General features: G+C 50.3%; 53 protein-coding genes (2 of these 53 running past the window's edge). 28 read left to right on the top strand and 25 right to left on the bottom strand.

The features are described from left to right. Positions 1 to 384, top strand: the final stretch of a protein-coding gene (locus O4H49_RS17430) for a hypothetical protein (protein ID WP_269424724.1). Its footprint begins 10,179 nt before the window's first position; the window shows 384 of its 10,563 coding nt (coding positions 10,180-10,563); its start codon lies beyond the left edge, outside the window; its stop codon occupies positions 382 to 384. 70 nt (positions 385 to 454) lie between these two features. Here the strand turns inward: O4H49_RS17430 and O4H49_RS17425 are convergent, their stop codons facing one another. Continuing rightward, on the bottom strand, positions 455 to 1,423 hold the full coding sequence (locus O4H49_RS17425) for a LysR family transcriptional regulator (RefSeq protein ID WP_269424723.1): 969 nt from the start codon (positions 1,421 to 1,423) through the stop codon (positions 455 to 457). 132 nt (positions 1,424 to 1,555) lie between these two features. Between O4H49_RS17425 and O4H49_RS17420 the strand changes: the two genes are divergently transcribed. The 8 genes from O4H49_RS17420 (at position 1,556) to O4H49_RS17385 (ending at position 10,030) form a co-directional block, all read left to right on the top strand. Continuing rightward, the gene (locus tag O4H49_RS17420) at positions 1,556 to 2,422 is read left to right on the top strand and encodes an ABC transporter permease (RefSeq protein ID WP_269424722.1); all 867 of its coding nucleotides are present in this window, start codon (positions 1,556 to 1,558) and stop codon (positions 2,420 to 2,422) included. Further along, entirely contained in the window at positions 2,422 to 3,204 is a 783-nt protein-coding gene (locus O4H49_RS17415; RefSeq protein ID WP_269424721.1) for an ABC transporter permease, read from the top strand. The genes O4H49_RS17420 and O4H49_RS17415 overlap by 1 nt, the downstream gene beginning before the upstream one ends. A gap of 45 nt (positions 3,205 to 3,249) precedes the next feature. After that, entirely contained in the window at positions 3,250 to 4,389 is a 1,140-nt protein-coding gene (locus tag O4H49_RS17410; RefSeq protein WP_269424720.1) for an extracellular solute-binding protein, read from the top strand. Positions 4,390 to 4,476: 87 nt separating this feature from the next. Beyond that, a complete protein-coding gene (locus tag O4H49_RS17405) occupies positions 4,477 to 5,559 on the top strand; it encodes an ABC transporter ATP-binding protein (RefSeq protein ID WP_269424719.1) in 1,083 nt (360 codons plus the stop codon). Then, positions 5,559 to 6,908, top strand: a complete 1,350-nt coding sequence (locus O4H49_RS17400) for an aspartate aminotransferase family protein (RefSeq protein ID WP_269424718.1) — start codon at positions 5,559 to 5,561, stop codon at positions 6,906 to 6,908. The genes O4H49_RS17405 and O4H49_RS17400 overlap by 1 nt, the downstream gene beginning before the upstream one ends. 11 nt (positions 6,909 to 6,919) lie before the next feature. Next, positions 6,920 to 7,846 carry a 3-keto-5-aminohexanoate cleavage protein gene (locus O4H49_RS17395; protein WP_269424717.1) on the top strand — a complete coding sequence of 309 codons (927 nt, stop codon included), beginning with the start codon at positions 6,920 to 6,922 and terminating at the stop codon, positions 7,844 to 7,846. Between the two features lie 45 nt (positions 7,847 to 7,891). After that, a complete protein-coding gene (locus O4H49_RS17390; protein ID WP_269424716.1) occupies positions 7,892 to 8,911 on the top strand; it encodes a histone deacetylase family protein in 1,020 nt (339 codons plus the stop codon). Positions 8,912 to 8,926: 15 nt separating this feature from the next. Beyond that, positions 8,927 to 10,030: an NAD(P)/FAD-dependent oxidoreductase gene (locus O4H49_RS17385; RefSeq protein WP_269424715.1), complete on the top strand. Its 1,104-nt coding sequence runs from the start codon at positions 8,927 to 8,929 to the stop codon at positions 10,028 to 10,030. 142 nt (positions 10,031 to 10,172) lie between these two features. Here O4H49_RS17385 and O4H49_RS17380 read toward each other — a convergent pair whose 3' ends face one another. From O4H49_RS17380 to O4H49_RS17355, 6 genes are read right to left on the bottom strand one after another with little or no spacing between them, the layout of a single operon-like run. Next, positions 10,173 to 10,988: an ABC transporter ATP-binding protein gene (locus tag O4H49_RS17380; RefSeq protein WP_269424714.1), complete on the bottom strand. Its 816-nt coding sequence runs from the start codon at positions 10,986 to 10,988 to the stop codon at positions 10,173 to 10,175. Then, positions 10,978 to 11,859, bottom strand: coding sequence for an ABC transporter ATP-binding protein (locus O4H49_RS17375; RefSeq protein WP_269424713.1), 882 nt, complete (start codon positions 11,857 to 11,859; stop codon positions 10,978 to 10,980). The genes O4H49_RS17380 and O4H49_RS17375 overlap by 11 nt, the downstream gene beginning before the upstream one ends. Beyond that, the gene (locus O4H49_RS17370; RefSeq protein WP_269424712.1) at positions 11,856 to 12,707 is read right to left on the bottom strand and encodes an ABC transporter permease; all 852 of its coding nucleotides are present in this window, start codon (positions 12,705 to 12,707) and stop codon (positions 11,856 to 11,858) included. Before O4H49_RS17370 ends, O4H49_RS17375 begins: the two co-directional genes overlap by 4 nt. Beyond that, complete coding sequence (locus O4H49_RS17365) at positions 12,700 to 13,710, bottom strand: ABC transporter permease (protein ID WP_269424711.1); 1,011 nt, start codon at positions 13,708 to 13,710, stop codon at positions 12,700 to 12,702. The genes O4H49_RS17370 and O4H49_RS17365 overlap by 8 nt, the downstream gene beginning before the upstream one ends. 54 nt (positions 13,711 to 13,764) lie before the next feature. Then, positions 13,765 to 15,294, bottom strand: coding sequence for an ABC transporter substrate-binding protein (locus O4H49_RS17360; protein WP_269424710.1), 1,530 nt, complete (start codon positions 15,292 to 15,294; stop codon positions 13,765 to 13,767). Between the two features lie 50 nt (positions 15,295 to 15,344). After that, entirely contained in the window at positions 15,345 to 16,925 is a 1,581-nt protein-coding gene (locus O4H49_RS17355) for a phytoene desaturase family protein (RefSeq protein WP_269424709.1), read from the bottom strand. Positions 16,926 to 17,057: 132 nt separating this feature from the next. Here O4H49_RS17355 and O4H49_RS17350 point away from each other — a divergent pair, with 132 nt between their 5' ends. The 5 genes from O4H49_RS17350 to O4H49_RS17330 all read left to right on the top strand — a co-directional run bounded on the left by O4H49_RS17350 (position 17,058) and on the right by O4H49_RS17330 (position 23,679). After that, on the top strand, positions 17,058 to 17,849 hold the full coding sequence (locus O4H49_RS17350; protein ID WP_269424708.1) for a cyclase family protein: 792 nt from the start codon (positions 17,058 to 17,060) through the stop codon (positions 17,847 to 17,849). Positions 17,850 to 17,852: 3 nt separating this feature from the next. Further along, positions 17,853 to 19,421 (top strand): phytoene desaturase family protein, encoded by a 1,569-nt coding sequence (locus tag O4H49_RS17345; protein WP_269424707.1) that lies wholly within the window; start codon positions 17,853 to 17,855, stop codon positions 19,419 to 19,421. Further along, on the top strand, positions 19,418 to 19,909 hold the full coding sequence (locus O4H49_RS17340) for a MarR family winged helix-turn-helix transcriptional regulator (RefSeq protein ID WP_269424706.1): 492 nt from the start codon (positions 19,418 to 19,420) through the stop codon (positions 19,907 to 19,909). The genes O4H49_RS17345 and O4H49_RS17340 overlap by 4 nt, the downstream gene beginning before the upstream one ends. 71 nt (positions 19,910 to 19,980) lie before the next feature. Next, on the top strand, positions 19,981 to 22,125 hold the full coding sequence (locus tag O4H49_RS17335) for an indolepyruvate ferredoxin oxidoreductase subunit alpha (RefSeq protein ID WP_269424705.1): 2,145 nt from the start codon (positions 19,981 to 19,983) through the stop codon (positions 22,123 to 22,125). Between the two features lie 18 nt (positions 22,126 to 22,143). Further along, a complete protein-coding gene (locus O4H49_RS17330; RefSeq protein ID WP_269424704.1) occupies positions 22,144 to 23,679 on the top strand; it encodes an indolepyruvate oxidoreductase subunit beta family protein in 1,536 nt (511 codons plus the stop codon). Between the two features lie 52 nt (positions 23,680 to 23,731). Here O4H49_RS17330 and O4H49_RS17325 read toward each other — a convergent pair whose 3' ends face one another. Both O4H49_RS17325 and O4H49_RS17320 read right to left on the bottom strand, forming a co-directional pair. Further along, positions 23,732 to 24,043 carry a P-II family nitrogen regulator gene (locus O4H49_RS17325; RefSeq protein WP_269424703.1) on the bottom strand — a complete coding sequence of 104 codons (312 nt, stop codon included), beginning with the start codon at positions 24,041 to 24,043 and terminating at the stop codon, positions 23,732 to 23,734. Further along, positions 24,040 to 24,978, bottom strand: a complete 939-nt coding sequence (locus O4H49_RS17320; RefSeq protein WP_269424702.1) for a sodium-dependent bicarbonate transport family permease — start codon at positions 24,976 to 24,978, stop codon at positions 24,040 to 24,042. The genes O4H49_RS17325 and O4H49_RS17320 overlap by 4 nt, the downstream gene beginning before the upstream one ends. 416 nt (positions 24,979 to 25,394) lie before the next feature. Here O4H49_RS17320 and O4H49_RS17315 point away from each other — a divergent pair, with 416 nt between their 5' ends. After that, entirely contained in the window at positions 25,395 to 27,719 is a 2,325-nt protein-coding gene (locus O4H49_RS17315) for a DEAD/DEAH box helicase (protein WP_269424700.1), read from the top strand. A gap of 210 nt (positions 27,720 to 27,929) precedes the next feature. Then, a complete protein-coding gene (locus O4H49_RS17310; protein WP_269424699.1) occupies positions 27,930 to 29,825 on the top strand; it encodes a PhoX family protein in 1,896 nt (631 codons plus the stop codon). 96 nt (positions 29,826 to 29,921) lie between these two features. Here O4H49_RS17310 and O4H49_RS17305 read toward each other — a convergent pair whose 3' ends face one another. Further along, the gene (locus O4H49_RS17305; protein ID WP_269424698.1) at positions 29,922 to 31,661 is read right to left on the bottom strand and encodes an OFA family MFS transporter; all 1,740 of its coding nucleotides are present in this window, start codon (positions 31,659 to 31,661) and stop codon (positions 29,922 to 29,924) included. Between the two features lie 427 nt (positions 31,662 to 32,088). Here O4H49_RS17305 and O4H49_RS17300 point away from each other — a divergent pair, with 427 nt between their 5' ends. The 4 genes from O4H49_RS17300 to O4H49_RS17285 all read left to right on the top strand — a co-directional run bounded on the left by O4H49_RS17300 (position 32,089) and on the right by O4H49_RS17285 (position 37,382). Continuing rightward, complete coding sequence (locus O4H49_RS17300) at positions 32,089 to 33,525, top strand: sigma-54-dependent transcriptional regulator (RefSeq protein WP_269424697.1); 1,437 nt, start codon at positions 32,089 to 32,091, stop codon at positions 33,523 to 33,525. Continuing rightward, complete coding sequence (locus O4H49_RS17295) at positions 33,522 to 35,609, top strand: sensor histidine kinase (RefSeq protein WP_269424696.1); 2,088 nt, start codon at positions 33,522 to 33,524, stop codon at positions 35,607 to 35,609. Before O4H49_RS17300 ends, O4H49_RS17295 begins: the two co-directional genes overlap by 4 nt. Positions 35,610 to 35,701: 92 nt before the next feature. Further along, entirely contained in the window at positions 35,702 to 36,586 is an 885-nt protein-coding gene (locus O4H49_RS17290; protein WP_269424695.1) for a LysR substrate-binding domain-containing protein, read from the top strand. A gap of 112 nt (positions 36,587 to 36,698) precedes the next feature. Beyond that, entirely contained in the window at positions 36,699 to 37,382 is a 684-nt protein-coding gene (locus tag O4H49_RS17285; protein ID WP_269424694.1) for an FMN-dependent NADH-azoreductase, read from the top strand. Positions 37,383 to 37,500: 118 nt separating this feature from the next. Here O4H49_RS17285 and O4H49_RS17280 read toward each other — a convergent pair whose 3' ends face one another. The 5 genes from O4H49_RS17280 to O4H49_RS17260 all read right to left on the bottom strand — a co-directional run bounded on the left by O4H49_RS17280 (position 37,501) and on the right by O4H49_RS17260 (position 42,842). After that, positions 37,501 to 38,871: a glutamine synthetase family protein gene (locus O4H49_RS17280; protein WP_269424693.1), complete on the bottom strand. Its 1,371-nt coding sequence runs from the start codon at positions 38,869 to 38,871 to the stop codon at positions 37,501 to 37,503. Positions 38,872 to 38,945: 74 nt separating this feature from the next. Then, complete coding sequence (locus tag O4H49_RS17275; RefSeq protein WP_269424692.1) at positions 38,946 to 40,001, bottom strand: TRAP transporter substrate-binding protein; 1,056 nt, start codon at positions 39,999 to 40,001, stop codon at positions 38,946 to 38,948. Between the two features lie 177 nt (positions 40,002 to 40,178). After that, the gene (locus O4H49_RS17270) at positions 40,179 to 41,498 is read right to left on the bottom strand and encodes a TRAP transporter large permease (protein WP_269424691.1); all 1,320 of its coding nucleotides are present in this window, start codon (positions 41,496 to 41,498) and stop codon (positions 40,179 to 40,181) included. Then, positions 41,498 to 42,007, bottom strand: a complete 510-nt coding sequence (locus O4H49_RS17265) for a TRAP transporter small permease subunit (protein ID WP_269424690.1) — start codon at positions 42,005 to 42,007, stop codon at positions 41,498 to 41,500. The genes O4H49_RS17270 and O4H49_RS17265 overlap by 1 nt, the downstream gene beginning before the upstream one ends. 1 nt (position 42,008) lies before the next feature. After that, entirely contained in the window at positions 42,009 to 42,842 is an 834-nt protein-coding gene (locus O4H49_RS17260; RefSeq protein WP_269424689.1) for an N-formylglutamate amidohydrolase, read from the bottom strand. Positions 42,843 to 43,023: 181 nt separating this feature from the next. Between O4H49_RS17260 and O4H49_RS17255 the strand changes: the two genes are divergently transcribed. Beyond that, positions 43,024 to 43,899, top strand: coding sequence for a MurR/RpiR family transcriptional regulator (locus tag O4H49_RS17255; RefSeq protein WP_269424688.1), 876 nt, complete (start codon positions 43,024 to 43,026; stop codon positions 43,897 to 43,899). Here the strand turns inward: O4H49_RS17255 and O4H49_RS17250 are convergent. Further along, entirely contained in the window at positions 43,896 to 44,126 is a 231-nt protein-coding gene (locus O4H49_RS17250; RefSeq protein ID WP_269424687.1) for a GDCCVxC domain-containing (seleno)protein, read from the bottom strand. The genes O4H49_RS17255 and O4H49_RS17250 overlap by 4 nt on opposite strands. After that, positions 44,123 to 44,356 carry a mercury resistance system transport protein MerF gene (gene merF, locus O4H49_RS17245; RefSeq protein WP_269424686.1) on the bottom strand — a complete coding sequence of 78 codons (234 nt, stop codon included), beginning with the start codon at positions 44,354 to 44,356 and terminating at the stop codon, positions 44,123 to 44,125. Before merF ends, O4H49_RS17250 begins: the two co-directional genes overlap by 4 nt. Positions 44,357 to 44,481: 125 nt before the next feature. On the opposite strand from merF, the gene O4H49_RS17240 reads away from it, so the two are divergent. Then, positions 44,482 to 44,883, top strand: coding sequence for a MerR family transcriptional regulator (locus O4H49_RS17240; RefSeq protein ID WP_269424685.1), 402 nt, complete (start codon positions 44,482 to 44,484; stop codon positions 44,881 to 44,883). 123 nt (positions 44,884 to 45,006) lie between these two features. On the opposite strand, the gene cysE is transcribed toward O4H49_RS17240, so the two are convergent. After that, positions 45,007 to 45,810, bottom strand: a complete 804-nt coding sequence (cysE, locus tag O4H49_RS17235) for a serine O-acetyltransferase (RefSeq protein WP_269424684.1) — start codon at positions 45,808 to 45,810, stop codon at positions 45,007 to 45,009. Between the two features lie 187 nt (positions 45,811 to 45,997). Between cysE and O4H49_RS17230 the strand changes: the two genes are divergently transcribed. Continuing rightward, positions 45,998 to 46,576 (top strand): GNAT family N-acetyltransferase, encoded by a 579-nt coding sequence (locus O4H49_RS17230; RefSeq protein WP_269424683.1) that lies wholly within the window; start codon positions 45,998 to 46,000, stop codon positions 46,574 to 46,576. Between the two features lie 6 nt (positions 46,577 to 46,582). On the opposite strand, the gene tcyN is transcribed toward O4H49_RS17230, so the two are convergent. From tcyN to O4H49_RS17210, 4 genes are all read right to left on the bottom strand, one after another. Then, entirely contained in the window at positions 46,583 to 47,332 is a 750-nt protein-coding gene (gene tcyN / locus O4H49_RS17225) for an L-cystine ABC transporter ATP-binding protein TcyN (RefSeq protein ID WP_419715237.1), read from the bottom strand. 7 nt (positions 47,333 to 47,339) lie between these two features. Beyond that, positions 47,340 to 48,005, bottom strand: coding sequence for a cystine ABC transporter permease (gene tcyL, locus O4H49_RS17220; protein WP_269424681.1), 666 nt, complete (start codon positions 48,003 to 48,005; stop codon positions 47,340 to 47,342). A gap of 6 nt (positions 48,006 to 48,011) precedes the next feature. After that, on the bottom strand, positions 48,012 to 48,812 hold the full coding sequence (gene tcyJ / locus O4H49_RS17215; protein ID WP_269424680.1) for a cystine ABC transporter substrate-binding protein: 801 nt from the start codon (positions 48,810 to 48,812) through the stop codon (positions 48,012 to 48,014). Between the two features lie 251 nt (positions 48,813 to 49,063). Next, positions 49,064 to 50,020 carry a LysR family transcriptional regulator gene (locus O4H49_RS17210; protein ID WP_269424679.1) on the bottom strand — a complete coding sequence of 319 codons (957 nt, stop codon included), beginning with the start codon at positions 50,018 to 50,020 and terminating at the stop codon, positions 49,064 to 49,066. Positions 50,021 to 50,304: 284 nt separating this feature from the next. On the opposite strand from O4H49_RS17210, the gene O4H49_RS17205 reads away from it, so the two are divergent. Beyond that, positions 50,305 to 51,552: a threonine synthase gene (locus O4H49_RS17205; RefSeq protein WP_269424678.1), complete on the top strand. Its 1,248-nt coding sequence runs from the start codon at positions 50,305 to 50,307 to the stop codon at positions 51,550 to 51,552. Positions 51,553 to 51,604: 52 nt separating this feature from the next. Here O4H49_RS17205 and O4H49_RS17200 read toward each other — a convergent pair whose 3' ends face one another. Next, positions 51,605 to 52,045, bottom strand: a complete 441-nt coding sequence (locus tag O4H49_RS17200; protein WP_269424677.1) for a GNAT family N-acetyltransferase — start codon at positions 52,043 to 52,045, stop codon at positions 51,605 to 51,607. 290 nt (positions 52,046 to 52,335) lie between these two features. On the opposite strand from O4H49_RS17200, the gene O4H49_RS17195 reads away from it, so the two are divergent. From O4H49_RS17195 to rsgA, 4 genes are all read left to right on the top strand, one after another. Next, a complete protein-coding gene (locus O4H49_RS17195; protein WP_269424676.1) occupies positions 52,336 to 52,704 on the top strand; it encodes a hypothetical protein in 369 nt (122 codons plus the stop codon). 169 nt (positions 52,705 to 52,873) lie between these two features. Next, the gene (locus O4H49_RS17190) at positions 52,874 to 53,227 is read left to right on the top strand and encodes a hypothetical protein (RefSeq protein WP_269424675.1); all 354 of its coding nucleotides are present in this window, start codon (positions 52,874 to 52,876) and stop codon (positions 53,225 to 53,227) included. Positions 53,228 to 53,353: 126 nt separating this feature from the next. Next, positions 53,354 to 54,343: a rhodanese-related sulfurtransferase gene (locus O4H49_RS17185; protein WP_269424674.1), complete on the top strand. Its 990-nt coding sequence runs from the start codon at positions 53,354 to 53,356 to the stop codon at positions 54,341 to 54,343. Between the two features lie 11 nt (positions 54,344 to 54,354). Continuing rightward, the gene (rsgA, locus tag O4H49_RS17180; RefSeq protein WP_269424673.1) at positions 54,355 to 55,437 is read left to right on the top strand and encodes a ribosome small subunit-dependent GTPase A; all 1,083 of its coding nucleotides are present in this window, start codon (positions 54,355 to 54,357) and stop codon (positions 55,435 to 55,437) included. A gap of 31 nt (positions 55,438 to 55,468) precedes the next feature. On the opposite strand, the gene O4H49_RS17175 is transcribed toward rsgA, so the two are convergent. Continuing rightward, on the bottom strand, positions 55,469 to 56,557 hold the full coding sequence (locus O4H49_RS17175; protein ID WP_269424672.1) for a flavin monoamine oxidase family protein: 1,089 nt from the start codon (positions 56,555 to 56,557) through the stop codon (positions 55,469 to 55,471). Between the two features lie 3 nt (positions 56,558 to 56,560). Continuing rightward, a protein-coding gene (locus O4H49_RS17170; RefSeq protein ID WP_269424671.1) for an SDR family NAD(P)-dependent oxidoreductase crosses the window boundary here: on the bottom strand, positions 56,561 to 57,027 show its 3' portion. It continues 226 nt past the right edge of the window; 467 of the gene's 693 nt are visible here — the last part of the coding sequence; its start codon lies beyond the right edge, outside the window — the gene reads right to left on this strand; it ends in the stop codon at positions 56,561 to 56,563.

Genomic DNA, 57,027 nt, shown 5'->3' with positions numbered 1-57,027 from the left:
TGGCGGGTTCTGGTCCTCGATCCTGGTGGCATTGTCGCGATGGAGGGGAAAACGCCGCGTGAACGTTATGATAATGCACGTGGTGTCCAGGAACTGATCAACAAGCCGACGGCAGAACAGCTTGATATTTGGCAAAAATTTAAAAATTCCCGTGGACTTGTTCTCAATGATATCCGTCAACTGGTCAGGGAAAATTATGGAGCCAAATTCAACAGAAGGGCCATGAGACTGCCTTTCGATGGCAAGATTGCCTTCAATCCCGGGGGTAATATGGATCTGGTTGAGATCCATAAGTTGTTTGAGCTTTCCCCCCAGGCATCAAACGACAATTACCTGGCTCACTATGGAACGCCGCCGAAGGTTGCGTCACTTGATAGCCGTTGAATCCGCTAACCAAACGAAGGGAAGGCGCAGGCTTTTGACGGGCGGAAAACAGATGGTGGTACAGATGTATCTATAGGTAAGTCCGGTCTGTGATCGGTGTTTTCTCGATCTGGTCCAGCAGCAGATCGAGAAATGCCTGTTCCGCGCGGTTCAGCCGGGCTTTGGGGTTCCAGACAACATAAACATCAACAGCAGGCGGTGTATCAAAAGGCGGGAGCCGCCAGAGGTGACCGTCTTCGACATCCCGTTTGACCACATGAATGGGCAGAGGGCCGATACCCAGACCGGCGATGATCAGCCGTCGTACTTCTTCGAGGTTGGCCGAAGTTCCCACGACCCTGTCTTCCAGATCCGCATCAGCACGCATCAGGGTTACTGGTCTGAGGGCATCACTCATATGATCTGTGACAAAACTTACCGTCGAATGCCCGGCCAGATCAGCTTTGGTCAGCCCTTTCTGGCCAAAGAGTGGATGTGAGGGGCCACAGAATAACCCAAAATACTCCCGGAAAAGCCGTTTGTACTCCAGAGCGGGATTGCGATCTTTAACCAGGCAGATTGCCAGAGAAGCACGGCGGGACATGACCTTTTCTATTACGTGACGGCTGGCCGAGATGTCTATGGTGAGGGTACCATGGGGATAGCTTTTGTGAAACTCGGTCAAAGTAGTATCAAAAAGCGGACTGATGACATGGCTGGCCATGGCAATTTCAACATGGCCTCGGACTTCATCCACAGTTTCGCGCATCAGGGTGTTGAGACGCAGTATCGCGCCGTGTATCTCCACGGCTTCTTTCTCGAGCAGTTCTCCGGCTTTCGTCAGGCGAAAATTCCCCGGAGAGCGGTCTATCAGACGCTTGCCAAGCCGATCTTCCAACCTTTTAAGGGCACTTGAGACCGTTGGTTGTTTTAACCGCATTTTCTCGGCTGCCTCAGTTACACTGCGTGATTTTGCCAGAACAACAAAGGTGCGCAACAGATTCCAGTCCATGTCGCGAGCCAGCTTTTCCGCGCTATCTGTTCGTAATTCCGTCATCATAAATCTCATCAATAGTTGTAATTCTAACTATCTATTTGATCAATGGTACGCCATCTGACAGGTTTTAAGGAGAAAAAAATGAACCCGATAGATCTCCGGATAAATCATTGGGTAAACAACAGGGCGAATTAAATGGCACGAGAGACACGAGAAGCCCGGCAACCCTGGTTGCTGCTTTCCCCGGCATTAGCAACGATCTTTTTCCTGCTGGTTGTGCCGGTGCTTTTTGTTGTCGTCTATTCCTTCTGGTTACGAACAGCAAACGGGTCAGATCAACCTGGGTTTTATCTGACCAACTGGATTGAAGTTGTTACGGATCCCTTTTATCGCGATATCCTGTTCAACACCTTGAAGATCGCAGCCGTTACCACCCTGCTCTGCGCTGTGTTGGGTTATCCCACGGCCTACTTCATCGCCCGGTCGCGGGGGAACAAGGCGATGTTACTGATGTTTCTGATGCTGCCCTTCTGGATCAGCTACATCATTCGTACAATGTCATGGATCAACATTTTGGGTGTATCCGGGGCGCTGAACTCGATGCTGCTTGCTCTGGGAATTATCGAGACACCGCTCCAGCTGCTTTATAATGAAGCGACAGTTATTCTGGGACTGGTTCACTTCCTGCTGCCATTCATGATTCTTAATATCTATGTCAGCGTTGAAGGCATTGACGAGACGCTTGAAGATGCAGCCTGTTCGCTAGGGTCAACAAGATGGCAGAGTTTTCTAGAGGTAACCCTGCCGTTGTCTCTTCCCGGCTTGGCGGCGGGGGGGCTGCTGTGTTTCGTGCTTGCGGCCGGAACCTATATCACGCCACTGGTCCTCGGGGGACCAAGGGATGCAATGTTTGCCAACCTTGTCTTTGAGGCGATTATCACGCAACTCGACTGGCCGCTTGGATCGGCGCTGTCTCTGGTACTGGTTGCGGTGCTCGGAACATTGGTCTTTGTCTACAACCGTTTCTTCGGAATGGCTCAACTCATGAAAGGTTTAAGCTGATGGGTTGGTCAATTATTCGCGCCTGGACAGCAGCGGTTTATCTTTTCATGTTTCTACCTGTCGTGGTCGTGGTTCTGTTGAGCTTTAACGACAATCAGTTCGGCAGCTTTCCCATCACAGGTTTCTCATTTCGATGGTTCATCGAGCTTTGGCAGAATGACGCGATCCTGCGGGCGTTTAAAACGTCTATTGTCCTTGGAACCCTCACGGCACTGATCTCAACTTTTCTGGGTGTGCTCGCCAGCCTGGCCCTGGTTCGCTACAAAATCCCGGGACGCGACCTGATCTCGACGCTGCTGATTGCTCCCGTACTGGTGCCGGAGGTCGTGTTGGCAGTAGCTCTGTTGCTGTTCCTGAATTTCCTTTCCTTTCACAAAAGCTTTTTCTTGCTGCTTCTGGGGCATGTGATTTTCACGCTGCCTTTTGTTGTTCTTGTCGTTCAGGCTCGTCTTGTCAGCATTCGCAGGGACTATGAAGAAGCGGCGATGAGCCTTGGCGCCAATCCGGTTCAGGCTTTTTTCCAGATAACACTTCCACTGCTTGCTCCCGCGGTTTTTGCAGGCATGCTCTTTGCCTTTACGATCAGTTTTGATGACATCACCGGGACCCTGTTCTGGAAACCCGGCGGTATAGAAACTGTACCGACGCAGATCTTCTCTATGCTGCGGAATTCAATTTCCCCCGAAATAAATGCGTTGGGATCCATCATGATTATCCTGACTGTGGGCCTGCCTCTGATCGGGGTGGGGATCGCCCGGCGCATCGCAATGAAACAGCAATAATCACGTAACGTCATAATAATAACCCTAGAACAGAGAGATAAAACAATGGACAATTCAAAAAGATATGACCGTTTGCTCGATCGTTATAAAAGTGGCGATGTGGATCGTCGCTCTTTCCTGGGGCTGATCGGTGCTGCGGGGTTGGCGTATGGTGTCAGCACGCCGTTTGCGAAAAATGCGCTGTCAGCCGTAAAAGAAGTTCGTTTTGACGGATGGGGTGGTGTGGTATCCGAAGCATTTCGCAAACATGCTTTTGACCCCTTTACAAAGGCGACAGGTGTCAACGTTGTTGATGGTACCTTTGGTAGTGGTGATGAGTACATCTCCCGAGTGAAGGCCAGCCAAAACGGTGAGTATAATATCGCTCATCTATCGGGTGTTTTTGACTATGCCCGCTATCATGAACTGGGTCTGACCAGCACACTGAACGAAGACAATATTCCAAATCTGAAAAATGTAATTCCCAAGCTGGTCGATGTTTTCCGAGGTGTTACTGATGGAAAGCTTTCCTGTGTGCCTTTCGATTATGGAACCACTGGAATTGCCTATAACCGCAAACACATTTCTGACGAGGAAATGAAGGAAAAGGGTGCAAAAATCCTTCTGGATGAACGCCTCAAGGGAAAAATAGGCGGGTGGAGTGATTGGCGTACCCGTATCTGGTATGCCGCGTTGCAGACAGGCCAGGATCCGAATAACGCAACAGATATGGACGCGATCTGGGCCGCTATCCGCACCCATAGAGACCTGTTGCTGAAATACTGGGGATCTGGTGCAGAGCTGATGTCCTTGCTTGCCGAAGAAGAGATCTATGTCACAGAAGCCTGGTCTGGCCGGGTCTTTGCCCTTCAGGAGCAGGGGCACGATATCGGTTATATGGATCCGCCAAATGGCTTTGGCTGGCAGGAATGTCTCTTTGTTCTCAAGGGATCACCAATGGAGGAATGTGAGCAGTTGCTGAACTTCATGCTCTCGAGCGAGGCTTCCATTGCTGTTGCCGAGGGACAGAACTATCCACCGGCCCTTGATCCGGCGAAGGTTGACCTCGGCAAGAAAATTCCGACGCTGCCTGCGTTTGATCCTACAGGGACCCTGTCTGGCCTGACCTTTGCCAATTCAGATTACTGGAACGGCAACCAGCAAGCCTGGTCCAAAGAATTCGGCCGCATCCAGAAAGGGTACTGATCGTAAAGTATCTTTCCCAGCATCCTCCTCTGCCGCGATATCTGCGGCAGAGGATCTCTTAACAAGTCTAGTTTCTGGAGGCTACCTGTGAGCTCCGTCAGTTTGAGAAATATAGTCAAACGATTTGCCGGCTTAACGGCTGTACACCCGATGTTTCTCGACATACCGGAAGGCAGTTTCGTAACCCTGCTTGGACCATCCGGTTGCGGCAAGACGACAACTTTGCGGATGATTGCTGGCCTTCTTGACCCGACGGAGGGAGAGATCAGCATCGGGGAGCAATTGGTCAATAATATACCGATGCACAAAAGAAACCTTGGTATTGTTTTCCAGAACTACGCTTTGTTTCCTCATAAAACCATCTATGACAACGTCGCTTTTGGCCTGAAATACCGCAATGTGTCCAACGCCGAGATAAAGCGTCGTGTGGAAGATGTGCTCGAGCTTGTTCAGCTTCCAGATGTCGGGAGACGTTATCCCAACCAGCTGTCCGGTGGACAACAGCAGCGCATTGCCCTTGCACGGGCTATTGTGATCAAGCCGGATGTGCTGTTGCTCGATGAGCCTCTTTCTGCCCTGGATGCAAATTTGCGCGAAAATATGCGGATCGAGTTGAAGCGCATTCAGGAGAAGACCGGCATCACAACCGTTTTTGTCACTCATGATCAATCAGAGGCTCTGGCGATGTCAGACAAACTGGTCGTGATGTCAGAAGGTCGTATAGAGCAGATAGGTGCTCCGAAGGATGTTTACGATAATCCGGAAAGTACTTTTGTTGCTGATTTCCTTGGTACATCGAACATTCTTGATGTGCTGTGCGAGAATGCTGATGAGACGGATGCGCGCATTAATGCAGGGCATCTTGGTTCAGTCAGTTTGCCCAGGGAAAAAGCCCGCGATGTTGTTGCCGGGATGGTGGCAAAGCTGGTGATCCGGGCAGAGAAACTCTGTCTGGTTGCTGCAGACACACCTTTGGATAATCGAGTCAGTGTGGAGGGGGTTGTCGAGACCGTGGATTATCAGGGGCAGGCCGTGCGCTATTTTGTCCGCGCCGGAAATCAGCAGTTACAGGCGCTCAACATGATTGAAAATCAACCCTTTAACGCGGGAGATGCTGTTTCTGTACGCTTTAAGGCTCAGGATTGTGTTGCACTGAAGGGAGAGGGGTGATGGCTGTTAGACAGAAAAGTCACCTCTTCTATCAATCACATAATCGTCGCCCGGTTCTTGATCAGGCACGAGGGATTTATATGTGGGATGTTGATGGTGAACGCTATCTCGACGGATCATCCGGGGCGATGGTTTGCAACATCGGACATTCGAATGAGAACGTGCTGCAGGCCATGCGCCGGCAAATGGAAAAATCTACATTTGGCTATCGCCTGCATTTTGAAACAGAACCGGCAGAACTGCTTGCGAGCAAAGTCGCAGCCTTGTCTCCCGAGGGACTGGATAAAGTCTTTTTTGTCTCAGGCGGGTCAGAGGCCGTAGAAAGCGCGATCAAGCTTGCCCGGCAATACGCCCTTGCTTCAGATCAGCCCAAGCGCTGGAAAGTTATTTCCCGTTATCCCAGTTATCACGGCTGTACTCTGGGGGCGCTTGCCCTGACAGGCTTTACATCGCTTAGCAAACCCTTTGACCCCATGATGCGTGTGATGCCTAAAATTCCGGCACCGACGGCCTATCTTGATGGTTTAGACCCGGATATTCCCGAAACGGGCTATCATTATGCCGATATGCTGGAGCAGTGTATTCTTGAAGAAGGTCCCGAAAGTGTATTGGCGTTTATTGTCGAGCCAGTAGGCGGGGCTTCGACGGGTGCTCTGGTGCCGCCAGCTGGCTATATGGAGCGTATTCGCGAGATCTGTACCCGTTATAATATCCTTTTGATCCATGACGAGGTCATGACAGGCGGTGGGCGCACCGGACGTTTTTTTGCGGGCGAACACTGGGGTGTTTCTCCTGATATTCTGGTGTTGTCAAAAGGCTTTTCTGCAGGATATGTCCCGCTTGGTGCGATGATTGCCCATAATGATATTGTCGATGCTGTAATGGCAGGAGGAGGATTTTTACACGGGTTCACCTATGCTGGAAATCCTCTGGCTTGTGCAGCTGGTCTTGCTGTTATTGAACAGATCGAAGCTCAGGACCTCCTGAAAAATGCCGAAACTGTTGGAGCAATTCTTAAGCATCGCCTGACGGGATTGATGGCACGATATCCTTTTATCGGAGATGTCAGAGGTATCGGGTTGTTGCTGGCCTTTGAACTGGTCAGTGATCGCAACACAATGCAACCTCTCCCCAAAGAGCTGTCAGCTTTTGATCGACTTGTCGATATTGCCTATTCCAACGGGCTTATTATCTATTCGCGCCGAACCCGCGGCGGGTTGGAAGGGGATCACTTTCTCGTCTGTCCCCCAATGATTACGACAGCAGAGCAGGTGGAGGAAATCATGATCATGTTGATCAGATCCCTGGATACGTTTGCGGCTGAAGCTCAAGTACCCATCGAAAGATAAAGGCTTGTCCCATGAGTAAGATAATCATTACCTGTGCGGTTACGGGCTCTATACACACGCCTTCGATGTCGCCTTATCTGCCGATCACGGGTGAGGAAATCGCGGCTCAATCGGTCGCGGCGGCAGAAGCCGGGGCTGCGATTATTCATTTGCATGCACGGAACCCATCTACAGGAGAACCGTCTTCTTTATGTAATGATTTCATGGGGTTTCTTCCAGGTATTAAACTGAAATCTGATGCAGTATTAAACCTGTCTACAGGGGGAAGTGCCCTGATGTCACTGGAAGACCGTTTGGCTGCCGCGCTTCAGGTCGAGCCCGAGATGTGTTCCCTGAATATGGGGAGCATGAATTTTGCCCTCTATCCGATTGCCGAACGGATCAAGAAATGGAAACACGATTGGGAACGACCATTTCTGGAAAACTCAGACGATCTCGTCTTCAAGAACACGCCGCGGGATATAGCCTATGTGCTCACGGAAATGGGAGAAAAACGCGGCGCAAGATTTGAGTTCGAATGTTATGACCTCGGGCACCTTTATATGCTCAAACATTTTGTTGACCGTGGCCTGATTCATGCACCGCTTTTCATCCAGTTTGTATTTGGCGTATTGGGAGGAATGGGGGCTGACCCAGAAAACCTGACCCATATGAAGCGTATTGCTGACAAGCTGTTTGGGGAAGGGTATGCCTTTTCTGTTCTGGCCGCCGGGCGTCACCAGATGAAAATGGCCGCAATGTCTGCTGCAATGGGTGGTCATGTCCGGGTCGGGCTTGAGGACAATCTGAATATTACAAAGGGCACTTTAGCCAGATCCAACGCACAACAGGTTGTAAAGATCAGGGAAATTGTTGAACACCTGGGTCGGGAAGTCGCCACTGCCGATGAGGCCCGCGCTCTCCTTCACTTGAAAGGACGAGCCAGTGTTAAATTCTAGAAAACCGCCCGCACACATAATTTTGAAAACCAGTAGAGGTGCACCATGAAATATGTCTTTGATGAACGTCAAAAGGGGCATGACCCAAAGCATTTTTTTGCCAACGGGGTTGCACTTCCCAATCCAGAACAGCCAGAGAGAGTCAGATTGTTGCAAAAGGGGGCACAAGCTTCCGGCTGTGAGCCCGTGCAAGCCAAGGATTATGGTCTTGGACCGATTGCGGCGATCCATTCAGCAGAGTATCTGGCCTTTCTGGAAACCATTCATCTGCGCTGGCAGAGAATAGATGGGTCATCGGATGAAGTTATTCCAAATATCCATCCGATGACTCGTAGTGCCAATTATCCTAAATCTGCCGTGGGGCAGGCGGGATACCATCAGGCAGATACAGCCTGTCCGATTTCTTCTGGAACATGGGAAGCTGCCTATTGGTCAGCACAAACGGCGCTTACAGGTGTGGATCTTATTAATGGTGGTGAAAAAGCCGCCTATGCTCTTTGTCGACCACCGGGACACCATGCCTTTGCTGATCTTGCGGGGGGGTTCTGTTTTCTGAATAATTCAGCTATTGCCGCAGAGCAATTGCTGCGGGCAGGGCGCAGGCCCGCCATTCTGGACATCGATGTTCATCACGGTAATGGAACCCAAGGGATATTTTATGAGCGCAAGGATGTTCTGACCTTGTCTATTCATGCTGATCCTGATCGCTTTTATCCTTTTTTCTGGGGAGGTGCCCAGGAACGGGGCGAGGGAGAAGGGGCAGGGTATAACCTGAACCTTCCCCTGCCGCGTGGCACGGGAGACGATGATTATCTTATTACCCTAGAAAAGGCGCTTGCCCGGATTAATTCATTTGGCGCAGATGTACTGGTTGTTGCACTGGGGCTTGATCCTTATGAAAAAGATCCTCTACAGGGGTTCTCGATCACAACATCGGGATTCTCTCGAATAGCCGGGGCAATAAAAACCCTTAACTTGCCAACACTTCTGGTACAGGAAGGGGGCTATCTGTGCGAAGAATTGTCAGATAATCTTGCTTCGTTTCTGCAGGGGTTTGAATCTTAAAGGGGGTGGAAAAAAATGACCTATACTTCGGATGTTTTGGTTATCGGGGGCGGGATTGCTGGCATTGGGGCTGCTGCCAGAATTAGCCCGGAAGCAAGTGTAACCGTTCTGGAGGCAATGAATGCTTTTGGCTATCACTCTACCGGGCGAAGTGCAGCAATCTTTATCCGTAATTATGGTAACAAGACGCTGCGGGCGTTGAATGCCGTATCAGAACCTGTGTTGCTGGAGCCAGAGGGAATTTCCGACAGCAGTCTCTTGTCACCGCGTGGAGAGATACTGGTCGCGACGGAAGCGGAGGTAGATGATCTCAAGAATTATCTGGAAGGTTCCAGTGGCATCGAGACCCTGAGTGCTGACCAGGCTGTTGATCTGGTGCCAATTTTGCGCAAGGAAAAGATCGCTGCAGCAGCTTACGAACCCAAGGCACAGGATATTGACGTTGACAGGCTCTTGCAGGGCTTTGCCAGAATGATGAAACATAATAAGGGGCAGATTGTCACCAATGCTGCTGCACAGTCGATTACCAGGACTGGCGGTGTCTGGCAGGTGGAAACAGCTTCGGGAATCTTTGAGGCAAAGATACTGATAAATGCCGCCGGGGCCTGGGCTGATGAGGTGGCTGCTATGGCACAGGTCAGGAAAGTTGGGCTTGTTCCGATGCGTCGCTCAGCGGCACTTTTGCCGCCGCCGGATGATCATGACATCATGAAATGGCCGCTTTTCGCCAGTGCTTCCGAGCAATGGTATGCCAAACCAGAGGGGGGCAAGCTCATGGTTTCCCCTGCGGATGAGGATCCTGTAGAACCCCACGATGCTTTTGTGGACGATATGGTTCTGGCAGAGGGACTGCATCGATACGAACAGGCTGTGCGGGTGCCTGTAACACGGGTTGATAAAAGCTGGGCTGGCTTGCGGAGCTTTGTAAAAGATCGAACGCCGGTTGTTGGCTATGCGCCAGAGGCCGAGGGTTTTATCTGGCTTGCTGGTCAAGGGGGTTACGGGATACAGACAGCCCCTGCGTTATCGGATCTGGTTGCCGATATCTGTCTGGGAAGGTCTCCTGTATTATCTTTGGAAACAGTCGCGGCTCTTAGTCCGGAACGTTTTAAAGGGTAATGTGAATATTAAGCTGGCGTTTAATCTGGATCATATTTGTGGATAATTCTTTACAATGAAATTGATGTTTTTTGTTTGTAAGCAAATAGATATCAGGTGATTTTGTGATTTTAAATGTATTAATTTCACTCATTTTATGCCTTTAGTTTGTGGCCCATATCTGATCAGGATCGGGGAGAGGAATTGCGTTGAGAAGTTCGCGTGTGTAATCCGAGCTTGGGGCCTCGAATAGTCTTTCAGTTGTTGATAACTCGACTATTTGGCCGTGTTTCAAAACGAGAACCCGGGAGCACAGTCTTCGGATAACTGCCAGGTCGTGGCTGATGAAGGCCAGGGTGAGGCCGAGTTCACGTACAAGATCTGCCAGTAAATTGAGGACTTGGGCCTGGGATGAGACATCCAGTCCCGAGACAATTTCGTCTGCGAGGATGAAATCAGGTCGGGTAGCAATGGCACGGGCAATACCGACCCGCTGGCGCTGGCCACCAGAAAGTTCATGAGGGTAACGTCCTTGAAAGCTGCGTGGCAAGCCAACTAAATCCAGAGCTTCTGCCATCCGTTCTGAAATTCGATCAAAGCCGTGTAATTTCAGCGGGCCTTCTATGATCCTGCCGACTTTACGCCTTGGATTGAGCGAAGACATCGGGTCTTGAAATATCATTTGGAAACGGTGTCTTAAAGGTCGTAAATTCTCTTCCGGCAAATGGGTTATATCTTGTCCCTCAAAAAATATCCTGCCTTGCGACGGTTCAAGCAGACGGATCATTGTCCGGCCCAATGTCGATTTTCCTGATCCTGATCCGCCGACGATGCCCAGGACCTCCCCCTTCATAATATCAAAAGAGATATCTTTAAGGATGTTGATTTGAGGAGCACTGCCAAAGAAGGATTTTTGCGTCATATCCGCAAGGGACAGATGAAGATTCTGAACTTGATAAACAGGACAATCAATTGACATGGGAGCACTCCGTTCGGGGGGCAAAGATCTCTGCTTCCACCTCTGCGATTACTTCTTCAGGAACAGGGGTGAGGGAGCTTGCAGGGTCATTGTATTTTGGCGTGGCGGCAAGGAGGGCTCTTGAATAGGGGTGTTTGGGGTTCTTGAAAAAATCCCTGATTTCCGAGGCTTCAATAACCTTGCCAGCATAGAGTACGCTCAGGTGCTGACAGACCTTGGAAACAACACCCAGATCATGAGTGACAAACAGCAGTGAAGTTTGATGGCGTGCCTGTAGATCAGCTATCAAGTGGAGAATCTGTTTTTGGACGGTTACATCCAATGCGGTTGTCGGTTCATCGGCAATGATCAGCTTGGGATTAGCCGCAAAAGCCGAAGCGATAAGAATGCGTTGACGCATGCCCCCGGATATTTCGTGGGGGTAACTGTGCATAACTCTTTCCGGGTCCGGGATTTGAACTTCGTTTAGCAACTCGAGCGCTCTGGCTAGGGCTGCATCTTTTTTCCAGTCGAGAATGTCAACCAGGCGCTCGGTGATCTGAGGACCAATACGGCGGGAAGGATTCAGGGCTGTGAGAGGGTCCTGGGGGATCAGTGCTGTACTGGCGCCAATGAATTTTCGGCGCTCTTTTGCAGGCTTGCGAAGGAGTTCCTGGTCATTAAGCCATATCTCTCCGGCCGTGATCTCGACAGCTTGCGGTAAAATCCCGAGTATGGCTTTACCTATCATGCTTTTGCCCGCACCACTTTCGCCGACCAGGCCCAGAACGTTGCCAGCGGCGAGGTCAAGCGACACTGAGCGAAGCAAGGGCTCTTTGCTGCTTTTCAGGCTGACGGTCAGATTTTTGATACTGAGGAAGGGTTTCATCATCGGAGCACCGGATCGTAACGGTCCTTGAGGCCTTCACCAAACTGGCTGAAGGAAAGGACCGTGAGAAAAAGGACTATCAAGGGGAAGATCAGAACCCACCAGGCCTGGTAGATAGAAGTACGGCCTTCTGCGATCATTCCGCCCCAGGTTGGGGCATCACTTGAAATCGACAGGTTGACGAAAGACAGAATGGTTTCGACGATGATGGCAATCCCCATTTCCAATGTGAGAAGGGCGACAATGGTCGGAATGACATTGGGCAGGATTTCAGCAATCATAATGCCAAATCTTTTTTGTCCGGCAACCTGTGCAGAAGCGACATAATCCATTTGCCCCTGGGTCATGGCCTCGGCCCTTACCACCCGGCAGAAACGGGTCCAGTCAATGACAACGATGGCAATGATAATCGAGGTCAGTCCGGTCCCGATAACGGCAACCAGAAGAATGGCAAAGAGAACAGGGGGAAAGGCCATCCAGATGTCCACAAAACGGGAAATAATCCGATCGGCCCAGCCACGGTAAAATCCTGCGATCATCCCCAAGGTTGCGCCGATCAGGCAAGTTGCGGTTCCCGCGATGAAGGCGACCAGCAGAGCGATGCGGCTTCCCTCAAGGATACGGCTGAGTACGTCGCGCCCCAGGCTGTCAGTGCCCAGCCAGAATCCTGGTTCGGCACCAGCCATCCAGAATGGCGGTAACCGGGCCGCAAAAAGGTCCTGTTCCAGAGGGTTTTTAGGACTGATCCAGGGGGCAAGCAGGGCTATGGCGATCAGAACAAGTAACCATCCCCCCGAAAGCCAGAGCCTGATTCCCAAACGCTGTTTTGTTTTTTTGCGGTGCTCACGCATGACGAAGCCTCGGGTTTAGCAGGGCGTAAGACATGTCCACGATCAGATTTACAAGGGTAAAGATGAGCGCAAAAAGGATCACGATGCCCTGTATAAGCGGCAGATCACGATTGATGACGGCATCTATGGCCATATTCCCAAGGCCTTCGTATGAGAAAAGGCGTTCAATGATGACTGTTCCTCCGATCAGAAAGGTAAATTGCACCCCGATCAGTGTAAGCGTGGGCAAGATCGCATTGGGGAGGGCCTCGCGGATGATTACATGATTTTCGCTGTACCCCTTGGTTCGGGAAAGCGTGACATAATCCAGGTGCATGGTTTCTTTCAGTGACTGTTTGAGTAGTTGCCCGATAATGGCTGCCAAGGGGATTGCCATGGCAAGGGCCGGCATGAACATATGAGACAGAAGATCCAGGCTGAGATCCAGCCGCAATCGCAGCAGGCTTTCGAACAGGTAAAACTGGGACGTAAAGGGAAGATCCAGAGCTGGAGAAATCCGCCCAGATATATGAAACAGAGGCCAGAGCACACCAAAAAGCAGGATCAAGAGTAAGGCCCAGAGAAAATCCGGGAGTGATAAAGCGATCCCGTTGGTCATATCAATCAGGGATTCGAACCGGCTGCCTCTCAGGCGTGTGCCGGTAATGGCCAGTGTCAGGCCAATGGCTACGGCCAGGATCAAGGCGATTATAGAGAGCTCCAGCGTTGCTGGTAAACGTTCGAGTACCAGGTTCAAAACCGGTTGGCGCAAAGAGATAGAGGTGCCAAAATCTCCACGTACAACATCAGAGATCCATATCAGGAACTGCTCCAGAATTGATTTGTCAAACCCGTAGAGTGCCTGAAGGCGTTGAATATCGGCATCAGTTGCGCCGGGAGGAAGCATCATGGCAATGGGATTGCCTGGTACAACGCGAATGATGACAAAGATAATCACAGCGACACCAAACAAGGTGATCAACGTTGTAAGCAGGCGCAGAAAGATCGTCGGAAACAGCGACATAAGGCAACTTTCTAAGGGAACCTTGCCGGGGAGGGCCCCGGCAAGGTTGTTGAATCAGGCGCGGTACATCAGCTGGGGTAACAAAGCACCGGAGGCATGGGGGGTGACTTTCACCCCGGCGACATGCAGTACGGGCTGTACATATTGCAATAGCGGAATAACCAGTGCTTCCTGAGCAACAAAACGATCGACTTCTTTCCAGCCGGCGATCCGTTTGCTTTCATCGGCTTCACCCCAGAGCGGGAGAATTTTATCGATCAGATCCTGACCATCCCAGACGGAATGGGGGGACGGTCCAAACATTGAAAATCCGGTTGAGGTTGTCGGGTCACCAATTGCGTTGCCCCAGTTATAAAATGCTGCTGGTGCGAGTTGATCGGCGGCTCTGAGTTCGTAATGTTTGGCAATTTCGTAAACTTCGATCTCGGCTTCAATTCCGACCTTGCGCCACAAGCCGACAATTGCCTGAACCATTTCATAGTCCTTGGGCTTGAACCCGCGGGTCGACTGGATTTTAAATTTCACCGGGTTGTCGAGAGAATAACCTGACGCAGCCAGCAGAGCTTTGGATTTTTCTGGATCATAGGGAACGGTGATAGATGAATCGTAGGCCGTATAATCCGGCGTTTGTAACGTGTCAATGGCAACACCGTAACCGGAAAGCAGGCGGTCGATGATCAGCTGTTTATTGATGGCATGGGCCGCGGCCATGCGCACATTCGGGTCTTTCATGACCTCTATATCATTGAGAAAGATCATTCCGATATCCGAAATCGGCTTGGCGATGCCTGCAAGACCTGATTTCTCTTTCAGACGATCATATTCTTCATAGGGCATTTCCAGGGTGACGTGCGAGTTTCCGGACGCGATTTCGGCGACACGGCTGGAAGCATCCGTAACAAATTTGATTGTTACTGTTTCGAAGTCCGGTTTTTCGCCCCAATAATCAGGATTGGCTTTCAGTCGAACGTAAGCGTTCCGTTCAAATTTATCTACCTTGTATGGGCCGGTACCGATTGGAGCAGCCTCGAAGCCTTCAGCGCCAACTTGTTCATAATAAGCCTTGGGAAGGATATATCCGGTGAGGAAGGACATCCATTTGAAAATCGTCGGCTCAAATTGCAGAACATCCGCTGTAATTTTGTTGCCATCAATACTGTAATTACCAATTTTCCCCCAGATAAACTGAATGGGATTTCCTGTTTCCGGATTACCAGCCCGTTCGAGCGACCAGACGACATCCTCTGCGGTGAAGGGGGAACCGTCGTGCCAGACAACTCCTTCACGTACTGTCATGTGAATTTTACTGTTGTCGTCGTTCCATCCCCAGTCCGTGATCAAGCCGGGCTTGAAGCTGAGATCGGGGTTTTGAGCGATAAAAAGGTCAAAGACAGATTGGTAAATACCTTGAATCGTGGGGTTTACTGCCGAAGGGCCGACCGTCGGGTCCCAGGAAGGCAGGTTGACATTGTAAGCAATCACCAGTTCATCGATGGTTATTTGGGAAAAAACAGTTGTTGGCAGGCTGACAAGTGCTGCAGCTGCGGTTGATATTTTTAGTAAATTTCGCCGACTTATGTTCATTTCTCTGATCCCTGTTCGTTGTTTTTTTATTTTTGATTATTTTTTATTTTTTATTTTCCGGCCAATTTCTGCCCAAGAGCAAAGCCAGAGCCCGCCCCGAGACCTGCGCCCGGCCAGGTGGCGGCGCCTATCAAATGCAGGTTTTTAACTGGTGTTTCACCCGATGCATGAGACGCTGCGGGCCGAAACAGGAAATGTTGGTGGAGATGGTGGCTGCCACAAACCTGATCCCCACCGACAAGATTTGGGTTTTCCTGTTCCAGTTCGAGCGGGGTCACCGTGCGTTTGTGCAGTATAGAGGCTTTAAATCCGGGGGCGTAATTTTCGATAATATCCAGCACCCTTTTTGTGTAAGGCGTAACGGTTTCTCCCCAGGATCTTCCCGTGATCTCTCCTTTTGCATCCCCTTTGATATCAGCGGGAACCATACGCACCTGAATCCAGAGGACATGTTTTCCTTCTGGGGCGCGGGAAGGGTCGACAGTGGTGGGTTGTCCAACCACGATTACCGGTTCGTCGGGCAACAGCCCGGCTTTGGCCTGTTGATAGGTTCGGGCCATTTGATCCATCGATGGGGCAAGGTGAACATAGGCAAATTTTTGCAAATCCGGACTGGCTGTCCAATTGGGGAGGTTGTCGACAGCAAGGTGGATCATCATGGTGCCGGGGGCATGTGAAAAACCACGCATCTTCGAGTCATATTTTTTATGTCCAGAGGTTCTATCCAATAGTTTTTCAATCAGTGCTCCGGGTGCAACATTGGCGATGACGGCACGTTTGGCGGTAATTACCCTCCCGTTATCCAGCTCAATTGCCGTTGCTTTCCCCTTGTTATCCCTCTGGATACGTAACACAGGTGCGTTGCATTCAATTTTTCCCCCTCGAGATTGAACCATCGTTGTTAAGGCATTGGTGAGAGTAGCTGCCCCCCCTTTACCGATAACCATGCCGAAACTCTGATTGGCCATGGCTTCGAGGTAGGGGAACAAGGCGCCACCAGCAATATCTGGGGCAAAATCAAGATGCATCCCCCAGGCGGCGAGGGTTGCCTTCAAATGTTCACTTTGAAAAGTTGTGTCCAGCCAGACCCGTGAAGAGGAAAGCAAAAACTGGAACAGTTCTTTTGTTCCGGAAGGACCCTTTCTGAAAACAATTTTTGTCAATAAACATGCTAATGCATTTAAATTTATCGGGCAGGAAAGTAAGCTGAATAATGTCTCTGACTCTTTGGGGAATTCCTTTACCAGGGAGTTCCAGGTTTTTGCATCTTCTGGTGAGAAGGCGGAAATTCTGGACAGAGTTTCTGACAGGTCGGTCGTCACACCGAGCCAGGACCCGTCCGGGAATGCCGATGAAAAGCAATTTTTCACAGGAATGAATTCAAGCCCACAGTCAAGTAGATCCTGCTTGTAGGCGCTGAAAAATGGTGATCCTGCGAAAAGAGACAGATTCATGGCTGCCCAGTCGCTCTTAAATCCAGGCGCCGTATATTCATCAGTCTTAACAGCGCCACCTGCAGTGGGGGCTTGTTCAAATATTCCGACACTCCAGCCCTTTGTCGCGAGATGGGCTGCGCAAGCCAGGCTGTTATGACCTGCACCTATGAATACGGCGTCGAATGTTTCAGACATAAATTTCTCCCGCGATTTGTAATGATTATTGCAAATGCATATAAATTTGTCTAGTATCTACTTAATCAATCAAAAGCTGGTGCGACGCGGTTGTCGAAACTGGTTAACTAATTAACAGAGGAGAGTTCGTCGATGAATTCATCGTCCGTACTGGGAGAACTGGGTGCTTTATTGCTTGATGGCAAAGTAGAGGTCGTGGACCTTTCAGGAAGTCTTGGTCCTGACACACCAATCCTGCAGCTGCCTGAAGATTTCGCAAAAAACACGCCGAAAATCGAAATTCACAAGATTTCAGAATATGATGAAGACGGGCCTTTTTTCGCCTGGAACTGGCTGAAACTTGGTGAACACTCGGGGACACATTTTGATGCTCCCCATCATTGGATCACAGGCAAAGATTTTGAGGATGGCTATACGGATACCATTCCGATGCAGAGACTGGTCGCGCCGGTCAACGTGATCGACTGTTCTGATGAAGTGGCTAAAAACCCTGATTTTCTGTTGTCAGCAGATGCTGTGCGTGCCTGGGAAGAAGTACACGGCGAGATCAGTTCTGGCGAGTGGGTTGTCATGCGTTCTGACTGGTACAAACGCAGTAATGATACCTCTGCCTTTTTAAATGCTGATGAGAGCGGCCCTCATTCTCCTGGGCCAACAGTAGACTGTATCCAGTACCTTTTGTCTAAAGGGATTGTTGGTTGGGGGAATGAATGTATTGGCACTGATGCGGGGCAGGCAGGGGGAATGAACCCACCATACCCGGCGCACAACCTTTTGCATGCAGCAAATCGCTATGGTCTGGCCAGCCTGAACTGTCTTGACAGGCTGCCTGCCAAGGGAGCGATCCTGATTGCGGCTCCCTTGAAGATTGTGCGTGGAACGGGCAGTCCGATCCGGGCACTGGCTCTGGTGCCAAAGGGGTAACAGGTGCAGCGCTACGATCACATCATTGTTGGATCAGGTATCAACGCGCTTGTCGCTGCAGCCATGCTGTCTGGCAAGGGTGACAAGGTCCTGATTCTGGAACGTTCGGATGTTTTGGGAGGCTGCCTGCGGACAGAGGAAATAACGCTGCCGGGGTACCATCATGATGTGATGGCTGCAACTTTTGTTCTTTTCCTGACTTCTCCGGCCTATGCTGTTCTCGGCGAAGATCTTGCGCGACATGGGCTGGAATTTTGTCATACAGCGTATCCCACGGCTGTTTTGTGCCCGGATGGTTCGAGCCTTGTGTTGTCTACCGATCGAAGTGCCAATGTCCAGTCCTGGAATGACCTTGCTGGTGGGGATGGTGATTGTCATGCACAAGATGTCGGGAATATTGAAGATGATGCGGCATTTCTGTTCGCCTTGCTCGGAGGGCGTCTATGGTCCTGGTCAACTTTCAGGCTCATACTGGTTCAGGCATGGAGGCGTGGCCCCAGAGGTCTTGTTTCCTGGATAGGGCAGGCGCTTGTGCCTGCCCGGGCATGGCTGGAGGCAACCTATAAATCCCCTTTGGTTCAGGCGCTTTGGGCGCCCTGGGTGTTACACGCGGGACTAACGCCTTCTTCCAGTTTCTCTGGCCAGATGGGCAAGGTCATTGCTTTTGCTCTGGAAGCTGCAGGCGCACCTGTGGTTAAAGGAGGTGCCGGGGGGGCTGTTGCAGCATTTCGATCCTTAATCGAAGAGCGTGGTGGCGTCATACGAACCGGCATCGACGTGGACAAGGTGATCGTCGAAAATGGCCAGGCTTGTGGTGTGGTTACGTCAAGCGGTGAACGCGTTGAAGCTGATAATGTCTCTGTGTCGGTTGCTCCCGGTCAGCTGTATCAGCGGCTGTTGCGGGAGGAGAAACTTGACGAGGAATACAGCATTTCGACTGAGTTTCGGCACGGCAGGGGAAATTTTCAACTTCATTATGCTCTGGAGGCTTCTCCGGAGTGGATTGCCGAAGGGCTTGATAAAGTTGCCCTGATACATCTCTGTGAAGGGATTGATGCAGTCTCGAAATCAGCCAATGAGGCAGAGCGGGGGCTGTTGCCGGAAGTGCCAACAATCTGTGTCGGGCAACCGCATCAGCTCGACCCGAGCCGCTGTCCAGCTGGCAAGGCAATCTTGTGGATACAGGTTCCGGATGCTCCGCGTTTGATAAAAGGTGATGCGGCTGGTCAGTTGCCGACGACAGCAGAATGGACGGAAAGCTTGCGCGAAGCTTTTGCTGATCGCATCGAAAGTATTCTTTCAAATCATATCAAGGATTTTAAAAAGAGCGTACTGAAACGTCGTGCCTATTCGCCCGCCGATTTGGCAGCCATCAACATCAATCTGGTGGGGGGAGATCCCTATGGTGGATCCTGTGAAATTGATCAGTTCTTTGTTTGGCGTCCCTTTGCCCACTCGGTAAATTCTGGCACAACAATCAAGAATCTGCACCATATTGGTGCCTCGACCCATCCCGGGCCGGGCCTTGGGGGTGGTTCTGGTTATTTGCTGGCAAAAAGGATGGGAGCATGATGGATCAACCGTCATCTGAAGAGAATAAGGCAACGAGGTTGCCCAGTCTGGGTGAGATCGGGTTACAGCAGTTTGTACCATATTTGATGAACCGGATTATCGGGCGGTATAACGCCAGTTTGCGGGATGAGATGGCTACATTGGGCCTGACAACACCCAAAATGCGTGCGCTGGCGGTCTTGTCTGTAACTGACGGTATTCTGATATGGCAGCTTGCCGTGTATGCGGTCGTGGAGCAATCAACGCTTTCCAGAGCTTTGGATGCTCTGGAACTTGATGCACTGATCCGTCGTGAATCTGATCCGGAAGACAGTCGGGCAGTTAGGGTTTTTATTACTGATTCCGGGCGTGCGGCATTTGACAGGCTCTGGCCTCATATGGCGAAAAGCTATGACCAGATGCTTGAGGCAATTGATGAAGATGAGCGTCGGGCTTTTGTAGGTACTTTGCAGAAAATTCTCTCAAACATCAGAAAACATGACTTTTAATCACAACTGACACGACATTTTCAGAGGATTGCCTCTCTCGAAGTCGTATCTTCAAAACAGGAACTCTATTAATGGCCGAGCGTTCTTTCGCCAAAGAAGTGCAAAAACTCAAACTTGGGCAGGGCGAAACACTCCGGTGCGAGGGGATACTGGCCATTACCAAGGCACTGCTTGAATGTGGTGTCGGTTATGTCGGGGGATACCAGGGGGCGCCAATCAGTCATCTGATGGATGTTCTGGCCGATGCAGAGGAGATTTTATCAGAGCTTGGTGTGCGGTATGAGGCAAATGCGTCAGAAGCCGCAGCTGCAGCGATGCTTGCTGCATCTGTACATTATCCGATCCGAGGGGCGGTTACTTTCAAAGGTTCTGTCGGTGTCAATGTCGCATCCGATGCCTTGGCGAATTTATCCTCATCCGGCGTTACCGGTGGTGCCCTTATCATTGTGGGAGAAGATTATGGCGAGGGGTCCTCTATCATGCAGGAACGCAGCCATGCCTTTGCCATGAAGTCACAGTTCTGGTTGCTTGATCCGCGCCCGAATTTGCAGTCGATCGTCAAGGCCGTTGAAGATGGTTTCGAGCTGTCAGAGGCATCTGGAACGCCAGTAATGTTGATGTTACGGATCAGATCCTGCCATGTTACGGGCAGTATCGAGACCCGTGACAATATTGCTCCTCCCTTGAGCGTCAAAGCGGCCTTGTCCAATCCGCAACGGGATTTTTCACGGGTGGTTCTGCCGCCAATGTCTTATGCCCATGAGCAGGATAAAATAAACAACCGCTGGCCAAAGGCCGAAAAATTTATCATGGAACAGCAGTTGAACGAACGTTTTGGCCCGGACAGATCACAGGTCGGTATTGTTCTTCAGGGGGGAATGTACAATTCGGTTATCCGGGCCTTGCAGCGGCTTGGCCTTGCTGATTTGCACGGAGATACTCAAGTTCCGCTTTATGTGCTGAATGTTACCTATCCACTGGTGAATGACGAATTTCTGAAATTTTGTGAAGGCAAGGAAAGTGTTCTGGTTGTTGAAGAAGGGCAACCGGAATTTATTGAACAAGGCCTGTCAACAATGCTGCTTCGTGCGGGAAGCACAGTTAGGCTCTTTGGCAAAGACATTCTGCCGATGGCCGGTGAATACACAGGCCAGGTTTTGTTGGAAGGTGTTACAGGATTCCTGCGCAAAGCGGCCCCGGAACTGCTTTCGGGACAAGTATTGGCCCCGAATTCTGTTGCGCCGTCTTTTCCCGATTTATCCGCCAGCGTTCCCATTCGTCCTCCCGGATTTTGCACGGGTTGCCCAGAGCGGCCAATTTTTGCGGCTCTAAAGTTGGTAGAACAGGAACTGGGGCTGCACCAGATTACCGCGGATATCGGGTGCCATCTTTTCGCGACACTGCCGCCCTTCGAGATCGGAGGCTCAACCATGGGTTATGGTCTTGGTCCTGCATCCAATGCGGCTTTCGGCGGGGGTGGAGAACGGCGGCCAATTTCAATTCTGGGGGATGGAGGTTTCTGGCACAACGGTTTGTCGTCCTCAATTGGCAACATGGTCTATAACAGGTCAGACAGTGTGGCTGTTATCGTCGATAATCACTATGCAGCCGCTACGGGCGGACAGGACCTGATGTCCTCGCGGGCCGAGAGCAAAAGCAAATCAACGAACCATCCGATTACCAAGGCGCTCAAAGGTGTCGGTGTTGACTGGGTACGGCAAATCGATCGGACCTATGATGTTCCGAAAATGCGGGAAATCATACGAGAGGCTTTAACAACAGATTATGACGGCCCAAAAGTCATTGTTGCGTCATCTGAATGTATGCTGAACAAGCAACGCCGGGAAAAACCGCTTCGAAACAAGGCAATTAAAGAGGGACGCCGTGTCGAGGCACCGCGGTTTGGCGTTGATGAAGATGTCTGTACGGGAGATCACGCCTGTATCCGTTTGTCCGGTTGCCCTTCGTTATCCCTTAAAAAACTGGATGATCCTTTGCGGGATGATCCTGTCGCCAGCATTGACCAGACCTGTGTCGGCTGTGGCAATTGCGGCGAGGTTGCCGATGCTGCTGTCCTTTGTCCTTCCTTCTACCGGGTTGATGTTGTTCATAATCCTGGCTGGATTGAAAAACTATGTACCAGGTTTCGGATTCAAATAATCAACTGGTTACAGTCGCGTCGACAGCGTGGAAAACTCGAGTTTGTGGAGCTTTAGAATATGGTTGGTGCGCAAATGAATTTGAAAGCTCAGGCATTGGACCCACAAATGAAGGGCTTGATCAAGCTGGCGGTGATGGCTGTGGGGGGGCAGGGCGGAGGTGTTCTTACCAGCTGGATCGAAGCTGTTGCTCAGGCAAACGGATATGCTGTTCAGGCCACTTCTGTTGCGGGGGTAGCTCAGCGGACCGGAGCAACAATTTATTATATAGAAATGGCTCCTGATGGGGAGCGCGCCCCTGTGTTTTCCTTGGCTCCGGCAGCAGGGGATGTAGATATCCTGATTGCTGCGGAGATGATAGAAGCTGGCCGGGCAATTTTGCGGGGGTTTGTGACCCCTGATCGTACGACCCTGATCACTTCAACCCACCGTTCTCTGGCGGTATCGGAAAAGATGGTGCCCGGCGATGGCACTGTTGATTCCCGGGATGTTCGTGTCGCTGCTGAAGCCGCGGCGCAACGGCTGATCATGTTTGACATGGAAAAAGTCGCGGTTGATTCCGGTTCGGTGATCTCATCTAGTCTGTTCGGTGCACTTGCAGGCTCTGGCGCGCTGCCTTTTGCCAGAGAGACCTTTGAAGAGGCCATCCGTGCTTCCGGAAAAGGGGTGGAAACCAGTCTTGCAGCCTTCGGTCAGGCGTTTTCTGTTGCCAGCAACCCGGAAACACCGGCAGAGACTGTTGTTGCTGCTGGTAGTAAAAAGTACAGGGTTCAGGGCTCGGAAAAACTGTTACAAAACTGGCACCTTCTGCTACGCCGTATTCAGGAATTTCCAACAGAAGTGCAGGAAATTACCACGGCAGGGTTACACAAGGTGGTGGATTTTCAGGACCTTGACTATGGACAAAGTTATCTTGATCGACTGGATAGGGTTCTTGGAAAAGATCATGCGCATGAAGGGTTTCGTCTGACCCGGGAAGCGGCAAAATATATTGCCAATGCCATGGCCTATGATGACGTTATTCGGGTAGCTGATCTGAAAACCCGCGGCAACCGTTTCCAGCGAGTTCGGGGTGAAATGGGAGTGAGCAGTGAGGCCCTGATGAAGATCACCGAATTTATGCACCCGAGAGCCGAAGAACTGGTAGGGTTGTTGCCCGTCAGATGGGGGCGAAAGATCGAGGCTCAAAAAAGCTGGATGGAGCGGATAGAACACTACTTCTGTAAAGGACGGCGTCTTCGTACGGACAGTTTTTTTGCTTTTGCCTTGTTATACCTCCTCGGCGGACTTCGGGGATGGCGTCTTCGAAGCCTGAGACATGCAACGGAGATAGAGCATATGGAGCGATGGCTTTCTGTATCGCTTGGTTATCTTGATCAGAATTATGCTCTGGCGGTTGAGGTTTTGCGCTGCCGTCGAATTGTTAAAGGTTATTCGGATACCCATGCCCGAGGCCTATCCAAATTTGATCGGGTCCTTGAGGGAATTGCGCTGGTTTCTGCCCGGAAAGATTCTGCTGACTGGGCGAGCCGGTTGCGTGAGGCAGCTCTTAAGGATGAAAAAGGAGAGGCGTTAGACGGCGCTCTGAAAACGATCAGGTCTTTTGTCTGAACCTTTCAATGAGACTAAAGGACATTTCCTCAAAATTTCACACCAAAAATTTTTATCCCAAAAATTTTTCAGGGCGAATGACGCTGACATCACTGCAGTAGGTGATCATGGCGTAGTTGTCATAATATTTCTGCTCGAGAAACGCGAGGATCTGGTCTGAAAGAGATTCTCCACAAACGATTTCAATTCTGATATTGCCATCAATCCCCCATTCGCCAGCTCTGGTACCGCGGTGGCCTCTTCCGCGTACATCCGAGATGGTAAAGCCTTTGACACCAAGCACTTCCAGGTCGGTGAGGAGCGTTGTTTCAATAACGGACTCTGTAATGATGACAACGAGTTTTGGTTGTTTTTTATCACTCATAACGGGGTTCCTGAAATCTGGAGAGCCAGTCTGTGGTAGAGAGGGATGCCAACAAGGACGTTGAAAGGAAAGGTAATGCCGAGCGAGGCTGCTAGCGAGAGTGCCGGGTTGGCTTCGGGTACGGCCGTTCTTATTGCAGCAGGGACGGCGATATAGGACGCGCTGGCTGCGAGGGTTGCCAGAACAGTCGTCCCGCCGACAGACAGACCTAACAAGTTCCCAAGCAAGGCACCAATACAGGCTGACGCCAGAGGTAATCCCAATCCAAACAGGATCAGGGGGATACCATATTTACGCAGGCTGCTGACATGTTGTGCCGTGATCAGGCCCATTTCCAGAAGAAAGAGTGCCAGAACCCCTTTGAAGGTATTGAAGAACAGACCTGAGAGGGGTTCAACACCTGAAGGTCCGACAGCCCAGCCAATCAGAAGCCCGCCTAATAGAAGAACAATACTTTTACCCAGGAAGGTCTCGTGCGCCAGGGCTTTCCAGTTGGTCTCTCTGGTGATGCCCTTGGCCAGAATAATGCCGACGATGATGGCGGGAACTTCCAGCAGAACGACAAACAAGGGCATGTGGCTTTCGTATTCGATCTGTTGGTGGCCGAGATAGGCAACAGCAACAGCAAAGGTCCCGACACTTACAGATCCGTAATGCGCAGCGAGAGAAGCGGCGTCAGCACGTTTGAAACGCCCCAGTTTGAGCAGCAGGGGAAAGGAGAGCAGGGGCAGAACAAATCCCATGACAATTACCGCAACCATCTGGGGCAGAAGCGTCGACATGGGTTGGGTCGCCAGTTCGACGCCGCCCTTCAATCCGATGGTGAGCAAGAGAAGGACAGAGAGAAACTCATAGATGGCAGGAGGCAGGCGAAGTTCCGAGCGCAGGAGAGCTGCAATCAAACCCAGCAGGAAAAACAGAATTATCGGGTCCATCGCGTGATTTTCTCAAATGGTTGTTGCGGTTGAGCCAGTTCACCGGAAAGCGGGATATCTGGCAAGGAAAATTACAGGCGGAAAAGAATAGGCCATGAAATATTATCAAGCAAAAGTTACTGGCTTTTATACTGCGAATTAATGATTGAACAGATCCTGGACCTGAAGGTAGTCGCTGTCCTCTTTACATCAATCCTCACAAGAAGTAGAAGTCGCTCTGCTTTCCACTGACTGAACTGAAAATTGAACAGCTCTGTTCTGTGTTCTGGTGGAAAAATGAGGATAAGCCTGTCTTTTTGCGCTTGTTCTAGGTGGCGCGCAATACCGTGTGCTATGTAATAAAGATGAGAGCCCTAAAGCTTAACGGATATCCCATAGCCTGCTGCCTCACCTGTTCCTGTTCCGAAAGAAAAAACATGTCTGAATCTTCTGCACACTTCGAGGGTGTTCTTCCGCCACTGGGGCAGGCGCTTGGTAAACGTGGCTATCAAGCCTTAACCCCGGTACAGCAGGCCGTGCTGGCTCCCGAGTTGGCTGATGCAGATGCACTGGTCTCGGCGCAGACGGGTTCAGGCAAGACGGTTGCCTTCGGGCTGGCTATTGCTCCAACACTGCTTGATGGGGCGGAACGATTCTCCCGGGCGCAGGTGCCTCTGGCTCTGGTGATTGCACCAACCCGTGAGCTGGCACTGCAGGTCAAAAGCGAACTGGACTGGCTCTATGAAATGACTGGCGCGTCTGTAACATCCTGTGTCGGCGGGATGGATATGCGCAGCGAGCGGCGAGAGCTGGACCGTGGCGTTCATATCGTTGTCGGTACGCCAGGACGGCTGCGTGATCATATAGAGCGGGGATCTCTGGATGTAACGGCTTTGCGGGCTGTGGTGCTGGATGAAGCCGACGAAATGCTCGACATGGGATTTCGGGATGATCTCGAATACATCCTTGATACGACCCCGGAAGACCGTCGTACGTTGCTGTTTTCTGCAACGGTGCCACGTTCTATTCTTGGTCTGGCAAAGCGTTATCAACGCAATGCTGTACGTTTGTCGACGGCAGCAGAAGAGAAACAACATCTGGATATCGAGTATCGTGCCCTGACTGTTGCGCCAAATGATCGTGAAAATGCAATCATTAATCTGGTGCGGTATTATGAACCCAAAAATGCCATTGTGTTTTGCGCGACCCGTTTGACTGTCAGTCATCTGGCGAGCCGTCTGACCAATCGGGGTTTTGCTGTGGTTGCTCTGTCCGGAGAACTGAGCCAGGCCCAGCGAAGCCACGCGTTACAGGCCATGCGAGATGGCCGTGCACAGATTTGTGTTGCAACCGATGTTGCCGCACGCGGGATCGACCTGCCAAATCTTGAGCTGGTTATACATGCCGATATTCCCAAAGGGGCAGAGCCTTTATTGCATCGGAGTGGACGTACCGGTCGCGCCGGGCGAAAAGGGGTCAGTGCGCTGATCGTCCCGCACAACTGGCGCAAGCGTACAGAACGCCTGCTGGATAATGCCAATGTTGTCGCAACCTGGGCCAAGACACCTTCGGTAGAAGATATTATTGAACGGGATCGTGAACGTTTTCTGGCAAACCCGGCGTTGAATGAGCCGGTCAAGGAAGACGAGCTGGCCTTTGTTCAGGAGTTGCTTTCCCGTTATAGCGCTGAACAGGTTGCGGCGGCACTGGTCCGTTTAAACCACGCTGGCCTGCCTGCTCCGGAAGAATTGCTGGATACACCTGAACCTCGCCAGGCGCGAGAAGGGCGAGATCGTAGCGACCGTGGAGAACGGAGCAGTTCAAATGACCGTGGCAATCGTCAGGACAGACGCGATCGAGAACAGAGTGATGTACCGCGCAAGCAGCGTCAGGACTTTACAGACGGGGTCTGGATTTCTGTATCAGTCGGACGTAAACATACGGCAGAACCCCGCTGGCTATTGCCAATGCTGTGTCGTGCCGGGCATGTGACCAAAAATGAAATCGGTGCGATCCGGATTTATGAATCAGAATCATTTATTGAGATCGCCTCTGATTCTGTTGATCAGTTTTTTACTGCCCTGGGACCGAGCAGCAAGATGGAAAAAACCATCAGTGTGAAGCGGTTGGAGGGAACGCCTGACGATGAAGTTGCGACTTTCAGATCTTCCAGAGGCGAAGAGCGTGGCAAACGTGAACGTCATGAGAGGGAAGATGGTTCGGATGAGACTAAAAAATCCGGTCGGAGCGGGGCAAGCCATTTCAGGGACAGTTTCAACGCCAAAAGTGAAAAAAGAGATTTTGGCAAGGGAAGCTGGAGCGCCGACCGTCGTCCAAAAGAACCGGTGAAAGCAGGCAAGGTAGATCTGAAGGCTTTGGCATCGAACATTGAAGAGAAAAACAGTAAATCTGCCCTCAACTATGATTCTGCAAACAAGCGGTCCAGTAAGCCAGCCAAAAAATCTTTCGACAAGCCAAGAGCCGCGAAAGAGTTTTCTCCCATGAGTGGCGATAAAAAACCGGGAGCTGCCAGAACAGGAGTTGGCAAGGCGGATCGTCCCGTTAAAAAAACACAGCCCAGTGAAACTGAGGGGCCTTCGGATGCGGGAGAAATCTTTACCCGCAAACCCCGGTTCGACAAAACTGGCAGTGCAGGAAAAGGCAAGTCAGGCAAGGGAGCTGCAGGCAAGCCCGGGTTTGCCCGGAAGGCAAAGGACAAAACGGGCTCGACGACCCTGAAGAGAAAGAAACCCAAAGCCTGAATGGGCCTTATGGGGCCTGGTTTACGTTGGACACGGGCATTGGTATTTGAGAACAGGGCGGTGGGACAGGATTTGTTCTCTCGCCCTGTTTCTGTTTTAAATATTTCCTATAAATGTCATCTCGGCGCAACAGCTGCGGGGTACCGCTTGGGAAACAACAAAACCCAAAACCAACTTATGTGCAAACGTTGGTGTACGCAGGAGAAGACGATGACAAACAAAGACAGAAAACAGATTTCTTTTGATGATTTTGATGAGCTTCATAATCCAGGACCAGAACAAACCGATTTTGAACAGATCGTCGACAAGGCCATAAGCCGTCGTGGTTTTCTTGGAGCTGGTCTGGGCCTTGGAGCTGCAGCATTTGTGCTCGGGACGACGGCTCTGACTCCAACAAAAGCCAAAGCATCCAGCCGATTTTCTTTTGAACCTGTTGCGGCCAATTCACTGGATACGGTGACCGTCCCAAAAGGTTACAGCTGGCACGTTGTCAGTAAATGGGGGGATCCTCTTTGGTCAAAATCACTGGATTTCGATCACAAAACCCGTGGAACCGGTGAAAGTCAGGAACTGGCCTTTGGCGATAACAATGATGGTATGGCGCTTTTTGCCGAGAATGGCCGGGATATCCTGGTGGTGAACAATGAATATACCAACCGCAACATTATCTATGGCAATCGGGAAAGCGAGTTACCTGAAACGGCTGATGATATCCGTAAGGGCAAAGCGGCTCATGGGATTACAGTGGCCGAGATTGCACAGAAGAACAGCAGATGGAGTATTGTAAAAGATTCTGATCTCAACCGTCGTATCACAGCCGATACACCGATGGAAATCACAGGCCCGGCCCGGGGGCATGCACTGCTGCAAACAGCAGCCGATGCCACAGGTACGCGTTCACTTGGAACATGGAATAATTGTGGAAATGGGCGTACGCCTTGGGGAACCTATCTCGCTTGCGAAGAAAATTTCAATGGCTATTTTTCCAGCAGCGACGAGAACTACTCACCAAGTGAAGAGTTGAAACGGTATGGGGTAAAAAACGAAGACTGGGGCTATGGCTGGGCCAGGGAAGACGAACGTTTTGATATCAGCAAGAACCCAAACGAGCCAAACCGTGCGGGATATATTGTTGAATTTGATCCACGTAATCCTTCTTCCACGCCCAAAAAACGTACCGCTTTGGGGCGTTTCAAACATGAAAATGCAGAGGTCGTGGTCAATCACGATGGGCATGTCGTGGTCTATATGGGAGATGACGAGCGGGGTGAATTTATTTACCGCTTTGTTTCTGAAAGTAAATATAGCCAGGGAGCAGACAACAGTGACCTGCTGGAAACGGGTCGGCTTTATGTTGCCAAATTCCATGATGATCAAACCGGAGAGTGGCTGGAACTGACCCCAGAAACAACCGGTATGGCATCTCAGGCAGAGGTCTGTGTTCATTCTCGCTTGGCCGGATCTGCCGTCGGCGCCACGACAATGGATCGTCCCGAATGGGTCGCCGCACATCCAAAGCGGGCAGAAATCTATTGTGCACTGACCAACAATAAAAACCGGGGTAAAAAGCCGAATGCTGGCGGAGATGAGACAGCTGTTGGTGGTCCAAATCCGAGAGCAGCCAATCTTTATGGGCAGATTGTACGCTGGAAGCCGGAAAATGAAGACCATACTTCCGCGGGCTTTCGCTGGGATCTTTTTGTAATGGCGGGTAATCCGACAGTACACAAAGATGCCTATGGCGGGTCTGAAAATGTTAATGCCAACAATATGTTCAATTCACCGGATGGCATCTCTTTTGATAATAACGGCATGCTGTGGATCCAGACGGATGGTAAATATTCCAATGAAGGAGATTTCGCTGGAATGGGAAACAATCAGATGCTGATCGGGGATACTGAAACTGGTGAAATTCAGCGTTTTCTGGTCGGGCCAAAAGAATGTGAAGTGACGGGGATAACCTGGAGCGGAGATCGCAAAACAGTTTTTGTTGGGATCCAGCATCCGGGTGAAGAAGGGAACAGTCATTTTCCGGAGGGAGGCTCTGCGGTTCCCCGCTCATCGGTTATTGCTGTTACCCGAGACGATGGTGCGGTCATCGGTTGAAATCTAGAGCCTGACAGAAACACCCCGAACCATTATCTCTATGGTTCGGGGTGTTTGTATTAACAATAACTTTTCAGATTTTTATAAGGCAGAAAATCAGGCCGTTTTTCCAGCACCGGGAGAGGTGAATTCCGGGTGGGTGTTCTGTACATGATGTCTTTCTTCAACTTTCTTGACATGCAAGTTGGCAAAGAAAGCCACAAGCAGTAGAGCTGCCATGGCATACATCGTTGTGTTGTACAGACTTGGCGTTGGGTCAAGGGTGCCTTCGGGGGCGATCTCCATCAACTTTGCGACGGTCACTGTCTTCGCGGCGATTAGTTCCTGGAGTTTATCCACTCCCGCGCCAAATTTTTCCTGAAATATTGCCGGATCAACCTTGGCGGCAAGGTCGCTGAGGGCACCATCCAGGGAGCGCTGACGCAAGTAGGTAATGGCAAAAGGCCCGAGAACCCCGGCAGTACTCCAGGCAGTAAGCAAGCGCCCGTGAATGCCTCCGACATGCAGAGTGCCGAAAACATCGGCGAGATAAGCCGGTATGGTCGCAAAACCGCCACCATACATGGTGAAAATCACCATTGTCGCACCATAGAACAGCACCAGCCACATGATGGCGGGACTTGCGCTGACCTGGTTGGCAACAAGGGGGATCGAGAGGTAGAGGATCATCCCGAGAATAAAGAAACAGTGATAGGTGTTCTTGCGCCCGATATAGTCAGATAACGAGGCCCAGATAAAGCGCCCGACCATATTGAAGACCGAGATCATCAATACATAGGTAGCAGCAAAACCGGCATCAACAATACCGGGGAGGGTGGAGCCAAAGATTTCGGTCATCATGGTTTTGGCAACCCCGATCACCCCGATCCCGGCGGTAACGTTCAGGCAAAGAACAATCCAGAGGCGATAGAACTGAGGTGTTTTGATTGCCTGATCGATATGGACGTCATCGTGGGTGATCATACGTTTGCTGGAAAGATCTTTTGACGGAACTTCCCATCCCTCGGGCTTCCAGCCGGGAGCAGGAATGCGGTAGGAAAAAGCAGCAAGGATCATGACGATGAAATAGGCAATACCCAAGGTAATGAACACACTGGCAACACCTGTGTTTCCTGTGCCAACCAGATAGACCCCCTCTGGCCCGGCGATGGGCATTTTCGCCATATCTGCAGCAGAGGCAATAACAACCTCGGCAGGTGTGCCGCCGATTTCGGCAAAACGCCGTCCGCCTTCGGTAGTAAGATTGATATCTGTAACCTTCCCCAGATATTCTGGCGCTTGATAAAAAACACCGAGAAGCCAGGTTTTGAGAGGCGCTCCGATCATGGCACCCCCACCAAAGCCCATGATAGCCATACCTGTCGCCATGCCCCGGCGGTCAGGGAACCAGCGCAGGAGCGTACTGACAGGGGAGACATAGGCAAGGCCAAGCCCGACACCCCCGATCGCCCCATAGCCGAGATAGATCAGCCAGAGCTGATGGGTTGTAATCCCGATACTGCCAATCAGGAAGCCACCACCCCAACAGCAGGCAGCAAGCACTCCAACAGCTCTTGGGCCAACCCGTTCCAGCCATTTACCTCCAATGGCGGCAGCAAGACCCAGAAAAACGATGGCTGTTGAGAATATCCAGACAACAGAACTGAGGCTCCAGTCATCAGCGGCACTGGTAACCACGCCATATTCCTTGATCAGAGGGGTGTTGAAAATACTCCATGCATAAACCGAACCGATACAGAGATGAATGGCGATGGAAGCAGGGGGGACGAGCCAGCGGTTAAACCCTGGTCTGGCGATGATACGCTCTTTGGACAGCATGGCCATGAAGCCGGACATGAGTGTTTTCTCCTCAATTATTTTGTTTTAATCGCCTTATCGAGATCGGGACTCCGATCTGCAAAGCGATTTCCCTGTTATTGATTTCATTAAAGAGGTCAGTAAAATTTCAATTGATGAAATCAGGGCGTAATGAGCAATTGCTATGCCAGATTCATGATTTCCAGCATTCAAGCCAATTTTGTTTATTGAATAAACTGATCGGAAAGATAGATCGGGACAGTCTGATCCGGCTGCACATCAATGCGGGACATTTTGACCCAATTCTGTTTAGTGCCAAGAAAGAGCAAGCAGTTTTGATCTCGGTATTTCAACCAAAGGAGAGATGACAAAGAGGGATCAAGCGCGTAGCCTCAGATGAAAATTCAGGAAAATCAGCGCGCGTTGTTTCTGTTTTCTGATAATAAGAACGGGAAAGTGGGGAAGCTTGATTTATAAGGCCGAAAAGGTAAAAAAAACAGATATAGGCGGGAAGAAGACAGGCACGATCTCGGCTTCGGGCAAAGCGGAGAGCAAGACCAGTTTTTCCATTCTTGTGGTTGATGATGAAACCGGTATTCGTGACTTCCTGCAGCGGGCACTGGGCAAGACCTACAGTCTGGTCGAAGTTGCTGCCTCAGCCGAAGAGGCTGACGAATTACGTTCACGCGTTCATTTCGACCTGATGATTGTCGATATCTGCCTTCCGGGAAATTCTGGCGTTGACTGGCTGAGGACGATTGTGGAGCCTGGCTGGACATCAGATGTCGTGTTCATGACGGCTTTTGCCGATGTGGATAAGGCCATTGACGCGCTGCGGATTGGTGCTTCGGACTTTATCCTCAAACCTTTTCGTCTGGAACAGATGATGTCAACTGTGCGCCGTTGTCTGGAAAAACGGCGCCTGTTGCGGGAAAATTTTATCCTTCAGCGACGCATTGACAATTTTTATCCGAAAGAGGGCATGATTGGCCGCAGTGCCCCCTTTCAGAAACTTTGTCAGTTGATTTCTCGTGTTGCCCCAAGTCCTTCGGTGGTTTTGATAGAGGGAGAGACCGGTACGGGAAAAGAGCTTGTGGCCAGTGCTATTCACAAGGAGAGTGGAAGGACAGGTCCTTTTGTCCCGGTAAACTGCGGGGCCATTTCAGCCGAGTTGATTGAATCCGAGCTTTTTGGTCATCTCAAGGGAGCCTTTACTGGGGCTCAACAGGCCCGGGACGGGCTGTTCTCCTATGCGGATGGCGGCACCTTGTTCCTTGATGAAATATCCGAGATGCCTCTGGCGTTACAGGCAAAATTGCTGCGGGTTCTGGAGGAAAAGTCTATTCGCCCTGTCGGGGGAGAGCGTGAAATTTCGGTCGATGTCCGGATTGTGGCTGCGACCAACCGTAATCTGGTGAAAGAAAAAGATGACGGGCGCTTTCGGGCTGATCTGTTCTATCGTTTGAATGTGGTGACCCTGGCAATTCCGCCATTGCGCGAGCGCCGCGAGGATATCGTGCCCCTGGTTGAGTTTTTCTCGACCACACTGGCGCGTCAGCTCGGGTTGCTGGTTGTTCCTTTTGATCTGGAAGATTTCAGAGAGCTGGAAGCCTATAACTGGCCGGGTAATGTTCGCGAATTAAAAAATATGGTGGAACGCTGCCTGCTTTTGGGCAGCTTTCCGACAGACCTGCTCAAGCCGGGAACTGCAGAGGAAAATTCTGTTGCTGGCTATCCTTCAAGCTGGACGCTTGAGGCGGCTGAAAAAGATCATATCAAGAAAGTTCTGGCCAGATCCGGAGGCAACAAGACCCGTGCAGCTGAAATACTTGGGGTTTCACGCAAGACATTGACCCGGAAACTCTATGCCTGGCAGCAGGAGCTGCAAGGCGGGGAAAAATGATCAGGCGCCTTTACACCCTGATTACGCGAAGCCTGCGCCACAAAATGCTTTTTCTGGTGTTGTTTCCGGTCATGATTGTGATGCCAACAGTGATTGGGATGGCGTATCTCTGGAGTAACGAGATCAGTTATCGTCAGTTGCTGATGAAGGTGACCGGGGATTTGTCTGTTGCCCACGAAGCTTTTCTGCGGGCACAGCAGGGGTACCTTTCCAGACTGGGCTTGATGGCTGAATCCTATAGCTTTCAGCTGGCTCTGGCAGAAGAACTTGGCACCGAACAACAAATACAGGAAGTCGCCCGCCATCTGGACGAACTCCGCGAAAAAGAAGGTTTTGATTTTGTCTATCTGGCCGATACACGGGGGTGCGATTACTGGGACAGAACCCGCTGTAACATGAAAGCCAGTCCTCTGTTGCAACAGGCAAAAACAAAAGGGCCTGTAACCGGGGTCGAGATCTTCAGCAGTGATGATTTGGCGGCGATTGATCCTCAGTTGCCACAACAGATCTATCTGCCTCTAATTCCAACACCCAGGGCCAAACCGACCGAGCGGCTTGTCGAGGATCGGGGGATGGTTCTGCACAGCTACTATCCGTTACGAAATGCACAAGAAGAGGTCAGGGCCTATCTGGTTGCCGGTGTTCTGGTCAACCGGGATTTTGCCTTTGTTGATCGTCTCAGGGATATTGTCTACAGCAAAGGCAGCCTCGCCGAAGACAGTCTGGGAACCATCACGGTTTTTCTGGAAGACGTCCGGATCAACACCAATGTGCCGCGCCAGCTTGAGGCCCCTGGTCAAAGAGCATTGGGCACCCGCGTTTCGGAAGAGGTTCGGGACAGGGTATTGGAGCAGGGGGAACAGTGGATCGATCGCGCCTTTGTTGTCAGTGAATGGTATATCTCTGCTTATGAAGCCATTCTCGACGTCCGGGGCGAGCGGGTCGGCATGCTTTATGCGGGGTTTCTCGAGGCGCCTTTCAAGGATATCTATCTTGAAGGACTGAAAAAGCTGTTGCTGCTTTTCGTTGCGGTGACGTTGCTCTCGGTTGTTCTGGCCATGCTGGTTGCCCGGTCAATTTTCCGGCCGATTGAAGCCATGGCCAAGGTGATTTCCCGCATTCAGAGGGGGGATGATCTACGGATCGGCTGGATCAAGGCAGAAGACGAGGTTGCCATTCTGGCCCAGCAGTTTGATGTGATGCTGGACCAGTTGCAGGAACAGCGCGATCAGATTCAGTCTGCGGCGGATGGTCTGGAACAGAAGGTCGCGGAACGCACGACACAGTTGCGCAACCGCACAGATGAGCTGGAACGCAATATTGCCCTGCTGAGCCGCACGCGAGAGCAACTGGTGGCGCGGGAAAAACTGGCGGCAATCGGCGAACTGACCGCCGGGATTGCCCATGAAATCAACAATCCGACTGCGGTTATCCTGGGCAATATGGACCTGATGATCGATGAATTGGGGGAGCAGGCCGGTCCGGTAAAGCGCGAAACCGATCTGGTGATCCAGCAGGTCTATCGCATCCGCGCGATTATCAACAATCTGTTGCAGTATTCCAGACCCTCGGATTACCAGAACCAGGCCATGCCAGTTGATATCAATCGGGTTGTGTCAGATACATTGGTGCTGGTACAGCATGATCTGGAGCGCAAGAAAATCGGACTGGAACTCGATCTTCGGGCTTCACGTCCGGTGGATGGCAACCATCAGCAGTTTCAGCAGGTTCTGATCAATCTGATTGTCAATGCAGTCCAGGCCACAGAGACCGGGGGGCGGGTTATTCTGCGTTCACGCAACTGGCGTGATCGGGGTGTTGTGCTGGTGGTGCGCGATAGCGGAAGCGGTATTGCTGCTGATGTGCTGCCACGGATTTTTGATCCCTTCTACACCGGACGAAACAGTGGTACCGGCCTTGGTCTTTCCGTTAGTTACGGTATTCTGCAGCGCTATAAGGCTGAAATCGAAGTTCGCTCTCGCCCCGGCATAGGCAGCTGTTTCTTTATCTGGTTCCGCCCAGCAAAAGGAAAGGTCATTGAAGGCCTGGACGATGTTGATATCCTGATGAGCCGGGAAGGATGAGGGGAAGATATTTTTAAATATTGCTATGAAACCGATAGCTTGATTTGTAATTTAGCATCGGAAGGATTTTCATGAAAAGACGTCTCCCGCCATTGAACGCGATCAGAGCTTTTGAAGCTGCTGCAAGATTGTTGAGTATTTCCGGTGCGGCCAAGGAGCTGTCGGTTACGCCTACCGCAATCAGCCACCAGATCAGGCAGCTTGAAGATCTTCTGAACTGCAAGTTATTTGAGCGTTCGGGGCGTAATATCGCCTTGACCGCGCTTGGGGAAAGCCTCCTGCCCGATGTAACGCAAGGTATGGATAGCCTGGCAAGAGCATTTGAAGAGACGTATGGCAAGGTTGATATCAACACAGTTACACTCAGTACGACAAGAGAGTTTGCCCGTTACTGGTTACAGCCCCGTTTAGCCAGTTTTTATAAACAATTTCCGGAGATCACAGTAAATATATTCACATCGGAAAGCTGCGTTGATTTGCCCGGGACTGAGATTGATGTTGCCGTGAGATATGGCCCGGTCCCGAGTGAGTGTGCCGGGGATATGGTTCTGTTTCAGGAGCATTACATACCTGCCGTCAAGAGAAGTCTTGTCAATTCCAAGGGCAAGACGGTTCATATTGCGGATATGCAATCCAAACGACTGATTGATGTCAGATGGAAAAATCGAACCCTGACTGCGCCATCTTGGAAAATCTGGTTTGAGCAGAGCCGAGAGGAAGATTTTCATCACTACAAGCGGATGGATTTTGACTCATACCATTTGGCATTAGATGCCTTGCAACGTGGACATGGGGCTGCTCTCTTAAGCCAAACGATTGTTAACTCGGATGAATTTGCATCTGACCTTGTACAAATAGATGGGCCACATTTGCCAGGGTATTCATACAGGGTGATTGTTTCTCCTGCCAGTCAGCGGAAAAAGAATGTTTGCTTGTTCGTGGATTGGCTTTTGGCGGAAAAACAAGTCATCCCGTAGACGAACTAAACCTGAAATTCTCTCATCTATGCCTGAATTGTACTCATTTGTAGAAAGATGACGTGCCGGTCAATGTTGGTTTGTTATCAACTTAATGACTTAAGGAGCCGTCATGACAACGATATTGCAAATTGATGCAAGTGTCAGAAAGACCGATAATCAGGTGCAGAAATATAATTCTATTTCCAGGTCAATTTCTCATTCTTTTATCAAGAGCTGGATGAATGGTTCCACAGATACAAAGATCATTCGACGTGATGTTGGGATGAATCCTCCTGCATTCATCTGTAATGAGTGGGTTGCAGCCGTTTTTACTGCGGAAGAACTGCGTACAGAAGAACAGAAATCGATTTTGGCATTATCCGACAGCCTGATTGATGAGCTGGTCCAGGCTGACCTGATCGTTATTTCTGCCCCGATGTATAATTATGGGATGCCTGCCGCGCTGAAAGCGTGGTTTGACCAGATTATTCGGATAGATAAAACCTTTTCCTTTGATCTTGCACGTGGGGATTATCCCCTGAAACCGGTTTTATCGGGAAAAAAACTTGTTCTTATCACCTCCAGTGGCGAGTTTGGTTTCTGTCCAGGTGGTATCAGAGAAAAAATGAACCATCTTGGGCCGCATATAAAAACTCTTCAGGCTTATCTTGGCGTCGAGGAAGTTTTTGAAATTAGTGCAGAATATCAGGAATTTTCCGATGATCGGCATGCTTTGTCTGTAGATAAAGCGCATAAAAAAGCGGAGAGGCTGGCAGAAAAACTATTATCCGCAGCCATTTCTGTTGATTCCTGACTTCTGAATAAAAAAAAGCCCTCACCGTTTCGGGTGAGGGCTGGCGTCTGGTTCGCTCATTTGTTTTGGAAGGCGGCGGTTTCAGACGTAAGTTGTGCTTTTGCAAGCAGGGTAAATATTATGCCCTTTCAAAGCCGCGTTCGACTTCCCAGTCGGTGACGCGGCGGTCAAAGGCCCGCTGTTCCCAGCGGGCAGCGTGGGTGTAGTGATCAATCACGTCATCCCCCATCGCAGCCCGGAGCATTTTGGACTCGTTAAGGGCCACGGCAGCATCCCGGAGGTTATTCGGAATGGAGCGTGCTTTTTCAGAATTATAGGCATCGCCCTTGAATTCTGTTTCGAGCTCGCGTTTGTTCTCGATCCCGTCAAGTCCGGCTGCGAGCAGGGCGGCCATGGCAAGATAAGGATTCAGGTCAGAACCACCAACGCGGCATTCGATACGGATTGCCTTGGTGCCATCTCCGCAAAGCCGATATCCGGCAGTGCGGTTGTCCTTGCTCCAGATCGCTTTTGTCGGGGCGAATGTTCCTTCGGCAAAACGCTTGTAGGAATTGATGTAGGGCGCGAGGAAATAGGTGATATCGCTGGCATTGTGCAGCAAACCTGCCACGTAGTGGCGCATCAACTCAGACATGCCGTATTCGGCCTTCGGATCATGGAACAGGGCTTCTTTGCCGTCCGCGGACCAGAGCGACTGGTGCACATGCGAAGAACTACCCGCGGCATCATTGTGCCACTTTGCCAGGAAAGTTAGGGCTTTGCCTTTCTGCCAGGCAATTTCCTTACAGGCGTTTTTGATGAAGGCGTGGTTGTCTGCTGAATTGATTGCATCATCGTACTTGACGTTGATTTCTTCCTGTCCTGCAGAAGCTTCCCCTTTGGAGCATTCAACCACGATACCGGCATCGTGCAGGCCGTTGCGGATGGCGCGCATGACACCTTCTTCCTTGGTGGTCTGGAAGATGTGGTAATCTTCGTTGTATTTCCCAAGAGTTTCCAGCTTGTGGTACCCGTCTTTCTGGGCTTCTTCGTAGGAGTTTTCAAAAAGGAAGAATTCCAGCTCTGAGGCCATGTAGGCTTTCATGCCCATGGCTTCGAGACGCGCAACCTGCTTCTTGAGAATGGCGCGCGGAGAATGGGGTACTTCCTCGTGCGTGTTATGATCAAGGGTGTCACAGAGGACAAAAACAGTCCCTTCAAGCCAGGGAACCCGGCGAAGGGTACTCAGATCCGGTTTCATGACATAGTCACCATATCCGGCTTCCCAGCTGGTGGATTTATAGCCTTTTACGGTTTCCATCTCCATATCGGTTGCAAGGAGATAGTTACAGCTGTGGGTTTCTACATAACCGCCTTTGACAAAGTAGTCAGCGTGAAAACGCTTGCCCATCAGGCGGCCCTGCATGTCGACTTGACAGACGAGAACGGTATCAATCTCGCCGCTGGAGACGGCTCGTTTCAGGTCTTCAAAGGAAAGATTGCCGGACATAGTATTCTCTTATTCCAAGGTGTTTTAAAAGGATGTCACAGCCCGATAACCGGGCTGTGACAAGCAGATCCGGATTAGCTGTAGCGGTAAGGCTTGCCAGCTTTTTCCATGGTTTTTGCATACTTTTTGAAGATATCTACCACGCGTTTGGCACGATCGCTGGTCTCGGCGATTTCGTCCCAGAACTTGTAGGCTTCGGCTTCAACAGTTGCCCACTCTTCATCAGGAATAGTGGTCAGCTGCATTTTTGTACCTTCGGTACGAAGCTGTGCTTCACCACCCCAATACCAGTGCTGACGATAGTAGTGCGAGCTGTCCATGCAGAGCTTGAACAGGGTTTTCAGGTGCTCGGGAACTTCGTTCCAGCGGTCTTCGTTCGCAAAGAAGGAGCCACACCATGCACCGGAGATGTTGTTGGTGAGGAAGTAGTTGGTCACGTCAGCCCAGCCAACAGTGTAATCTTCGGTGATACCTGACCAGGCGATCCCGTCGAGCTCACCCGTCTGCATGGCAACTTCGATATCTTCCCAAGGAAGTGTTACTGGCACGACACCAAAGCGGGACAGGAAACGTCCGGCAGTCGGGAAAGTGAAGACACGCTTGCCTTTCAGGTCTGCGAGGCTGTTGATCGGATCTTTTGTCGCGAAGTGACAAGGATCCCAGGCACCAGCAGAAAGCCATTTCACGCCTTCAACTTCGTTATAGGCTTCTTCCCAGATTTCGTTCAGGCCGTACTGGTTGAACAGTACAGGAACATCCAGGCTGTAGCGGGTTGCGAAGGGGAAGTAACCGCCAAAGACAGATACATCAACAGGAGCAGCAATAGAGTCATCATCACTCTGCACGGCGTCAATTGTACCGTTCTGCATGGCGCGGAACAGTTCACCCGTTGGAACCAGCTGATCTGCGTAATAAAGCTCAATAACCATCTCGCCATTGGCTGCTTTGTTAAAAGCATCAATAGCTGGCTTGATTACATGCTCACCCAATGCTGGACCAGCATAAGTCTGCAAGCGCCACTTGATTGTAGACTGAGCATGTACAGCAGGTGCTGCCAGTGTTGTAGCGCCTGCGGCACCAACGGTCGCCAGACCTGCTTTTTTCAGAAACTCGCGTCTGTTATTCGTCATAATTTCTTACTCCCTAGTTCAACTTGTTTATCACCGGACAACATATCCGGATGGCCTTAAGCTCTTTCAGTTTTTCTTGACTATCTGCACCTAAATTCTTTTTAACCTCCTGTATTCGTTCTGTCTTTATTTTCCCGCCAGGGTGAGGGCCATGTGGAGGCCCAGGGGTGGCAGGCGTCAAGACTTGACATATTCTGGCAGCCACAGAGCGATCTGCGGGAAGGACATAACAACCACCAGCGCTATGATCATGATGATGACGAAAGGAATCACGGAGCGATAAATATCGACCAACGAGATTTCTGGCGGTGCCATTGCCTTCATCAGGAACAGGTTATAGCCAAAGGGAGGTGTCATATAGGCAACCTGAACGGTAATGGTATAGAGAACACCATACCAGATCGGGTTGAAACCAAGACTCATCACCAATGGAATGTAGAGTGGGGCAACAATCACCAGCATGGCGGTGTCATCCAGGAACATGCCCATCACGATGTAAGACAGCTGCATCAGGATTAGGATTTCCCAAGGGCTCAGGCCCCACTTTTCCAGAAACAGGCTTTCGATCGCCTTAACAGCACCAAGGCCGTCAAATACAGCGCCAAAGGCGAGGGCAGCCAAGATAATCCACATGAACATGCAGCTGATACCCAGGGTCTGGCGAATGGTAGTCTCCAGGACTTTCATTGTCAGGCGTCTGCGAAATACTGCAGCAAGCATGGCTGCTGTTGCACCGACAGCTGAACTTTCTACCAGACTGGTAATGCCCGCGACAAAGAAACCGGTCATGAAGACAAAGATCAGCAGAGGCAGGATTCCTGCTTTGAGAAGTGCCAGTTTTTCCCGCATGGGAATGTCTCGCTCTTCCTTGGCCAGCACAGGTCCCAGCTCTGGCTGCAGGCGACAACGCACAACGATGTAGATGACAAACATAGCGGCCAACATCAGGCCGGGGATCGCCCCCGCCAGCCAGAGATCACTAACAGGCTGCCTGGCAATCATGCCATAAAGTACCAGAACAACACTTGGTGGAACAAGAATACCCAGAGAACTCCCTGCCTGGATCACCCCTGTGACCATGACCTTGTCATAGCCCCGGCGCAGCATTTCAGGCAGGGCAATGGTGGCTCCAATGGCCATACCGGCAACACTGAGACCATTCATCGCGGAAATGAGAACCATCAGACAGATTGTTCCGATGGCAAGGCCGCCATGCAGGGGCCCCATCCAGACATGGAACATCTTGTAAAGATCACTGGCGATCCCTGATTCAGACAGCATATATCCCATGAAAACAAACAGGGGAAGTGTCAGAAGTGGATACCAGCTCATCAGTTTTGATGTTGCGGTAAAGGGCATTTCCACGCCGCCCTGACCCCAGAGAAGGATTGCAGCAACTGCAGCGACAAATCCGATAGCACCGAAGACACGCTGACCGGTCAACATCATGACCATCATTGTGGAGAACATCAGTAATGCGATTAGTTCGTAACTCATTAAAGTGTTACTCCTCTGGCTTTTGCCAGGTCTTTAAAGAACGCTGAAGTTGCCTGTAACAGCATCAGGAAAATTCCGATTGTCATGATGATCCTGATGGGGGCAAGGGGATAGGGGACCAGTGTACGTGTAGCCTGCCCCGTTTTGACGGCATAAACTGAACTTGATATGGCACCGATCATGAGCACAACCAGATAGAACACCAGAAAGATTGAGGTGAAGGCATCGGTGCCGGCTTTTCTGCGCGATGACCAGCGGCTGTAGAACAGATCCATACGGACATGCGCGTTTTCTTGCATAGAGAAACCGCCGCCAAGCAGATAGTAAGCGGACATCAGAAACTGGGAAATTGTCACGACAGAGTTGACGGGGGTGTCAAACAGAGTTCGTGAGATTGAAGAATAGAGCAGGAGACCGATCATCAGGAAGATGAGATGCATTGTCACCAGCCCTGTAAACCGGTTCAGCGCATCCACGGCTCGAACGTAGGATCTTATTATACTGAGCATTTCAGTTTCCCGTTTTTATCGGTTTTGTTGTGGGAGCTGTATGGTTTTTGTGTTTCCCAAGAGTTTTTTCAGCCTGCAGGATTGCCTGTGCCAGAATTGTAGCCATATCCTGTTGGCTTTCCTGATCAGATATCAGATCGTTTCTGATTTCCAGCATGACATTCCTGAGATTGCGGGGCAGAGCGTGTTCCGTAAGGGTATGCGTGACGCCATCCGCAGGACCGTATGGCTCATTCAGACGTAGAACGAATTTATCCGTTTCTGCGGCAAAAGTCTTTATCAGTTCTTTGGCAAAGATATCATCCTGATCGTGCAGGAAGCCGATTTCCACATCCCGCTTGACCCCTTTATAGACAGGGGTGAAGGAATGGACGGTTATTACAACAGGCGATTTTCCCCTGGCCTGGAGATGATCAAGACAGGTTGCCAAGGCTTCACGAAAGGGAAAATAGACAGTCTTTGTCCGCACATCCCGATCAGCCTGAGAAAGGTTGCAGTTACCAGGTATCGTGAAGATTTCACTCTGCGCTGGCATGGCATTTTCAGCTTCAGGTGGGCGATTGCAGTCATAAATCAGGCGAGAGAGCTTCTGTTCCACCAAAGGGGCATCAAGAGCTTTTGACAAAGCCTGGGCAACAGCCAGCGCACCGGGATCCCAGGCAACATGGCTTTTGAGTACTGTTTCATCCAAACCCAGGTTTTTATAAGCTGGTGGAATGTAGTTTGAGGCATGTTCGCAGACAATAAGGAAATCACCCGACCCAGCAAGGTTGCTTGTTTCAACCACACTGTCGTTAGATCCGGTGTTTTCTGCGTTATGAGACTCAGTCGACAAATCTGTACCCCTGTTCTTATTTTTGAAAATATATTTTCAGATATAGAATTAAAGTCAAGATATTTTCTGAAAAGATAATTTCTTGTAATATAATTGTGGAGAAAATCGTACATTTGTGATTAAAGTAGGCGCAGATAGAGAAAAACCGGGTTGAAATCCGAAAAGATCGGAACAAATGGGCATGGATGACGCAGAGAATCTGACGGTAGCAGAACGTATACGTCAGCAGTTTGAAGATCTGACACGTGCAGAGCGTCAACTGGCCAATTGCATGTTGGAAGACTATCCTGTTTCCGGACTGGGAAGCATTACGGCAGTTGCAGAAACATCTGGTGTATCCACACCAACAGTGGCCCGTATGGCGCGAAAACTTGGCTTTGGCGGTTTTCCGCAGATGCAGGCCCAGCTACATAGCGAACTCAAGGCAACAATATCCAATCCGATCAACAAACATGACCTTTGGGCCGAGAATGCCCCGGGAACCCATATTCTGAATCGCTTTGCGGAGGCGGTCATGGAGAATATGAGACAGACCCTCAGGCAAATTAACCCGACAGATTTCAATGCTGTGGCCCAGCTGTTGTCTGATCCTAAACGTGATATCTATGCTGTGGGCGGAAGGATTACCCGGTCTATGGCGGATCACTTTTTCACTCATATGCAGGTGATGCGCAGTGGTGTGACCCTTATGGCGCCAAATTCGAACACCTGGGCGCATTATGTTCTGAATATGAAAGAGGGGGATGTTCTTGTCGCTTTTGATATTCGCCGCTATGAACACGATATCCTCAGACTGGCTGAAGTTGCCAAGTCCCGCGGCGTGACTTTTATCCTCTTTACCGATCAATGGGGATCTCCTGCTGGCAAGTTTGCCACGCATAGCCTGAATTCCCGGATTGAAGTGCCATCGGCATGGGATTCCCTTGTGGTGACGCTCTTTCTGGTCGAGGCCGTTATTGCAGCTGTTCAGAATGAAACCTGGGATGAAACCAAAGACAGGATGAAAATCCTGGAAGAGCTGTTCGACCAGACCAAGATGTTCAAGAAGTTTATCTAGACTGCGGATCTGGTTGAATCTTCAGAGCTGCAAGAGCGTCCTTTTTGTATGGGAGGACAGGGCTCTGTTCCGTAAGAGCAATATACGCAGCAATCTCCTGCTTTGGGTTTGAGCAGCTTTCCACACCCCTTGCACTCATAGAACCATTGGCAGGCATCTGTTGGCATCGTCTCTGTTTCAGCATGTTCACATGCCGGGCAGGTGATTGTTGAGGTCAGACGGGTCATTGTATGTTTCTTTTCCAGAGAGCATAAATTGTAAGAAGTATGAAAGCCAATAGTGTCGGCAAGAGTACATAATCAAGATACCCAACAAAGGTAGACAAACCTATTATCCCGAACAGGATGACGAGTATTGGTGTAAAGCAGCAGAGCGCTGCTATAACTGTTCCAGCTATGCCAACTTTAAGCAGTTTGTTTTGCATTGATTTCTCCAGAAATTCTTTGGCAAATGCCATAAACATCACTCTCGAAAAGAGATCTGGCTTGTTTTGTTATCTGTCGTTCTTGCCAATATGATTTGTTGTTGAACCGGGCCATAACGGGATTATAATTCCTGTAGTCACTACAGGAGCAAGGCTTGATGTCACAAACTATAGGAGAGGCCTCGAAGTTGAGCGGGGTTGGTATTGAGACAATCAGATATTACGAGCGGGAAGGTGTCGTCCCGAGGGCAGGCCGATCCCGCAGCGGGCGTCGTGTTTATAACAAAATGGAAATTGGCCGATTGCGCTTTGTCAAACGCTGTCGCGAACTTGGCTTTTCCATTTCCGATATCAAGATTTTGCTGCATTTGTCGAACGAAAGTGCAAAAAAATGTGATGATGTCAGGGCTATCGGCAAGAAGAACCTGGAACTGGTTCAGAATAAGATCACTGATCTGAAGCGGATGCAGGCTGCGCTGAAAGAACTTGTGGCGTCCTGTGACACTGGGAAGAACGAGTGTCCCATGCTCAAGGATTTGTTTGCAGACCAGGCAGGATAAAACTTTCTTTATCCTGTCTTGGTTAGGATTTTCTCTGGCTGCAACCAAAAGGGAATTCTGATAAACAAAGCCCCGGGACCATTATTGTCCGGGGCTTTGTTACTGAAGGAGAAGAAAGGGGGCTCAGTCCAGAGGCAGACTCTGATCCATTTCCCTGGCCGGTTGCGGGCAGCAGCTGCCGACAATTTTGGCTGGTACGCCAACCGCGGTGCAATGGGCCGGGACATTCTGCAGGACAACAGATGCAGCCCCGACTTTGGCACATTCACCGACTTCGATGTTCCCGAGAATTTTTGCACCAGAACAAATCAATGCACCTTGTCTGATTTTCGGATGGCGGTCTCCGGTTTCCTTGCCAGTCCCGCCGAGAGTGACATTCTGCAAGAGCGAGACATTGTCTTCGATGACGGTGGTTTCGCCGATCACGACACCGGTACCGTGATCAATCATTATCCCCTGTCCGATTTTAGCGGCGGGATGAATATCTACCGAGAAGACCTCTGAAATACGATTTTGCAGGAAAAGCGCCAGTGGCTTGCGTTTGTTGTTCCACAGCCAATGGCCAATCCGATAGCACTGCAGGGCATGAAACCCCTTGAAATAGAGCAGAGGCTCAAGGTGGCTGGTGCAGGCCGGATCCCGTTCAAAAACCGCCAGAATATCTGCGCGGATTGCTGCGATAATATCTGGATCAGAGGCCAGTACTTCATCAAAAACCTGTCGCAACAATATGGAGGGGACAGCGGTGTTCCCGAGTTTCTGGGACAGGTGATAACTCAAAGCCTGTTCCAGAGTGTCGTGATTGAGCATTGTGGAGTAGAGAAAACCAGCAAGAACGGGTTCGCTCTCAACCATCTCCACGGCCTCTTTCCTGATATAGGACCAGATCAGATCGCTTGGATCTGTTTTCTCTGCTGTATGGGCCATAATGCTTCCTTTTCCTGTACTGTCAGGGTTTGCCTCAGAGATATCATATATGATCACGGGGGTATTTTTTAAATGATTTTTTGTGATCGGAGGTATTTCATCATTGTTCTTAAGTGGAAGGTCGGGCAGCTTTTAATAGATTACAAAGCAAGTAAAATGTTTTTAATAAGGTTGAAGTGAATAATAGATGCCTGATAACACCCTTTTTCTGAAGCATCTGCCGCTTGAAACAGATCGCCTGAGAATTCGCCGATATCGGGAGGATGATCTGGAACTTTCCAGAGCCATGTCTCAGGCACCCGAGTTACGGAAATGGACAGTATCGGGTATTTATAGCGATAGAGAGCACAGCGAATATGTTGCCTGTTGTTGTGCTGAAAATCCCAGAGATTTTATCATTGAAGACAGGTTTTCAACAGTCGTCGTGGGGGAAATGACCTTTCACCCTTGGTATGTGGAGAGGACCTGGGAAATCGGCTGGCTTATATTGCCAGACTACCAGGGGAGGGGATACGCGACGGAAGCTGCTAAGGCCTTGGTAAAAAATGGTTTCATAAATATGAATTTGCACCGGATTGTTGCAAAGGCTCACCCTGAAAATCTGGGTTCATGGCGGATTATGGAGAAGATAGGTATGAGACGAGAGGGGTATTTCAGACAGTGTATCCCACGTGCAGACGGCAGCTGGTGGGATGAGGTTTTCTATTCGATTTTATCCGATGAGTATTCAACAGCAGATCTAGAAACCTTTTCCAAAACATTTTGATGTAACTCAGGCTTCTTCCAGAATTTTTTTCAAAAATTTTCTCGTGCGCTCTTTTTTCGGATCCGAGAAAAATTCCTTTGCCGGGGCTTCTTCGACAATACGTCCCTCGGCCATGAAAATTACCCGATCAGCGACATCACGGGCAAAGGCCATTTCGTGGGTAACGATAATCATGGTCCGGTGCTCTTCGGCCAGGTTGCGAATGACGGCGAGCACTTCGCCAACCAGCTCTGGATCAAGAGCCGAGGTTGGTTCATCAAACAGGATGACGTCGGGTTCCATGGCCAGGGCACGAGCAATGGCAACGCGCTGTTGCTGGCCACCGGAAAGAGCAGAAGGATAGGCACTTTCCTTGTTGGCCATTCCGACTTTTTTTAAGAGATAGCGGGCACGTTTTTCGGCAACAGCAGGCTCTTCGCCTTTAACAATGATCGGGCCCTCGGTAATGTTTTCCAGCACGGTTCTGTGCGGGAAGAGGTTAAAGTTCTGAAATACAAAACCGGCATGCTGGCGCAGTTTGCGGATATCACGTTTCTGTTTGGCCAGGGGAAGGGCCGTATCAATGGTGATATTGGCAACCCGGATCGAGCCGGAGGACGGTGTCTCCAACAGGTTCAGACAGCGCAGAAGTGTGGTTTTCCCGGAACCACTTGGCCCGATAATGGCCAGAACCTCTCCCTTTTTTACAACAAGATCAATGCCTTTTAGAACATCGTTTTTTTCAAAGGTTTTATGGAGGTCTCTAACCTCGATCATGTTCATTCTAAGCTGCCCTTAAATGACGGTTAGCTCTTTTTTCCAGCCGGTTTTGCAACCAGGAAAGGCCCGTGGAAAAAATCCAGTAAATAACAGCTGCCGATATATACATGGCAAAGATTTCGTAAGTTCTGGCGCTGATCAACTGGGCCTGTCGGAACAGTTCCGGGACCTGGATCGTTGCGGCAATGGCGGTGTCCTTGAGCAAGCTCAAGAAGGTATTGCCAAGAGAGGGCAGGGCAATGCGGATCGCCTGGGGCAGGATTGACCGACGCATGGCCTGAAACGGGGTCATACCTATGGAATAGGCGGCTTCCCAGTGGCTGCGTTCTATTGCCCCGATGGCACCGCGAAGGATTTCCCCGGTGTATCCTCCGACGTTCAGGCTTAATCCGAGCAGGGCGGCGGGGATCGGATCCAGGCGGATGCCAAATTCAGGCAGGCCGTAATAGATCAGAAACAGCTGCACGATCAGAGGGGTGCCGCGGATAAAGGAGATAAAGAATTTTGCCGGCCAGTTAAACAGACGCAAAGGCGAGAGACGCATAAAGGCAACGGCAAAACCCAGGGCGAGTCCAAGGGTCATGCTGCCCAGACTCAGACCCAGAGTGTAAGCGGTCCCCTTCGCGAGGAAAGGGACCGAGTCGAGAATCAGTTTTGTGATCTCATCCATGAGTTATTACTTGGTTACATCCAGTTTGAACCATTTTTGCGAAATTGCTGCCAGTGTGCCGTCAGCACGCAATTCGTCAATAGCCTTGTTCAGGGCAAGCAGCAGGTCTTCGTTGTTTTTACGAAGAGCAACCCCCATGCGCTGTTTGTCAAAAGGCTCTCCAGCGGCAACAATCCGGCCATCGGAGTGTTCAAGCAGGTAAGCTGCTGCAAGACGGTCATTCAGGAAGGCATCAATCCGGCCAACAAGAAGGTCCTGAAGCTTGGTTGCGTTCTCGTCATAGGTGGACACTTCGGCGCCCGGAACATTGGCTGTCAACCAGTCTTCATAGTTGCTTCCCAGGCCAACGCCGACTTTCTTGCCTTCAAGATCAGCGGGGACTGTATAGTCGTTCTGGTTATCTTTCAGAGTGATGACCTGAATACCCGATACCGTGTAAGGCTGTGAGAAGTCGTACTTTTTCTGGCGCTCTTCGGTGATGGTTACCTGGTTGGTGATAACGTCAAAGCGTTCGGTCTCAAGTCCGGCCAGCATGCCATCCCATTTTGTCGGGACAAATTCCGCAGTTACACCAAGGCGTTCAGCAATGGCTTTGGCGACATCAACTTCGAAGCCGACAAGTTCACCGTTTTCATCCTGATAGTTGAAGGGGGGATAGGTGGCTTCCAGGCCAACCAGCAATGTGCCGCGTTCCTTGACTGTCGCCAGAAGTTCGCCTTCCGCCTTGGCAGGAGCAGAAGAGAGGCCGAAGAGGGTGGCTGTCAGGATGGCAGCAGAAAAAAGGTTTTTAACAGGAGTGTTACGCATGATGACTCGCAATCAGAATGAATAGGTAAGGAGCTGTTGGCGCAGATATGGCGCAGGACTATTTTGATTACAAGTTTATTTACAAAAAAAATAGTTATTAAATTTCATTTAACAAAAATATTGTGTTTAATTTTGAGGGGAAAACAGGAAGGTTTTGTTTTTTATAAATAGGCGTGCGGCCTAGACCAAAAAACTAAGCCAAAAAAAACTATGCCAGAAACCTGTGCTACAAATATTTTTGACGGGAGTTTTCAGGCGTAGCTCACAGATTCAATTTCCGGAGGGAGCTTCGACAGGATCTGTGGCATTGCGATTGCTTTAATATGTTCCTGGCAGATCAGGGCAAGCTGCCTTGGTAAATTCCCCAACTCACGATCCCGGGCGACAAGAGAAATCTGACGTGAAAAGCTGGTAAAGGGCAGGGGGAGAATTTTGACGTTTTCAAGGAAATGGCGACAGTCGAGCAGTCCGGTGGGTGTTGTCAGGGTCCAGCCCCGTCCTGCAGCAACCATGGGCATGATTGCCCTGGTTGTATCCAGTTCGTATCGATGAGGGATGTTCAAACGTAACCGCCTGAGCTGCTGTTCAATCAGCTGGCCGATCTGCAATCTGGGGCTATAGCGGATAAAGGGGAGTTTTTTCACCAGGACGTCAAGCAGGTCACCTTCTTTTGCGACAGTTGCCGGGATTGCGAGAACAAAAGGTTCTCGATAGAGGGGGTAACGTTCCATAGAATCAACATCTTCCATCTGATCCATGGTGATGATCAGATCTGTTCTGCGTTCCAGCAATGCAGTGCGATGATCTCCGGTCTGTCCACTCCATATTTTTATTCTGCCAGCCGGATAGCGTTTGCCCAGATCATAGGACAGGGCAGGAATAAGTGTATCTGCCAGTGTATCGATGACGGCGACCCGGATCTGGTACAGTGAATTCTGGTCTGCCTTCTGCATGGCATTCCACATGCCAGTCGCGGCATCAAGTGTCTTGATGGCGTGGTCGTAATATAACTGTCCTGCAGGCGTCGGTGTTAAGGGTCTGACAGAACGATCCAATAGTTTTACCGCAAAGAGCTCTTCCTGATTGGAAATTTGCTGAGAGATTGAAGATTGGGTCATTCCCAAGGCTTTTGATGCGTCGGCCATACTGCCTTTGTCCACGACGATTACAAAAATCTCCATCGCCCGCAGGTTCATATTTTTGGTCATGTGCATCTGGGGCAAGCCGATCAGTTCAAGGAATTCCTTGCTTATGAATAAATCATAATCTTTAGTATAACTAATGATAATATTTTAATTTGTATCAATATATTTCAGAAAAACGGTGTCTAAAATCGGAAAAACCTAATTATGGAATTGGTTTTTGTGAGGCGGCTTTTCTTTCTTGAAAGGTCGGGTCATTCTATCGGAACGTCTCATGATCTTGTGGTCGGGATCGAATGAAACGGAACCTTTAAACCTGCTGCAATTGATTGGCTCTATGGGAGATTTGAATGTCTGGACATTTTGTTTTTGACCCGGCTATAGAAAATGATTTTCCGAATTTTGTGACCCATCTCGAGTGTTCCTACACAGGGGAGACTTTCCCTTCAAACCAGATTCATGGGCTGTCTCCTGCAGGAAAGCCTCTCCTGGTACGTTATGATCTCCCGGCTTTGGCAACGTCTGTCAGTAAAGATGCTCTGGCAGCACGTCCAGGAGGGTTCTGGAAGTACAGGGAGTTCCTGCCTGTCCGGCAAAGTAGCAATGTGGTCAGTCTGGGGGAGGTGATGACCCCGCTCATTCCTTTACATAAACTTGCAGCAAAGGGCGGTGAGCTTTTGATCAAGGATGAAGGGCGCCTCCCGACCGGGTCTTTCAAGGCGCGGGGGCTTGCTCTGGCCGTTGCAATGGCCAAAGAGCTTGGTATTCGTCGTCTGGCGATGCCTACGAATGGCAATGCCGGGGCAGCAATGGCGGCCTATGCAACAAGGGCAGGAATGGAGACAACCATTTTTTGTCCTGACGATACACCGGAAGTAAATGTGTCCGAGATCGAGTATCAGGGGGGAAAAGTCTATCGCGTCAATGGCCTGATTAATGATTGTGGCAAGATCGTCGGTGAAGGCAAAGAGCCAACAGGATGGTTTGATTGCTCAACTTTGAAAGAACCCTACAGAATTGAAGGCAAGAAAACCATGGGTCTGGAGTTGGCCGAACAGCTGGGTTGGGATGTCCCCGATGTGATCTTTTATCCGACGGGTGGTGGTACAGGCTTGATCGGGATGTGGAAAGCCTTTGCCGAACTGGAGGCTATCGGCTGGATTGGCAGTAAACGGCCAAAGATGGTGGCGGTCCAATCAACCGGTTGTGCACCTATCGTCAAAGCCTTTGAGGATGGAGAGGAACATGCACCGCTGTGGGAGAATGCCTTTACGATTGCCTCTGGCATCAGAGTACCTGTCGCGGTTGGAGATTTTTTGATTTTACGCGCTGTCCGGGAAAGTGGCGGTTTTGCTATCGCAGTTGAGGACAAGGATATAGTCCAGGCGCAAGCAGAAGTGGCGCGAGAAGAAGGCCTGTTATTGTGCCCGGAGGGAGCCGCAACCTTTGCTGCTTACAAACAATCGGTTGCCGAGGGGAGGATTAAAGCCAGTGATCGGGCTGTACTCTATAACTGTGCAACCGGGCTTAAATATCCCATGCCAGTCATCAGCCGACGTTTGGATAAAAACCAGCCAATTGATTATTCATCTATTTAATAGCGCTGGTTAGGTGACACAGGTTAATGATTACGGATACGAAAGTGCAGGGTCAGGCATTTTCGTTCCCGGACGCAGTATAGGAATAGAGATTTACCCCTTCTCTCAGGGACCAGCCTTTCGATTGCCAGAATCTATTGGCCAGGCCGTTGTTCTTGAAGACAAAAATATGGGTTTTGTCTATGCCAAGTTCTTTCAGGGACGAAATGCATCTATTAACCAGGTCTTCTCCTAGCCCCTGTCTTCTGAATTCTGGCTTGACGATCAGGTGTTGCAAGTACCCTCTGCGCCCATCGTGACCACACATAACACAACCAACAATTCCTGCATCATGTTCAATGACAAAGTTCAGGCCGGGATTCCGCTGCAGATAGCGTTTTGTCGCCTCCTGGCTGTCCGCTTCTCGCAATGTAATGCCGGGTGTTTCTCTGAAGAGATCCAGAAGAGCGGGATGATCTGTTGAGACCATTTCGCGAATAAAAGTCTTACTCATTTTGTACCGAAGGGGTGTGTAGGAAAGAATGAGAGGTCAGGGCCAGTGAATAAGGTTTCCCTGTTGCAACATATCGGGGAAATATGATGATTGGCTGATAGATAAAATGCAATATGAAACTCCTCGACATTGTTGTTTTTACAGTAATAATGCTAACCCATAATTGTGCCGTCCTTTCTCTTTGATGTTGTGGTTTTCTTCCGCAATACGAACTCATATGACCATCGAAATTCTTGGAACAGAGGAATGTTACCTTGTTCTCTCCAGGTGAAAAAAGCTCAGGGCTTCTTATGGTGTTGGCAACTGTTCTGGTTTTGCTGGTCTTGTCTGGCTGCAAACGGGACAAAGAAGATCTCGACTTTGAGCTGGTGACGAAAAGTCGCTCAACCATAGCGCTTAAAAGCCTTGAAGGGCAGGCTTTGAGCGATTGCGCGGTGTTCCTCAATGGCATAAATGGCTTCTGGCATAAACCAGGAAATATCAACTTTGGCAAAGGCGAGCAGAGGGTATTGGTGCTGTCGAATTTTTTCAGCCCCGTAAAACGTCAATTTGATCCCAAAATCAACCGGATAGAAGAAATTTCAATCAACTGTTCCAAACCAAGGGGCAAAGCCATCCTGTTCAACTCCCGGACAGGGTTTGGAAACTTCCTCGGCTAAACAACCGCACCGTTCCTAAGCAATTTATTTGGAAATCTTCCACCTATTGAGATGATTTATTAACCAGCACTGGACTAGGCTTCCCCTGGCCAGATGCCTCGGTTTCCTATTTGTCTATTGTGCGCGGGAGATTTACAGAGTGAACCAGAAAAACGGTTGGATTTATTTGTTGAGTACACTGTTTCTGGTGACTGGCTGTGATGGTTCCCAAGGGGATTATGACTTTGTCCTGGCCTCACTCGGGCAAGGCAGTGTGACGATCAAAAGCGAAGACAGCCGGACGATTGATGGCTGCATGATCCTGGTGAACGGGGCCGGAGGGTTTTCCTATGCGCCTGAGCAGGGGACTTTTAAGCCCGGAGAGACAAAAGTCTTTCCTTTTTCCAGTTTTTACAACACCACACGCAGGCAATTTGACCGCAAGGTTGACCGTGTGGAGCAAATTTCGGTTTCGTGCAGAAATCCTGGCGGGTCTGTAACAATTTTCAAAGCCAATGATGGTCTTGGAGGGTTCTTGAAGTGATAGCTCTGCTTGAGATACTCTCTAGAACGAATAGCTCGACTTGATTTGACAAAAACCGTTTGATATACAGCGGTCAACTTTAATTGCAGCTCTGGTTTTGCATTCCAGCCCGCACAAGGAAAAGTCATGACAAACTACGTCGTTTCGGCGCTGTACCATTTTGCCGTACTGGAAGACTTCGAGAGTCTTCGGGAACCTCTTCAAAAATTCATGCTTGAACAGAATGTCAAAGGGACACTTCTGCTCGCCCGCGAAGGTATCAACGGTACTGTTGCCGGAACGCCAGAAGCGATTGAAGCGCTTCATGGCTATCTTCGTTCAGATCCCCGTCTGGCAAATATTGTTACCAAGGAATCATTCCACGCGGAACTGCCCTTTCATCGTACCAAGGTCAAACTCAAGAAAGAGATTGTCACCATGGGTGTCGAGGGCATTGATCCCAATGATATTGTGGGAACCTATGTAAAGCCAAAAGACTGGAACGCGCTGATTTCCGATCCGGATGTCGTGCTGGTTGATACCCGGAATGATTACGAGGTGGGGATCGGTACATTCAAGAATGCGATTGATCCTAAGACGGCAACTTTCCGCGAATTTCCAGCCTATGTGCAAGAGCACCTTGCCGATGCGAAGAACAAGAAAGTCGCGATGTTCTGTACCGGTGGTATCCGGTGCGAGAAGTCGACAGCTTATCTCAAGCAGCAGGGTTTTGGCGAGGTTTACCATCTTGAAGGTGGTATTCTGAAGTATCTTGAGGAAGTGCCGGAAGAAGAGTCTCTCTGGGAAGGGGAGTGTTTTGTTTTTGATAGCCGGGTCGCGGTCAAACACAATCTGGAAAAAGGCCAATACGACCAGTGTTATGCCTGTCGGATGCCGCTGACGGAAGCAGACAAAGAAAGCCCCTATTACCTTAAGGGAATTTCCTGTCATCTGTGTCATGACAAATTGAGTGATGAACAGAAACAGCGCTTTGAAGAGCGGGCAAAACAGGTAGAACTCTCGCGCCAGATGGGTATTGATCATATCGGGGGCGAAGTTGCGGCGATCAAGGAAAAGCGTCGCCAGGAAAAGCTCCTGAAGCGCCAGTCTCAACAGCAGATCAATCAACAGGAGTGACCTGCTCCGACATGTCACTTGAGGACCTGGGCTGGTCGGATTTCTTTCAGGATCAGCTTGTCCAGTCCGATTTGACTTCCTCTGATGGTCGCGCCCAAATCCTGCCTGTTCCCATGCGGATTTCCCGGGTGCAGCGTGTTCGTTTTCGGGCGATATCTGGTGTTGGAAATTCCGGGGGCGAGCAGGTTCTCTATCCACCTAAAGAACAGAACACCGGCGATTTTGCTGTTGGTGACTGGGTCTTGGCGGATGCTGATACCGGGCAGGTGGTCCGACTGTTAAAGCGGAAGTCGGTGTTACAGCGGTTGATGGCAGGGCCAAACCGTTCTGAAGGTGAGAGAAGCTGCCAGTTAATTGCGGCCAATGTCGATACACTTTTTATCGTTACCTCTTGCAATGCAGACTTTAAACTTTCCTGGCTTGATCTCTTTCTTGCCCTGGCTTTCGAGGCCGGGGTCCATCCTGTAATTGTTATCACCAAGGCTGATACAGTTGAAAGTACCCGAAAGTGGGAAGAGCAAGCCCGGTCATTATCTCCAGATCTGACTGTTGTGGTGCTCGATGCCCGAAACGGGGATGATCTCAGGCAACTTGATCAATGGTGTGGTCCGGGACAAAGCGTTGCCTTGGTAGGATCATCCGGTGTCGGGAAATCAACCTTGTTGAATGGTCTGGCAGGACTTGATCAGGCGACGGGGAGTATTCGGGAAAAGGACGACCGCGGACGCCACACAACCACGGCCCGATCTTTGCACAGGGTCAGGGCAGGTGGCTGGGTAATTGATACGCCGGGGATCCAGAGGCTGCGCCTGCAGGATGTCATGACAGGAATAGGCCGCTTGTTTGGCGATATCACCGAAGCGAGCAAGCATTGTCATTTTCGGGATTGCAAGCACGAGAAAGAGCCCGGCTGTGCATTGCTCGAAGGGGTCTCGAAGGGAGCTATTTCGGCCTCGCGGCTTGAACGATGGCACAATCTGCGGCTGACAGATGACACGCAAAGTGAGGCAGACCGCGACACGGCTGTGGGTTGGAGAGAGCAGTTAAAAGCAGAAGAAAAAACAAAGCGGAAAAACAAATTTAGAAAAAGATAATCGTTTATATTTAGGTGTTTACGTAGATAATTTAATGTTTTATATGAAATTTAGAAAGCGCGTCATTAACCGAAACCAAAGCGCCTTCCAGATATCCGCCATCTCTTTGGGCCACTTCTGTTCCACAAAAGATAATTTGACCCTCCCACAGATTTTTCAGGCTCTCCGGCATCGTATATTCTGGATGTGCCTTGAGCGGGTTTTGATCTTCTGTCGTCGCGGTATGGGGATCTTGTCCCCAGTCTTTTATAGCGACATCCAGAGGTGTTTGGGCATTTTTTCCAAAAAGGCGGACAAGCTGGGTTTTGATTGCCTGAACAAGCTCTTCTTCGCCAAGTTCAGAGCGTGTGAGAGCGCTGCCGCCCAAAAAGCCGAAAAGGGCATAGGGGGCTGTTTCTTTTGCTGATGCATCATGAATTTCCATCATCGGGCCGATCCTACTAAAGGCCTGACCTGATAAATTTTGTTCACGCCAAAAGGGTTGTTCAAAGGTGATCAGAGCTTTGGCCTGTCCGGCCATCCAGGTTGGGATGGATAACATGGCTGAAGTTGTGTGTTCGGGAAGGGGCGGGTGAAAGTTTATTGATTTCGCGCTCAAGCGTGGAGGCAGGGTAATAAAAATCTGCGGAGAGGAAAACGGTGAATTTCCTTGTATGGTTTCGACCTGCACGCAGCCGGGAGTATGGTCTCCGGGATGAGTGATGGCGTGAACCTGATGGGACAGTAACAGCTTGTGAGGGGGTAAAGCAGCCACAAGCTTTTCAATCAGTTGGATCATCCCGCCTTCCAGTCTGTTGGAAGGTATTTGAAAAGCCTGGGGGGCAATGCGTTCTGCAGTTACAAATGGATCTTCATAAAGAATATCGCTCTGATTTTGTTGGTTGAACACGGGAACCGCGAGCTCTTGAACCAGTTTTTCCATCTGTTCCTGCCCGGGCCAGAACCATGTGGGGCCAAAATCAAGCGAAGATTTATCTGAAATGGGGTGATGGGCGAGAATGCGTCCGCCAAGGCGGTCTCTTGCCTCAAGCAACAAAAAGTCCTTTCCGGCCTGATGCAGGCGATAGGCAAGGTAGAGGCCGCTGATCCCCCCGCCAATAATGATATTTTCACAGTACATTATTTAAAAGGTTTCCTGCTGAGGACGAACATCGACTTCATGGCTCCAGGTCGACCGGGGTTGTTGTATCAACTGCCAGTAAATCTTGGCAATATCATCCGGTGACATCATGCGTTCAGAGGCTAGTTTATGGAGAGATCGACTGGCTTCTGTATTGATAATACCGTCGAGAATGACGTGGGCAACATGAATGCCCTGTTGCTGGTATTCCCGGGCGAGGGACTGGGCAAGGCCCCGCAGGGCAAATTTTGCGGAAGCAAACGCAGCGAAGTTTTTTCCCCCGCGCAGGCTTGCTGTAGCACCAGAAATGATAATATTGCCCTGGCCTGATTGGAGCATGTGAGGAAGCACTACCTGACAAACGTTTACGGCACTGAGCACCATAGACTTCCAGGCCATTACAAAGTCTTCAGCTGTTGTTTCAAGAAAGGGTTTGATCATCAGTTTGGCCGGATTATGGACCAGTATTT

This window comes from Kiloniella laminariae (assembly GCF_027214005.1).
Lineage (GTDB): Bacteria > Pseudomonadota > Alphaproteobacteria > Kiloniellales > Kiloniellaceae > Kiloniella > Kiloniella laminariae_A.
The sequence above is the reverse complement of the archived record's forward strand: the minus strand, read 5'-3'. Positions and strand labels throughout refer to the sequence as shown.

What these genes read in the sequence shown, in the direction of transcription:
- O4H49_RS17265 (WP_269424690.1), bottom strand. Translation starts at nt 42,007, where the DNA reads ATGCTCAGTATAATAAGATCCTACGTTCGAGCCGTGGATGCGCTGAAC.
- tcyN (WP_419715237.1), bottom strand. Translation starts at nt 47,332, where the DNA reads ATGATCGAGGTTAGAGACCTCCATAAAACCTTTGAAAAAAACGATGTT.
- O4H49_RS17275 (WP_269424692.1), bottom strand. Translation starts at nt 40,001, where the DNA reads ATGACGAATAACAGACGCGAGTTTCTGAAAAAAGCAGGTCTGGCGACC.
- O4H49_RS17380 (WP_269424714.1), bottom strand. Translation starts at nt 10,988, where the DNA reads ATGTCAATTGATTGTCCTGTTTATCAAGTTCAGAATCTTCATCTGTCC.
- O4H49_RS17350 (WP_269424708.1), top strand. Translation starts at nt 17,058, where the DNA reads ATGAATTCATCGTCCGTACTGGGAGAACTGGGTGCTTTATTGCTTGAT.
- O4H49_RS17375 (WP_269424713.1), bottom strand. Translation starts at nt 11,859, where the DNA reads ATGATGAAACCCTTCCTCAGTATCAAAAATCTGACCGTCAGCCTGAAA.
- O4H49_RS17270 (WP_269424691.1), bottom strand. Translation starts at nt 41,498, where the DNA reads ATGAGTTACGAACTAATCGCATTACTGATGTTCTCCACAATGATGGTC.
- O4H49_RS17420 (WP_269424722.1), top strand. Translation starts at nt 1,556, where the DNA reads ATGGCACGAGAGACACGAGAAGCCCGGCAACCCTGGTTGCTGCTTTCC.
- tcyJ (WP_269424680.1), bottom strand. Translation starts at nt 48,812, where the DNA reads ATGCGTAACACTCCTGTTAAAAACCTTTTTTCTGCTGCCATCCTGACA.
- O4H49_RS17340 (WP_269424706.1), top strand. Translation starts at nt 19,418, where the DNA reads ATGATGGATCAACCGTCATCTGAAGAGAATAAGGCAACGAGGTTGCCC.
- cysE (WP_269424684.1), bottom strand. Translation starts at nt 45,810, where the DNA reads ATGGCCCATACAGCAGAGAAAACAGATCCAAGCGATCTGATCTGGTCC.
- O4H49_RS17255 (WP_269424688.1), top strand. Translation starts at nt 43,024, where the DNA reads ATGGATGACGCAGAGAATCTGACGGTAGCAGAACGTATACGTCAGCAG.
- O4H49_RS17280 (WP_269424693.1), bottom strand. Translation starts at nt 38,871, where the DNA reads ATGTCCGGCAATCTTTCCTTTGAAGACCTGAAACGAGCCGTCTCCAGC.
- O4H49_RS17385 (WP_269424715.1), top strand. Translation starts at nt 8,927, where the DNA reads ATGACCTATACTTCGGATGTTTTGGTTATCGGGGGCGGGATTGCTGGC.
- O4H49_RS17175 (WP_269424672.1), bottom strand. Translation starts at nt 56,557, where the DNA reads ATGTACTGTGAAAATATCATTATTGGCGGGGGGATCAGCGGCCTCTAC.
- O4H49_RS17205 (WP_269424678.1), top strand. Translation starts at nt 50,305, where the DNA reads ATGTCTGGACATTTTGTTTTTGACCCGGCTATAGAAAATGATTTTCCG.
- O4H49_RS17360 (WP_269424710.1), bottom strand. Translation starts at nt 15,294, where the DNA reads ATGAACATAAGTCGGCGAAATTTACTAAAAATATCAACCGCAGCTGCA.
- O4H49_RS17195 (WP_269424676.1), top strand. Translation starts at nt 52,336, where the DNA reads ATGGTGTTGGCAACTGTTCTGGTTTTGCTGGTCTTGTCTGGCTGCAAA.
- O4H49_RS17355 (WP_269424709.1), bottom strand. Translation starts at nt 16,925, where the DNA reads ATGTCTGAAACATTCGACGCCGTATTCATAGGTGCAGGTCATAACAGC.
- O4H49_RS17370 (WP_269424712.1), bottom strand. Translation starts at nt 12,707, where the DNA reads ATGCGTGAGCACCGCAAAAAAACAAAACAGCGTTTGGGAATCAGGCTC.
- O4H49_RS17285 (WP_269424694.1), top strand. Translation starts at nt 36,699, where the DNA reads ATGACAACGATATTGCAAATTGATGCAAGTGTCAGAAAGACCGATAAT.
- O4H49_RS17365 (WP_269424711.1), bottom strand. Translation starts at nt 13,710, where the DNA reads ATGTCGCTGTTTCCGACGATCTTTCTGCGCCTGCTTACAACGTTGATC.
- tcyL (WP_269424681.1), bottom strand. Translation starts at nt 48,005, where the DNA reads ATGGATGAGATCACAAAACTGATTCTCGACTCGGTCCCTTTCCTCGCG.
- O4H49_RS17315 (WP_269424700.1), top strand. Translation starts at nt 25,395, where the DNA reads ATGTCTGAATCTTCTGCACACTTCGAGGGTGTTCTTCCGCCACTGGGG.
- O4H49_RS17390 (WP_269424716.1), top strand. Translation starts at nt 7,892, where the DNA reads ATGAAATATGTCTTTGATGAACGTCAAAAGGGGCATGACCCAAAGCAT.
- O4H49_RS17200 (WP_269424677.1), bottom strand. Translation starts at nt 52,045, where the DNA reads ATGAGTAAGACTTTTATTCGCGAAATGGTCTCAACAGATCATCCCGCT.
- O4H49_RS17250 (WP_269424687.1), bottom strand. Translation starts at nt 44,126, where the DNA reads ATGACCCGTCTGACCTCAACAATCACCTGCCCGGCATGTGAACATGCT.
- O4H49_RS17240 (WP_269424685.1), top strand. Translation starts at nt 44,482, where the DNA reads ATGTCACAAACTATAGGAGAGGCCTCGAAGTTGAGCGGGGTTGGTATT.
- O4H49_RS17320 (WP_269424702.1), bottom strand. Translation starts at nt 24,978, where the DNA reads ATGGACCCGATAATTCTGTTTTTCCTGCTGGGTTTGATTGCAGCTCTC.
- O4H49_RS17305 (WP_269424698.1), bottom strand. Translation starts at nt 31,661, where the DNA reads ATGTCCGGCTTCATGGCCATGCTGTCCAAAGAGCGTATCATCGCCAGA.
- O4H49_RS17395 (WP_269424717.1), top strand. Translation starts at nt 6,920, where the DNA reads ATGAGTAAGATAATCATTACCTGTGCGGTTACGGGCTCTATACACACG.
- O4H49_RS17295 (WP_269424696.1), top strand. Translation starts at nt 33,522, where the DNA reads ATGATCAGGCGCCTTTACACCCTGATTACGCGAAGCCTGCGCCACAAA.
- O4H49_RS17410 (WP_269424720.1), top strand. Translation starts at nt 3,250, where the DNA reads ATGGACAATTCAAAAAGATATGACCGTTTGCTCGATCGTTATAAAAGT.
- O4H49_RS17335 (WP_269424705.1), top strand. Translation starts at nt 19,981, where the DNA reads ATGGCCGAGCGTTCTTTCGCCAAAGAAGTGCAAAAACTCAAACTTGGG.
- O4H49_RS17325 (WP_269424703.1), bottom strand. Translation starts at nt 24,043, where the DNA reads ATGAGTGATAAAAAACAACCAAAACTCGTTGTCATCATTACAGAGTCC.
- O4H49_RS17310 (WP_269424699.1), top strand. Translation starts at nt 27,930, where the DNA reads ATGACAAACAAAGACAGAAAACAGATTTCTTTTGATGATTTTGATGAG.
- O4H49_RS17400 (WP_269424718.1), top strand. Translation starts at nt 5,559, where the DNA reads ATGGCTGTTAGACAGAAAAGTCACCTCTTCTATCAATCACATAATCGT.
- merF (WP_269424686.1), bottom strand. Translation starts at nt 44,356, where the DNA reads ATGGCATTTGCCAAAGAATTTCTGGAGAAATCAATGCAAAACAAACTG.
- O4H49_RS17210 (WP_269424679.1), bottom strand. Translation starts at nt 50,020, where the DNA reads ATGACCAAAAATATGAACCTGCGGGCGATGGAGATTTTTGTAATCGTC.
- O4H49_RS17330 (WP_269424704.1), top strand. Translation starts at nt 22,144, where the DNA reads ATGAATTTGAAAGCTCAGGCATTGGACCCACAAATGAAGGGCTTGATC.
- O4H49_RS17415 (WP_269424721.1), top strand. Translation starts at nt 2,422, where the DNA reads ATGGGTTGGTCAATTATTCGCGCCTGGACAGCAGCGGTTTATCTTTTC.
- O4H49_RS17230 (WP_269424683.1), top strand. Translation starts at nt 45,998, where the DNA reads ATGCCTGATAACACCCTTTTTCTGAAGCATCTGCCGCTTGAAACAGAT.
- rsgA (WP_269424673.1), top strand. Translation starts at nt 54,355, where the DNA reads ATGTCACTTGAGGACCTGGGCTGGTCGGATTTCTTTCAGGATCAGCTT.
- O4H49_RS17425 (WP_269424723.1), bottom strand. Translation starts at nt 1,423, where the DNA reads ATGATGACGGAATTACGAACAGATAGCGCGGAAAAGCTGGCTCGCGAC.
- O4H49_RS17185 (WP_269424674.1), top strand. Translation starts at nt 53,354, where the DNA reads ATGACAAACTACGTCGTTTCGGCGCTGTACCATTTTGCCGTACTGGAA.